This window comes from Sphingobium xanthum (assembly GCF_019737615.1).
In the GTDB taxonomy this organism is placed as follows: Bacteria; Pseudomonadota; Alphaproteobacteria; order Sphingomonadales; family Sphingomonadaceae; genus Sphingobium; species Sphingobium xanthum.
This window is the reverse complement of sequence record NZ_JAHKKS010000002.1, coordinates 394,652-452,322: the sequence shown is the minus strand read 5'-3', so window position 1 is coordinate 452,322 and position 57,671 is coordinate 394,652. Positions and strand designations below refer to the sequence as shown.

The 57,671-nt window shown below is 64.7% G+C and carries 46 protein-coding genes and 2 tRNA genes (2 of these 48 running past the window's edge); 32 read left to right on the top strand and 16 right to left on the bottom strand.

The genetic code is table 11. The features are described from left to right. Together KM135_RS05295 and KM135_RS05290 are read right to left on the bottom strand one after the other, a co-directional pair. A protein-coding gene (locus tag KM135_RS05295; protein WP_221712919.1) for an alpha/beta fold hydrolase crosses the window boundary here: on the bottom strand, positions 1–236 show its 5' end (the start). It extends 613 nt beyond the left edge of the window; 236 of the gene's 849 nt are visible here — the first part of the coding sequence; it begins with the start codon at positions 234–236; its stop codon lies off the left edge, out of view. Positions 237–308: 72 nt separating this feature from the next. After that, positions 309–872, bottom strand: coding sequence for a helix-turn-helix domain-containing protein (locus tag KM135_RS05290; RefSeq protein ID WP_221712918.1), 564 nt, complete (start codon positions 870–872; stop codon positions 309–311). 95 nt (positions 873–967) lie between these two features. Here KM135_RS05290 and KM135_RS05285 point away from each other — a divergent pair, with 95 nt between their 5' ends. From KM135_RS05285 to purQ, 3 genes are all read left to right on the top strand, one after another. Then, complete coding sequence (locus tag KM135_RS05285; RefSeq protein ID WP_221712917.1) at positions 968–1,474, top strand: DUF6456 domain-containing protein; 507 nt, start codon at positions 968–970, stop codon at positions 1,472–1,474. Between the two features lie 386 nt (positions 1,475–1,860). Further along, a complete protein-coding gene (gene purS / locus KM135_RS05280; protein WP_221712916.1) occupies positions 1,861–2,094 on the top strand; it encodes a phosphoribosylformylglycinamidine synthase subunit PurS in 234 nt (77 codons plus the stop codon). 29 nt (positions 2,095–2,123) lie between these two features. Then, positions 2,124–2,798 carry a phosphoribosylformylglycinamidine synthase subunit PurQ gene (purQ, locus tag KM135_RS05275; protein ID WP_221712915.1) on the top strand — a complete coding sequence of 225 codons (675 nt, stop codon included), beginning with the start codon at positions 2,124–2,126 and terminating at the stop codon, positions 2,796–2,798. A 172-nt stretch (positions 2,799–2,970) separates the two neighbouring features. On the opposite strand, the gene KM135_RS05270 is transcribed toward purQ, so the two are convergent. Together KM135_RS05270 and KM135_RS20195 are read right to left on the bottom strand one after the other, a co-directional pair. Continuing rightward, positions 2,971–5,784, bottom strand: coding sequence for a DUF3857 domain-containing protein (locus KM135_RS05270; RefSeq protein WP_246605751.1), 2,814 nt, complete (start codon positions 5,782–5,784; stop codon positions 2,971–2,973). Positions 5,785–6,178: 394 nt separating this feature from the next. Continuing rightward, positions 6,179–6,262 carry a malonyl-CoA decarboxylase domain-containing protein gene (locus KM135_RS20195; protein WP_221713061.1) on the bottom strand — a complete coding sequence of 28 codons (84 nt, stop codon included), beginning with the start codon at positions 6,260–6,262 and terminating at the stop codon, positions 6,179–6,181. 340 nt (positions 6,263–6,602) lie between these two features. Between KM135_RS20195 and KM135_RS05260 the strand changes: the two genes are divergently transcribed. From KM135_RS05260 to KM135_RS05210, 11 genes are all read left to right on the top strand, one after another. Further along, positions 6,603–8,819 carry a TonB-dependent receptor gene (locus tag KM135_RS05260; RefSeq protein ID WP_221712914.1) on the top strand — a complete coding sequence of 739 codons (2,217 nt, stop codon included), beginning with the start codon at positions 6,603–6,605 and terminating at the stop codon, positions 8,817–8,819. A 92-nt stretch (positions 8,820–8,911) separates the two neighbouring features. Then, positions 8,912–11,122 (top strand): beta-glucosidase family protein, encoded by a 2,211-nt coding sequence (locus KM135_RS05255; RefSeq protein ID WP_221712913.1) that lies wholly within the window; start codon positions 8,912–8,914, stop codon positions 11,120–11,122. Between the two features lie 4 nt (positions 11,123–11,126). Next, entirely contained in the window at positions 11,127–12,632 is a 1,506-nt protein-coding gene (locus tag KM135_RS05250; RefSeq protein ID WP_221712912.1) for a carboxylesterase/lipase family protein, read from the top strand. Between the two features lie 177 nt (positions 12,633–12,809). Beyond that, positions 12,810–13,796: a LacI family DNA-binding transcriptional regulator gene (locus tag KM135_RS05245; protein ID WP_221712911.1), complete on the top strand. Its 987-nt coding sequence runs from the start codon at positions 12,810–12,812 to the stop codon at positions 13,794–13,796. Positions 13,797–13,880: 84 nt separating this feature from the next. Continuing rightward, positions 13,881–15,164 (top strand): sugar MFS transporter, encoded by a 1,284-nt coding sequence (locus KM135_RS05240; RefSeq protein ID WP_221712910.1) that lies wholly within the window; start codon positions 13,881–13,883, stop codon positions 15,162–15,164. Between the two features lie 21 nt (positions 15,165–15,185). After that, positions 15,186–16,169 carry a glucokinase gene (gene glk / locus KM135_RS05235; RefSeq protein ID WP_221712909.1) on the top strand — a complete coding sequence of 328 codons (984 nt, stop codon included), beginning with the start codon at positions 15,186–15,188 and terminating at the stop codon, positions 16,167–16,169. Between the two features lie 207 nt (positions 16,170–16,376). Further along, positions 16,377–16,985: a TetR/AcrR family transcriptional regulator gene (locus KM135_RS05230; RefSeq protein WP_221712908.1), complete on the top strand. Its 609-nt coding sequence runs from the start codon at positions 16,377–16,379 to the stop codon at positions 16,983–16,985. 308 nt (positions 16,986–17,293) lie between these two features. Beyond that, positions 17,294–17,698: a hypothetical protein gene (locus KM135_RS05225; RefSeq protein WP_221712907.1), complete on the top strand. Its 405-nt coding sequence runs from the start codon at positions 17,294–17,296 to the stop codon at positions 17,696–17,698. Further along, positions 17,695–18,960 carry an efflux RND transporter periplasmic adaptor subunit gene (locus tag KM135_RS05220; protein WP_221712906.1) on the top strand — a complete coding sequence of 422 codons (1,266 nt, stop codon included), beginning with the start codon at positions 17,695–17,697 and terminating at the stop codon, positions 18,958–18,960. Before KM135_RS05225 ends, KM135_RS05220 begins: the two co-directional genes overlap by 4 nt. Positions 18,961–19,128: 168 nt before the next feature. Continuing rightward, entirely contained in the window at positions 19,129–22,311 is a 3,183-nt protein-coding gene (locus KM135_RS05215; RefSeq protein ID WP_221712905.1) for an efflux RND transporter permease subunit, read from the top strand. A gap of 12 nt (positions 22,312–22,323) precedes the next feature. Further along, complete coding sequence (locus tag KM135_RS05210; RefSeq protein ID WP_221712904.1) at positions 22,324–23,736, top strand: efflux transporter outer membrane subunit; 1,413 nt, start codon at positions 22,324–22,326, stop codon at positions 23,734–23,736. Positions 23,737–23,798: 62 nt separating this feature from the next. Here KM135_RS05210 and KM135_RS05205 read toward each other — a convergent pair whose 3' ends face one another. The 4 genes from KM135_RS05205 to KM135_RS05190 form a co-directional block, all read right to left on the bottom strand. After that, positions 23,799–26,975 carry a TonB-dependent receptor domain-containing protein gene (locus KM135_RS05205; RefSeq protein ID WP_221712903.1) on the bottom strand — a complete coding sequence of 1,059 codons (3,177 nt, stop codon included), beginning with the start codon at positions 26,973–26,975 and terminating at the stop codon, positions 23,799–23,801. A 402-nt stretch (positions 26,976–27,377) separates the two neighbouring features. After that, positions 27,378–27,453 (bottom strand) — tRNA-Ala (locus KM135_RS05200). Positions 27,454–27,548: 95 nt separating this feature from the next. After that, positions 27,549–29,012, bottom strand: coding sequence for a DEAD/DEAH box helicase (locus KM135_RS05195; RefSeq protein ID WP_221712902.1), 1,464 nt, complete (start codon positions 29,010–29,012; stop codon positions 27,549–27,551). 138 nt (positions 29,013–29,150) lie between these two features. Then, a complete protein-coding gene (locus KM135_RS05190) occupies positions 29,151–29,696 on the bottom strand; it encodes a hypothetical protein (protein WP_246605750.1) in 546 nt (181 codons plus the stop codon). Between the two features lie 137 nt (positions 29,697–29,833). Here KM135_RS05190 and KM135_RS05185 point away from each other — a divergent pair, with 137 nt between their 5' ends. Continuing rightward, the gene (locus tag KM135_RS05185) at positions 29,834–31,273 is read left to right on the top strand and encodes an FAD-binding oxidoreductase (protein ID WP_221712901.1); all 1,440 of its coding nucleotides are present in this window, start codon (positions 29,834–29,836) and stop codon (positions 31,271–31,273) included. Positions 31,274–31,363: 90 nt separating this feature from the next. Then, positions 31,364–32,146: a SapC family protein gene (locus tag KM135_RS05180; RefSeq protein ID WP_221712900.1), complete on the top strand. Its 783-nt coding sequence runs from the start codon at positions 31,364–31,366 to the stop codon at positions 32,144–32,146. 277 nt (positions 32,147–32,423) lie between these two features. Here KM135_RS05180 and KM135_RS05175 read toward each other — a convergent pair whose 3' ends face one another. Then, positions 32,424–33,338: an N-formylglutamate amidohydrolase gene (locus KM135_RS05175; protein WP_221712899.1), complete on the bottom strand. Its 915-nt coding sequence runs from the start codon at positions 33,336–33,338 to the stop codon at positions 32,424–32,426. A 152-nt stretch (positions 33,339–33,490) separates the two neighbouring features. On the opposite strand from KM135_RS05175, the gene cpdR reads away from it, so the two are divergent. The 4 genes from cpdR (at position 33,491) to KM135_RS05155 (ending at position 35,299) form a co-directional block, all read left to right on the top strand. Next, positions 33,491–33,868: a cell cycle two-component system response regulator CpdR gene (gene cpdR / locus KM135_RS05170; RefSeq protein ID WP_221712898.1), complete on the top strand. Its 378-nt coding sequence runs from the start codon at positions 33,491–33,493 to the stop codon at positions 33,866–33,868. A 53-nt stretch (positions 33,869–33,921) separates the two neighbouring features. Next, positions 33,922–33,996 (top strand) — tRNA-Val (locus tag KM135_RS05165). Between the two features lie 121 nt (positions 33,997–34,117). Further along, positions 34,118–35,083, top strand: coding sequence for an aldo/keto reductase (locus KM135_RS05160; RefSeq protein ID WP_221712897.1), 966 nt, complete (start codon positions 34,118–34,120; stop codon positions 35,081–35,083). Between the two features lie 66 nt (positions 35,084–35,149). Beyond that, positions 35,150–35,299: a lmo0937 family membrane protein gene (locus tag KM135_RS05155; protein ID WP_221712896.1), complete on the top strand. Its 150-nt coding sequence runs from the start codon at positions 35,150–35,152 to the stop codon at positions 35,297–35,299. Between the two features lie 12 nt (positions 35,300–35,311). On the opposite strand, the gene KM135_RS05150 is transcribed toward KM135_RS05155, so the two are convergent. Then, positions 35,312–36,301: a GlxA family transcriptional regulator gene (locus KM135_RS05150; protein ID WP_221712895.1), complete on the bottom strand. Its 990-nt coding sequence runs from the start codon at positions 36,299–36,301 to the stop codon at positions 35,312–35,314. Positions 36,302–36,452: 151 nt separating this feature from the next. Here KM135_RS05150 and KM135_RS05145 point away from each other — a divergent pair, with 151 nt between their 5' ends. The 3 genes from KM135_RS05145 (at position 36,453) to KM135_RS05135 (ending at position 38,781) form a co-directional block, all read left to right on the top strand. Continuing rightward, entirely contained in the window at positions 36,453–37,280 is an 828-nt protein-coding gene (locus KM135_RS05145) for an alpha/beta fold hydrolase (protein WP_221712894.1), read from the top strand. A gap of 187 nt (positions 37,281–37,467) precedes the next feature. After that, positions 37,468–38,259: an SDR family NAD(P)-dependent oxidoreductase gene (locus KM135_RS05140; protein ID WP_221712893.1), complete on the top strand. Its 792-nt coding sequence runs from the start codon at positions 37,468–37,470 to the stop codon at positions 38,257–38,259. Between the two features lie 27 nt (positions 38,260–38,286). Next, positions 38,287–38,781, top strand: a complete 495-nt coding sequence (locus KM135_RS05135; protein WP_221712892.1) for a hypothetical protein — start codon at positions 38,287–38,289, stop codon at positions 38,779–38,781. A 510-nt stretch (positions 38,782–39,291) separates the two neighbouring features. Here KM135_RS05135 and KM135_RS05130 read toward each other — a convergent pair. The 3 genes from KM135_RS05130 to ybaK all read right to left on the bottom strand — a co-directional run bounded on the left by KM135_RS05130 (position 39,292) and on the right by ybaK (position 40,736). Further along, positions 39,292–39,687 carry a DUF1801 domain-containing protein gene (locus KM135_RS05130; protein WP_221712891.1) on the bottom strand — a complete coding sequence of 132 codons (396 nt, stop codon included), beginning with the start codon at positions 39,685–39,687 and terminating at the stop codon, positions 39,292–39,294. 19 nt (positions 39,688–39,706) lie between these two features. Next, a complete protein-coding gene (locus tag KM135_RS05125) occupies positions 39,707–40,129 on the bottom strand; it encodes a DUF1801 domain-containing protein (RefSeq protein ID WP_221712890.1) in 423 nt (140 codons plus the stop codon). Between the two features lie 133 nt (positions 40,130–40,262). Next, on the bottom strand, positions 40,263–40,736 hold the full coding sequence (ybaK, locus tag KM135_RS05120; protein ID WP_221712889.1) for a Cys-tRNA(Pro) deacylase: 474 nt from the start codon (positions 40,734–40,736) through the stop codon (positions 40,263–40,265). Between the two features lie 138 nt (positions 40,737–40,874). Between ybaK and KM135_RS05115 the strand changes: the two genes are divergently transcribed. The 3 genes from KM135_RS05115 (at position 40,875) to KM135_RS05105 (ending at position 44,764) form a co-directional block, all read left to right on the top strand. Further along, entirely contained in the window at positions 40,875–42,182 is a 1,308-nt protein-coding gene (locus tag KM135_RS05115; RefSeq protein WP_221712888.1) for a cyclic di-GMP phosphodiesterase, read from the top strand. A 102-nt stretch (positions 42,183–42,284) separates the two neighbouring features. Continuing rightward, entirely contained in the window at positions 42,285–43,757 is a 1,473-nt protein-coding gene (locus KM135_RS05110; RefSeq protein ID WP_221712887.1) for an ArnT family glycosyltransferase, read from the top strand. Between the two features lie 122 nt (positions 43,758–43,879). Further along, positions 43,880–44,764, top strand: a complete 885-nt coding sequence (locus KM135_RS05105; protein WP_221712886.1) for an SDR family NAD(P)-dependent oxidoreductase — start codon at positions 43,880–43,882, stop codon at positions 44,762–44,764. A gap of 57 nt (positions 44,765–44,821) precedes the next feature. On the opposite strand, the gene KM135_RS05100 is transcribed toward KM135_RS05105, so the two are convergent. Both KM135_RS05100 and KM135_RS05095 read right to left on the bottom strand, forming a co-directional pair. Beyond that, positions 44,822–45,582 (bottom strand): IS5 family transposase gene (locus KM135_RS05100; protein ID WP_221712885.1). Its coding sequence is split into 2 segments (ribosomal slippage): positions 44,822–45,261 and positions 45,261–45,582, totalling 762 coding nucleotides; the frame shifts between segments, so codons are not numbered across the junction. A 91-nt stretch (positions 45,583–45,673) separates the two neighbouring features. Continuing rightward, positions 45,674–47,467, bottom strand: coding sequence for a DUF885 domain-containing protein (locus tag KM135_RS05095; protein WP_221712884.1), 1,794 nt, complete (start codon positions 47,465–47,467; stop codon positions 45,674–45,676). Positions 47,468–47,672: 205 nt separating this feature from the next. Here KM135_RS05095 and KM135_RS05090 point away from each other — a divergent pair, with 205 nt between their 5' ends. The 5 genes from KM135_RS05090 to KM135_RS05070 all read left to right on the top strand — a co-directional run bounded on the left by KM135_RS05090 (position 47,673) and on the right by KM135_RS05070 (position 54,034). Then, positions 47,673–49,145 carry an aldehyde dehydrogenase gene (locus KM135_RS05090; protein WP_221712883.1) on the top strand — a complete coding sequence of 491 codons (1,473 nt, stop codon included), beginning with the start codon at positions 47,673–47,675 and terminating at the stop codon, positions 49,143–49,145. A 226-nt stretch (positions 49,146–49,371) separates the two neighbouring features. Further along, positions 49,372–50,139, top strand: coding sequence for a hypothetical protein (locus KM135_RS05085; protein WP_246605748.1), 768 nt, complete (start codon positions 49,372–49,374; stop codon positions 50,137–50,139). 93 nt (positions 50,140–50,232) lie between these two features. Then, positions 50,233–51,219 carry a bile acid:sodium symporter family protein gene (locus KM135_RS05080; RefSeq protein ID WP_221712882.1) on the top strand — a complete coding sequence of 329 codons (987 nt, stop codon included), beginning with the start codon at positions 50,233–50,235 and terminating at the stop codon, positions 51,217–51,219. A gap of 90 nt (positions 51,220–51,309) precedes the next feature. Continuing rightward, a complete protein-coding gene (locus tag KM135_RS05075; RefSeq protein WP_221712881.1) occupies positions 51,310–52,287 on the top strand; it encodes an SMP-30/gluconolactonase/LRE family protein in 978 nt (325 codons plus the stop codon). 22 nt (positions 52,288–52,309) lie between these two features. Further along, complete coding sequence (locus KM135_RS05070) at positions 52,310–54,034, top strand: PQQ-dependent sugar dehydrogenase (protein ID WP_221712880.1); 1,725 nt, start codon at positions 52,310–52,312, stop codon at positions 54,032–54,034. Between the two features lie 136 nt (positions 54,035–54,170). Here KM135_RS05070 and KM135_RS05065 read toward each other — a convergent pair whose 3' ends face one another. Then, on the bottom strand, positions 54,171–55,139 hold the full coding sequence (locus tag KM135_RS05065) for a helix-turn-helix domain-containing protein (RefSeq protein WP_221712879.1): 969 nt from the start codon (positions 55,137–55,139) through the stop codon (positions 54,171–54,173). Between the two features lie 249 nt (positions 55,140–55,388). Between KM135_RS05065 and KM135_RS05060 the strand changes: the two genes are divergently transcribed. Then, positions 55,389–57,671 carry the 5' portion of a TonB-dependent receptor gene (locus tag KM135_RS05060; RefSeq protein ID WP_221712878.1) on the top strand. 249 nt of this gene lie beyond the right edge of the window, so only the first 2,283 of its 2,532 coding nucleotides appear in the window; its start codon is at positions 55,389–55,391; its stop codon lies off the right edge, out of view.

The window sequence follows — 57,671 nt, the reverse complement described above, 5'->3', positions numbered from 1 at the left end:
ATCTGGTTCGCCCAATATTCGCTGTTCGACAGGCCGCCATGGAGCAGGACCACGGGCGGGCCCTTGCCATAGAGCTTGTAGTGAATGTCCGCGCCTTCATGCGAGACGGAGCCGTTGAGGTCCGGCGCCGGCATTTCGGGCAGGGGCGGGAGGGCTTTCCAGTGCTCCTGCGCGGTGGCGGGCGCGGAGAGCAGAGAGGCGAGGACGAACGCGAAGGCGAGCAGGGCTGAGCGCATGAGAGTCTCCACTTCCGGGGCGGAGGCTATCAGGCGGCGGGGGCGGGCGCTACTCCCGCGCGAGGTCCCTGCTTACAGCCCCCGGATCAGCCGGACCGGCAGCGCGATCCAGGCTGGATCGTTGACCACTTGCTGACGCATGCCGATGCCGAGCGGCAGGAGATGGAGCATCGCGCCGTCGCGGCCGATGAGGCGGCCGAACAGGAAGCGACCGGCGGGGCGGGGGACGAGGATGTCGCGGTTGAGCGCCTCGGCAAAGCGCTCGGGCGAGAGCGGCTCGCACCAGAGCTCGTCACCGGCGCGATAGTCGCCGAGCGCCGCGGTCATGCGGATGCCGAGGGCGCCCTTGGGCACGCTGGGCGGCACGAGGGTGAGCGGGCGGCTGGGGGCGCCGGCGCCGTCCGGGCCAACCAGAGCGGCGACGGGCACCTTCTCGCTCGCGGGCAGATCGACCAGATCGCTCGCCTGCACGCCGAGCGCGGCGGCGATGCGGTTCAGCCACTTGACCGATACGGTTCGCGTGCCTGTCTCGAGGCGGCCTATCGTCTGCGCGGTGGTCGGCGGCTCGCAGCGAGCGCCGACTTCTTCCAGAGTCAGGCCGCGCGCCTTGCGCACTTCGCGGATCCGCGTGATCATCCAAAAGCTCCCGAATAACCGTATCGGTTATCTCTGTCCTACATTTATCTCCTCATGGCAATGCCTCTTCTCAATCGATTCGTGGAGGCATGGGCATGGCGGTTACTGGGGCGGTTACTGGGGCGGTTACGCGAGCGACGAAGCAGGAGCGGCTGGTGGAGCGGACGATCGAGGGGCCGGACGGGAAACCACACCGGCTGCAGGTCAATCTGGCGGAATCGCCGGTGAGCTGGCTGCATGTGCGCAAGATGATCACGCGGCGGCAATATGATGCGGCCGAGGCGATAAGGCGCGACTGGGAGCGGGCGGGGCTCGGCGCGCGGGTGACGATGAACTGGGACATGGCGGCAGCGCCCTCGCGCGGGCGGCGCGCGGCGCCCGGCGAGCCGGATCGCGGCATGGCGCAGATCGGGGCGCGGGAGCGGCTGCAAGGGGCGCTTGCCAATGCCGGGCCGGGCCTTGCCGATGTGCTGTGGCGCGTGGCCTGCGCGTGCGAAGCGATCGGTGCGGCGGAGCAGGCACTGGGATGGCCGGCTCGGGCGGGCAAGCTGGTGCTGGGCTTCGCGCTGGACCGGGTCGCGGATTACTATCGGATAGGATAGTCGGCCGAGTTTGACGTTTTAGATGGCGCATCGCCCCGGCTTGCCCCGGAGTTTCGCTTCTTGCCGACGGTCTGAGCATGATGGCTGCGATGGATTTTTTGGTTCGCGCGAAGACGCAGAGGCGCGGAGAGAACCAGAAAGAATCCTCCGCGTCTCGGTGTCTCCGCGTGAGAAAAACGAAGTTTGACGGCTTTGCCTTGGTTCTACGCATAGCAGATCGCGCCCTCTTGCAGCGGAACGAAAGAAAAAGCGGGAGTCCGAGGTGACGGGTGAAGGGACAGGATTCAATGCCAGCGAGGGCGGCGCATGGGCCTCCGCCCCTTGCGGCTCGCGTCCGGCGGGTCTAGGGGCTTGCCCATCGACCCGGTCAGGAGGACTCGACCCCCATGAAAGCTCGCGTGTTCGTCACCTTGAAGTCCGGTGTTCTCGATCCGCAGGGCAAGGCGATCCAGCATGCGCTCGAGGGGCTCGGCTTCGGCGGCGTCAACGATGTGCGTGCCGGCAAGCTGATCGAGCTGGAGCTGGCCGACGGGACGAGCGACGCGGACATCGACGCGATGTGCCAGAAGCTGCTCGCGAACACCGTGATCGAGAATTACCGGATCGAGACTGTTGCCTGAATTGGGCGCCTGAACAGAGAGTACCCGCGATGAAGAGTGCCGTCATCGTCTTCCCCGGATCGAACTGCGATCGCGACCTTGCCGTCGCGTTCGAAGCGGTGAGCGGATCCAGACCGGCCATGGTCTGGCACCGCGAGACGGAACTGCCCGACGGTCTGGACCTGATCGGCGTGCCCGGTGGCTTCTCCTATGGCGATTATCTGCGCTCCGGCGCGATGGCGGCGCGCTCGCCGGTGATGCAGGCCGTGGCGCAGGCGGCAGCGCGCGGCACCTTCGTGCTCGGCATCTGCAACGGCTTCCAGGTGCTGACGGAGACCGGCCTGCTGCCCGGCGCGCTGATGCGCAATGCCGGCACGCATTTCGTCTGCCGCGATGTCGCGCTGACCGTCGACAACAGCCAGAGCGCGTTCACCAGTCGCTATGGCGCGGGTGAGCAGATCAGCTTTCCGGTCGCGCATCATGACGGCAATTATTTCGCGGATGTGCAGACGCTTGACCGTCTGGAGCAGGAAGGCCGCGTTGCCTTCCGCTATGCCGAGAGCGTCAACGGCTCGGCGCGGAACATCGCCGGCATCCTCAACGATGCGGGCAATGTGCTGGGCATGATGCCGCACCCCGAGCGCGTCATCGAGAAGGCGCATGGCGGCACCGATGGGCGGCGGCTGTTCGAAGGGCTGGTCGAGAGCCTGATGGCCAAGGCCTAGCTTGCATCGATATTTCGCCCAGGCCGGGCTGCAAATGGCGGTTCCGCGCGCTTCCGGTGCTCACGTACATTGAGTACGCTGCGCTCCGGGTCACACGAAACCACCATTTTCGCTCCGGCCTGAGCAAAATCTCGACGCAAGCTGCAAAGTCTTGGGCCGACTAGTAGCCACCCTACGGCTTGATGCCGAAGCGGGCATATTCCTGATCGATGCGGGGCTTGAGGCGGCGGGCCATTTCCAGCTCGGTGGCGCTCTCGCTCATGCGGTCCAGCCGCGCGAGGATGACGCCGCGCATGAAGCGGCTCTCGGCCATGCTGGGCACGGCATTCAGCACCGCATCGAGATCGCGGATCGCGTCCTCGTAGCGGCCGAGGCGGTAGGAGACGAGCGCGCGGCTATCAAGGATGGCGTATGGATTGCTGCTCAGTTCCAGCGCGGAGGTGCAGTCCTTCGCGGCCGTCTCGACCTCGACCTGGCGCGTGCCCTTGATCCAGCAGCGCAGGTTCAGGAGGCTCGGCGTGCCGGGCCGGTCGGCCATGAGCGTCTCGACCAGTTTCAGCGCTTCGGCCGAATCGCCGAAGCGGCCGAGCAGATCGGCCTTGGCCTCATTGTAGGTCTGGCGGGTCTCGCCGCCCAGGCTGATGCGCTGATCGAGCAGATCGACGGCGCCGCGAACATCGCCGCGTTCCGCGCGCAGGCCGGCGACCTTGACCGTCGCGGGGACGGAGGCCGGATCGAGCTGCCGGGCGCTGTCGGCATCCTTGAGCGCGGCGGCGAGATTGCCCTGTTCCTCATAGAGTGCGGCGCGGGCAAGATAGAGCTGCAGATCCGGCTCCAGCTCGATCGCCTTATCGAGATCGGCGAGCGCCCCCTTGCCGTTGTTGACGGCGCGACGGAAGAAGGCGCGGCCGCGATAGCCGGCCATCTCGCCGGGTGCGGCGGCGATGGCATTGGCGAAGATGGTCTCGGCGGAAGCGATCTGGTTTGCGCCGTCGGCATCCTTGCCGGCGATTTCCCAGCGGCGCAGCGTCCCGACCGGAGCGATAAGGCGAGGCGAGCGCGCCCGGGCCGTCGCGAGGCGATCCTTCTCGGCACCGACCTGAGCGGCCGGAATTTCGGCGCCGGTCGAATCCACGCGCTCGTCCACCGTGACGACGCCGTTCTCCATCGAAACTGTGCGGCTGATTTCGTAGCCGGCGATGCGGTCGCTCAGGTTCGGCAGGCCGTCGATGCGGAAATCGCGGCCGTTATTCGGCAGGCGAACACGCAGGACCATCCGCCGTCCCTCCGGCGCGAGCATCGCGACGGGAATGGCGGACCAGGCGGCGCGGGCACGGTCCGGATCGAAATTAAGAGCGGCGATGCCCCGGTCGAGGCCGCGCTTCAGCGCCTTGTCGTCCCAGCGCCAGGTGCTGCCGGTGACGCCGCGCGCCTTGATCGTCATGCTCGCGGCTTTCTCGTCCGGGATCAGCTCGATCTGGCCGAACTGGGACTCACCGACGATGCGGTTCAAAAACTGGCCCATGACCTCGCGCTGGCGCCCGGCATCCATCTGGTTGCGCACGACGTTGAGCTGCATGGCGGTCGCGCCGCGCAGGACGAGCGAGAGCGAGAAAGGCGTCGGCAGATCGACGCTCGTGCTCTCGTTGATGCTCATCGTGAGATCGAAGGTCGGGCGGCCGCTCTTGCGCGGCTCGATCTTCATCAATTCGCCGCCGGCGGCGCGCAGAGGCAGGACATTGCGGAACGGCGGCGTGTCGCGGATATCCTCCGCGCGGGCGCCAAGGCCGGTGCCGTCCAGCCAGAGCGATTGCCCGTCGACCTCGGCGCGCACGATGATGTGATTGAACGCGGCGGCGCTCGGCAGGCGATTGACGACGAGATCGCCCAGCTCGGTATGCGCGAGGACCGCCTCGGCCTTGATGCCGAGCGCATCGAGAATCGCGAGCAGCAGCAGCGTCTTCGCCTTGCAATCGCCATAGCGCATGGCCCAGGTCTGCTCGGGTGTCTGCGGCACATAATTGCCTCCGTCCATCGAGACGGCGAGATAGCGCACCTTGTCCTGCACGAGCTGCAGCGCCTTCTGGACCCGGCCGAGCTGGGTCTTGTCGGCAGCCTTGATCGCCTCGATCTCGGGCAGCAGCGCGCTGTCCGCCTTGATGAGGCCCTTGCTGGCAAACAGCGGATACATGGTCCGCGAGACGTCTTTCCAGTCTGCGAAGGTCGAGATTTCCAGCAGTGAGGGCGGGCGGAAGCGGCCGGGCGCATCCTGCGGCATTTCCGGCGGGCGCGGGGCGGGGAGAGTGAAGCTCAGCTCCGTGAAATCCTGGCCGCGCACCGGCTTGGCGCCGATGCCGGGAATCGAAAGCTTCCAGTTCGCCTTGACGTCGTTCGACCAGATTGCCCGCAATTTCCCCTGCGAGACGGTGACCGGCGCGGTGATGAGCGGCGCCAGCGCCTGGACATGGCCGCCCAGCGCCTTGTCCGCGCTGGTGGTCGAGAAGCGCAGGCGGAGAATGTCGCCCACGCGCAGGCCCTCGACTGCCATCGTCGCGGTGAGTACGCCGGTCAGCTCGCGCTGCTCCAGGCTCTGCTCGCGCCGCAGCACGGTGAAGGTCTTGCCGCCCGCCAGCAGATTGATGAGTTCGCCATTGCGCACGATCGCCAGCTCATGGATGTGCAGGTCGCCCTTGTCCGGCGCCCAGGGCAAGGTGAGATTGGCGAGCTGGTTGAGCTGCTCGGGCGAGGTGATGCGCTGGGCCGTATCGACATAGTTCCAGAGCGCGCCCTTGGTGATGCGCTGCTGCACGTCGAAGATGAGCACGGCCGGACCGGTCGCGCCGATGCCGGCCGGATCGGGCAGCCTGGCCAGCGTCACCCAGTCCGGGGTCGGAACGTAGAGCGGCGTCTCCGCGGCCTGCGCGGCGCTTCCGCAAAGAAGCACCGCGATCGTCGTCGCGGCAAACAGGTTCCGGCTCAACATCATAACCTTCCAAAACGTCTCAGCCCATAGAGCTACCGCATTGGCGACGGGCGCTCAATCGATTGCGCGCGAGGCAGCGGGGTGACTACGCGCCGACGGGCGAAAAACCCGCATATTCTTCCGATTTACGGAAATTGTTCGGGACGATGAGGATTCGAACCTCCGACGCCCATAGTTCAGTGCTGTGACCAGAAATGGAGTTCCGCGGCAGTGGTGCGACCAGCTGGGCTCCTCCAATATCTAAGATCGGGCAAATGTCTGTCCTTATCGAGATGGCGGAACCACCTCAGTCATCGGCGCGGAGACGCTGGTGCTGACGGAATCGGTGCGAGAGGAGGGGCCACGGTCGGCTCGCCCTGGTCGAGGGACACCTCGCGACCTGGACGGCCAATTCGTGTCAAGTCGCGATCGAATGGACCGCTTCGTACCCAATGAATCGCTCAAACAGGTCCGCAGAGCTGGCCCAGTCGATCCTCTCCATTCGTCATCAGACACGAATTGACAGCGCAGTCTTGACAGCGTTGCCATAAGCGATCAATGTCCTCCTATAAGGCGGGTGAACCAGCCCTAGAACGGAGAGGACAGGGTGATGAGCGGAACGCTCTGATCGCGCGCTGCGCGACGAATTCCTTCGCGAATACGAGGTGTAAGAGCCGCTGCCTCGGCGCCGATGCGGCCCGCATCGCCCAGTCCGGCTGATCACGTCGCTCGCAAGCGGAAACCACGAAAGTCTGATTATTGCACTGCGTTTCGCAGGGCGACGCCGCGCGTCCTGGAGGGACGCGACAAAACCAAGAACGCAAAGCAAAGGGAGGAGAAAAATGAAAATCATTCATACAGCCTGTCTCGCTTCGGCAATGGCGCTCAGTGCGCCGGGCCTGGCGCAAACGGACCAGTCCGATGGCGGCGCGGCCCTCACCGAAGGCGATATCATCGTGACGGCCAACCGCACGGAATCGCTCGCGTCCAAGACCCCGGTCGCCCTGACGGCGGTCAGCGGTCAGGCCCTGAGCGCCGCCGGCATCACCAATCCGACCACGCTCGCGGAGCAGGTGCCCAATCTCTCAATCGACCGCGCGAACGGCCTGCAAATCACCATTCGCGGCGTGACCAGCACGGACGGTACGGAAAAGGGCGATCCATCGGCGGCCTTCATGGCGGACGGCGTCTATATCGCCCGCCCGCAGGCGCAGGAGGTCTCGTTCTTCGATATCGCCCGCGTGGAGGTGCTGCGCGGACCGCAGGGCACGCTGTTCGGGCGCAACACCACGGCGGGCCTCGTCAACGTCATCACCAACAAGCCCAAGCTCGGCGTCGTCGAAGGCTCGGTCGATCTCGGTTACGGCAATTACAATACGCAGCAGGCAAGCGGCGTGATCAACCTGCCGGTCGGCGAGATGGTGGCGCTGCGGCTCGCCGCCAATTACGACCGTCGCGACAGCTTCCTGAATGAGGGCGCCAACTTCAAGACATCGCTCGATCCCTACAAGAAGAACGCTTCCGTCCGCCTGTCCGCCCTCATCGACCTCGGCCGGGGCGAGCTGGTGCTGCGCGGAGATTATTCCTCGATCAAGGGCGTGACCACCAATGTGGTGCCGACGCAGCAATTCTTTGCGAACTTCAACACGAGCGGGGTCGATCCCAGCTATATTGCCGATGATCGCGACGTCACGAAGCTGCTCACGTTGAACATCCCGTTCGCGGGCACGCATTTCCGGGACGATTATAGCTGGGGCCTGCTGGCGGACCTGAACTATGACCTTGGTCCTGTGTCGGTGAACTATCTGGGCTCCTACCGCCGCTTCAGCCGCCGCGAGGACGGCGTGAGCGAGTTGGCGGGCGTGGCCGGCATCCAGAACACCTTCTCCGGCAAATATTGGCAGACCAGCCAGGAACTGCGCTTCTCGACCAATGCTGATGGTCCGCTGAAGGCGCAGGCCGGCGCCTATTATTTCAAGGAGCAGTCCGGCATCGGCTTCTACCTGCTCGGCCTGCTGTCGCCGACGCCGGGCACCACCGGCTATGCCTTCGGTTTTCCGCAGGACCCCACGGTCGCCGAATCCTATGCCTTCTTCGGGCAGGCTACCTATAATCTGACCGATCGCCTCCACCTGACCGGCGGCATCCGCTATTCGCACGATCTCAAGTCGCGCGTCGGCTTCACCGTGATGTGCGGATCGATCGCCTGCAATGCGGCGACCGACGTGAAGACGCCGAACGTGGCCAAGCGGAACTTCTCCAAGACGACTTGGCGCGTGGGCCTCGACTATGACGTGAACGACCGCACGCTGCTCTATGGCGTGGTCGCCACCGGCTACAAGGCGGGCGGCTTCAACGACGGGTGCGAAACGGGCACCGGCACCGGATGCACATTGCCTGCCGCAGCGCTCTATTATGATCCCGAGACGCTGACCTCTTATGAAATCGGCCTGAAGACGCGCTTTGCGGACAATGCGGTGCGTCTCAACCTCGCGGCCTTCCACTATGATTATAGCGGCATCCAGCTCAGCCAGCTGTCCACCGTCTGCGGCGGTCCCTGCCAGGTGACCACCAACGCGGCGAAGGCGAAGGTGGACGGCGTGGAAGCCGAAGGCGTGATCCAGCCGGCCAGGAACAGCAAGTTCGACTTCTCCGTCGCCTGGCTGAATGCGCGCTATGCGGAATTCCTCCCCCAGCCGACAGTGAACTGGGCCGGGAAGAAGCTCGACCGTTCGCCGGAATGGACGTTCACCGCCGGCTATACGCAGACCTTCGAGCTGAGCGGCGGCGGCAATATCCAGGCCGGCGTGCGCACGCGGGTGTCCGACAGCTATCGGCTCGCGGCGCTCGGCACGCTCAATCAGTTCCGCGTCCCCGGATACACCAAGACGGACGTGACGCTGACCTACAACGCGCCGGACAACCGCTGGTATGTTCAGGGTTTCGGCAAGAACCTCGAAAACGCCATGGTCGTAACGACGGCCGCTTCGGGCACGTTCGCCACCGTGGCGGTCGCCGATCCGCGTACCTATGGTGTTCGCGCCGGCTTCAAATTCTAGTCCTCCCCCGAGGGACGGCCCGGACCAGCTTCATCGGTCCGGGTCGTCCCATTCTCTCCGAATATCCCGCTCTTTTGCTGAAGAGGACGATCATGGCGAAGATTTTTGCATTCACGACGGCGCTGTCTTCGATTGCGGTGGCAATTCCGGCCCTGGCACAGCAGGCGTCTCCGATCTCGCTCGCATCCGCAGAAGCACGGGCCGCCGCGACGGTGAAACAGATGACGGCGGACGAGAAAGTCGTCCTCACCCACGGCATCATGCCGCTGCCGCTGGGCGGCATCGCCGTGGAAATTCCCCAGGATGCCGTTCCAGGAGCGGGCTATATCGCCGGCATATCGCGGCTCGGCGTTCCGGCCCTGAAGGAAACCGACGCGAGCCTCGGCGTCTCCTATGTCATGGGCTTGCGCAAGGACGGGGCGACCGCCCTGCCGTCCGGCGTCGCCCAGGCGGCGACCTGGAATCCGGACCTGCTCTATAGCGGCGGCGCGACGATCGGCGGCGAGGCGCGGATCAAGGGCTTCAACGTGCTGCTGGCCGGCGGCGTCAACCTTGCGCGCGATCCACGCAACGGGCGCACCTTCGAATATCTGTCCGAGGACCCGCTGTTGTCCGGGGTGCTGGTCGGCGCCGCGATCCGTGGCATCCAGTCGAACAACATCATCTCCACGATCAAGCATTTCGCGCTCAACGGGCAGGAAACCGGGCGCAAATATGTGGACGTCAAGATTTCCGAAGGCGCGGCGCGCGAAAGCGACCTGCTGGCCTTTCAGATCGGCATCGAGCAGGGGCAGCCGGGATCGGTGATGTGCGCCTATAATCGCGTCCTGGGCCATCAGGCATGCGACAGCGACTGGCTGCTCAACAAGGTGCTCAAGCAAAGCTGGGGCTATAAGGGCTTCGTGATGGCCGACTGGGGCGCGGTCCCCGGCATTCAGGCGGCGCTCAATGGGCTGGATCAGCAATCGGGCGCGCAACTCGATCCGGCGGTGTTCTTCGGCGATCAGCTCAAGGCGAAGGCCGCATCCGAGCGGGCCTATGCCGCCAGGCTCGATGACATGAACAAGCGCGTGCTGACCGCGATCTATGCGACCGGGCTGGACAAGCATCCGGTGACGCCCGGCGGCGAAATCGATTTCGCGAAGCACGCCCTGGTCGCCGAGGAAGTCGCCAAGCAAGGCATCGTGCTGCTGAAGAACAGCGGCAACGCACTACCCCTGGCGAAGACCGCGAAATCGATCGCGGTGATCGGCGGCTATGCCGATGGCGGCGTGCTGTCGGGTGCCGGCTCGAGCCAGGTCCACGGTGTAGGCGGACCCGCCGTGTCGCGCCCCGTGCAAGGCTCGGGTCCCCTGGCCAGCTTCATCGCCCAGCAATATCATCGCTCCAGCCCGCTCGAAGCGATCAAGGCGATGGCCAAGGACGCCAAGGTCAGCTTCCGCGACGGCCGCTATATCGCCGATGCGGTGGAGAAGGCGAAGCAAGCGGAGGTGGCGATCATCTTCGCCACCCAGTGGACGACCGAAGGGCTCGACGTGCCCGATCTGTCGTTGCCCGACGGGCAGGACGCGCTGATCGCCGCCGTTGCCGCTGCCAATCCGAACACCATCGTCGTGCTCGAAACCGGCGGGCCGGTGACGATGCCGTGGCTCGACAAGGTCGCCGGCGTGATCGAGGCCTGGTATCCCGGCGCGCGGGGAGGGGAGGCAATCGCCTCCGTCCTGTTCGGCGAGACCAACCCGTCCGGACACTTGCCGCTCACCTTCCCGGCGAGCGAGACCCAGTTGCCGCGCCCCAAGCTCGATGGGAGCGACTGGGTGGAGCCTGATTTCATGGGTGGAGCAACGTCCGGCAGCGACAAGCTCTACGCCGATTATGATATCGAGGGATCGGACGTCGGCTATCGCTGGTTCGCCCGGCAGAAGGCCAAGCCGCTGTTTCCGTTCGGCTATGGGCTGAGCTACACCAGCTTCTCCAACTCCGATCTCAAGCTGGCCGGGCTCAAGGCGAGCTTCACGGTGCGCAATACCGGCCAGCGTCAGGGCGACGACGTGGCACAGCTGTATCTCGTTGGCCGCACCGGACAGGAGAAGCGGCGCCTGGTGGGCTTCCAGCGCGTCAGCCTGGCGCCCGGCGCGCAGCAGCAGGTCTCGCTCACGATCGATCCGCGCCTGCTGGCGGACTGGAAAAACGGCGGCTGGACCATGCCGGCCGGTGACTATGCCTTCGCGCTGGGGCAGGATGCCGAAGCGCTGGGCGCGCCCGTCACGGTGAAGCTGGCCGCCCGGACCTGGAAGGATTGATGCGATGAAGGCGTTTCCGATCCTGATGGCGGTGGCTTGCGGGTGCATCGTCCTGCCGGCCGCTGCCCAGACCGTCGCCACCCAGTACGGGACGGTGCGCGGTGCCACGCAAGGAGCGGTGACGAGCTACAAAGGCATCCCCTATGCCGCGCCGCCGGTCGGCCAGAACCGCTGGCGCGCGCCGCAGCCGGCTGCGGCCTGGGGTGGGGAACGGGACGGCAGCGCCTTCGCGCCCGATTGCGCCCAGGCGCCGTTTCCGCCCGATGCCGCGCCGATCGTAACGGCGCCGTCCGAAGACTGCCTCTATCTCAACATATGGCGCCCGGCGAAGGTCGCCGCGGGCGCCAAGCTGCCCGTCATGGTCTGGATCCATGGTGGCGGGTTCGTCAACGGTGGCTCCTCGCCGGCCGTCTATTCCGGTGAGAATTTCGCACGTGACGGCGTGGTGTTCGTCAGTCTGAACTATCGTCTCGGCCGGTTCGGCTTCTTCGCGCATCCGGGGTTGGCGGCCGAGGGGTTCGGCGGCAATTTCGGCTTTCTCGACCAGATTGCCGCGCTCCAATGGGTGCGGGCCAATATCGCCGCATTCGGGGGCGATCCGGCGAGCGTGACGGTGGTGGGCGAAAGCGCGGGCGGAATGTCTATGCATATGCTGCTGCAATCGCCGCTGGCGCGCGGCCTGTTCCACAGGGCGATCATCCAGTCCGGCGGCGGCCGCGACCGGACCCTGCCGATGCCGACCGTCGCTGCCGCGGCGAAGGCGGGGGAAGCGTTCGCGCCCGGCCTCTCCGCCGATGCGCTGCGGGCGATGCCGGCGGCGAAGGTCACCGGCGATCTCAGCATGATGACCATGGCGCAACCTGGCTATTCCGGGCCGATGGTCGATGGCCGGACGATCCTGGGCAATTCGATCGATGGGGCCTCGGCTGGACTCTATGCCCGGGTGCCGGTCATGGTCGGCGCCAATTCGGCGGACGGCTTTCCCTTCGTGACGGACAAGGAGAAGATCTTTGCCGGCTATGGCGCCCGGGCGGCCGAGGCACGAGGCCTCTACGATCCGCAAGGGACGGCATCGGGCCTCGTCGTGGGCACGATGACCAGCGCCGACCGGCTGATGATCGAGCCCGCGCGCGCCATTGCCCGCGCTCTGGCACCGCGCCAACCGGTGTGGCTCTATCGGTTCGCTTATGCTGTGCCGCAAGTCGAGCAGACCATGGGCGGCGCGCCGCATGCGAGCGAAATCCCCTATGTGTTCGATACGGTCGGCCAGCGCCGCGAGCCGAGGGAGATTCCGGCCGAGGCTCCGGTCGCGGCCCTGACGCATCGCTACTGGGTGAATTTCGTGCGCACCGGCCGCCCGGATGGTGACGGCAAGGTTCCGGCCTGGCCTTCCGCTGGGGCGGACGGCGGGACCGTGCAGATCATCGACGGCGCGGGCGCCCGGAATGGCGAAGATCCGGCCCAGATGCGGCTGGACTTTGCCGAGAGTCTTGCCAAGGCAGCACCCTGAACGATAGCCCGCAGCTTCCTCGACGTCCCCCAAGGCGGGAAGCCTTCGGTCGCTTGAGCTTTCCTTTGATCGTTAGCGCTGTCAGAAATGGCCGGCGCGGGATCGTGAACGGGCTGGCTTTATCGCGAACAGTGGCAGTCCGCGCGGCCTGGGACACACTATCTGACGGAGAGTCAATTGCCGACGATTACCGATGTCGCCAAGCATGCCGGGGTGTCGATGAAGACAGTTTCGCGCGTTCTCAACCGGGAAGCGCACGTCCGCCCGGCCTTGCGCGCGCGGGTGGAAGAATCCGTTCGGGCGCTTGGCTATCGCCCGAATTTGGCGGCGAGGCAGTTGGCTGGAAACAGGTCCTTCATCATCGCCTATCCTTTCAACAACCCGAGTGCCGCCTACATTACCGACGTCTTGATGGGGGCCGCGCGCGCATGCGGCGAGCGAGGATATCATCTGGTCTCCGAGCCTATCGACCTCGACGATCAGGCGACTCAGGTTCTCGACCGCTTGATCACGACATTGCGGCCCGACGGGATAATGCTGACTCCTCCGCTGTGCGACATGGCGTTGATCGTCAATCATATTGCGAAATTCGATATTCCGCTGGTGCGGATTGCGGGAAGGCCGGATTTGTTCGGCGAGTCGATCATCATCGATGACCGGGAGGTGAGCGAGCAGATGATGGCTCATCTCATCTCTGAGGGGCACCGCCGCATCGGCTTCATCACGCCGCACCCTGATCACTCCCTCGCGCAGGGACGCTATCAGGGCTATCTCCAGGGTTTGAAGACCGCCGGTATCGCTGTTGAAGCGGAGTTGATCAGGCCGGGGCTGTTCGACGTCGAATCCGGTGCCGATGCCGCACGCGCGCTCCTTGAATTGCGGGAGCCACCCACCGCGATCTTCGCCGCGAATGACGATATGGCTCTTGGGGCGCTTCAGGTTGCCCATTCGCGCAATCTCAACATTCCGGGAGACATCGCGATTGCGGGCTTTGATGACTCCCCGGCAAGCCGCCTGGCCTGGCCTGCTCTGACCACCGTTCGGCAGCCGATGCAGCTATTGGGGGCAAGCGCTGCCCGGCTTCTTTTAGGGGAAGAGCTCGATCTGGACCCGATACAGTATGAATTGATCATCCGGGGGTCCACCAGCGCGTCAGGATATTGACAGCGCTGCCATTCTTGCGAATAAAGGCGTCGACATTGCGGTCGGCGAACACATTGCTGGCGCTCTCGTCGATATAGGGGAGGGATGATGACCAGTCGGAAAAGCGCGACCAGCGCCTTTGCTGCAGTGACGGCGCTGTTCTTCGGCTGGGGCTTCGTCACGTCGCTGGTCGATCCGTTGGTCGCCGCAGTGAAAAACATCTTCAGCCTCACCAACGTCGAGGCGCAACTGAGTGCCTTCGCCTTTTTCATCGCCTACGGTGTCGTCTCATTGCCGGCCGCGTTGCTCGCCCGCCGCCTGCGTTCGACCACAAGCATTATCCTCGCCCTCGGGCTGATGGTCGCGGGATGCCTTTCCATTCTTTTTGCCAGCAACATTGCGGTCTATCCCGTCGTGCTGATCGGCCTGTTCATTCTTGCGAGCGGCGTCACCATCCTGCAAGTTGCGGCCAATCCGCTCGCTGCGGTGCTCGGTCCGCCGGAGCGCAGTCATTTCAGGCTCACCTTCAGCCAGGCTTTCAACTCCCTCGGTACGGTTTTGGGACCGTTGCTCGGCGCCAGTCTCCTTCTCGATGGTATCGAGACCGCGCCCGGCGAAGTTCTGGATGATGCGGCGCGCGCCAACGCGCTTGCCGCCATCGATACGGCGTTCGTCGGCATTGCCCTGCTTATCGCCTTGATCGGCCTGTTTATCTGGCTGATGCGCCACCGAATTCTCGCTGCCGCACCGCCCACTGGATCATCGCAAAGCGCCGCTGACATGATCCGTGAGGCATTTGCGTCCCGATGGACATTGCTCGGGGGCGGCGCGATCTTTCTCTACGTCGGGGCCGAGGTCTCGATCGGGACGCAGATGGCACTCTTCCTCCACGATGCGAGCGTCTGGGACGTGCCGCTACAGCGCGCCGGTTATTTTGTGAGCCTCTATTGGCTGGGCGCAATGGTCGGTCGGTTCATCGGCTCGGGACTCATGATCTCGACCCCGGCATCCAGGCTACTGACCATTGCAACAGCCGCAGCGGCAGTCCTTTGCGTGACCGTGTTCCTTCTCGGCGGCGAAATCGGCGGTTATGCGGCGCTCTCAATCGGGCTGTTCAATTCGATCATGTTCCCAACGATCTTCACACTCACGCTGGAGCGATCGACCGCAAGCAAGGAAGTCACGTCGGGTTTCCTTTGCACGGCAATTGTCGGAGGCGCCTTTCTCCCGCTGCTTGCTGGCGCAATCTCGGATGCCATGAGCTACGAGCGGTCCTTCATCATACCAGCCCTGTGTTACGCATGCCTCAGCGGCTTTGCGGTACTTGCTGCGCGCACACGCCCAAACAGCCATGGCAGCGACGGTTCGCGCGTCACTCTGTCTCACTGATCTCGAAAGTATAGCAGAAGCATGGACCTCATAGCGGCCGATATCGGTGGTACGCACGCACGCTTCGCGTTCGCTCGCATCGAGGGGAACCGCGTAGCCTTTCTGGGAGAGGCGACCACCCTGAAGGTTGCCGACTTCGTCAGTTTCCAAGCGGCCTGGGAGGCTTTTGGTTCAACGAGCCAAAGCGCTCTGCCTGCCGCTGCGGCGATTGCGGTCGCGTCACCGATCGAGGGCGATACCATCCGGCTGACCAATAATGATTGGACGCTGCAGCCGTCACAGATTGCCCGGCAATTGGGTCTTGAGTCCTGTACATTGGTCAATGATTTCGCCGCGATCGGACATGCAGTCGCCCAAGCCGCCGAGAGTGATTTCATCCATCTCTGCGGCCCGAAGGAACCGCTGCCTCAAGAGGGGATGATCGGCATTTGTGGTCCGGGGACAGGACTTGGCGTTGCGACCGTGTTTCGAGAGGGCGAGACTTATCGTATTTTCGAGTCAGAGGGAGGGCATCAGGCATTCGCGCCACTCGATGCAATCGAAGACGAGTTGCTGCGTCGTCTGCGCGCAACATACGGACGTGTCTCGACCGAACGAGTTGTTTCTGGCCCGGGCATTGTCGACATTTATGAAACGCTTGCGGCGATCGAGGGCAAATCAATCGCCAAGTGCGATGACGGCACGATCTGGGCGCTTGCGCTCGACGGTCATGATGCTTTGGCGATGGCAGCCCTGGAGCGCTTCTGCCTGTTACTGGGAGCTTTCGCGGGAGATGTCGCGCTGATGCATCGGGCGCGCGCTGTCGTTATCGCGGGCGGACTCGGCTTGCGACTCCGCGAGCGTCTGCTCCTTCCCGCCTTCGGTCAGCGATTTGTGGCGAAAGGCCGCTTTGTCGAAATGATGAATCTCATTCCCGTAAAGCTCATTACGCACCCGCAGCCCGGCCTGCTTGGAGCAGCGGCTGCGTTTGCGCGAAACCGAATGATCGAGGGACAACACATCTGAGCTTGCGCCTTTTGGTTCACAAGGTGATCGTGAGACGAAGCGGACTTACACCACTCGCCGGTGCGGTCCTCCCTTTCGACACGCTCACCGATCTCGAGATCGCGATTGAACCGCCCCGGGTTTGCCGGAGCGGTTCAGTCCGGCACTTGCATGCCGTGCATCTTCCCTATGGACTTTGCGTAGCAGCGATATTATGTACCGGTCGATATGGAAGCAGTAGCAGTCAGAGGCAGGCCCCGCGAGTTCAACGTCGATGCGGCGTTGGCGGCAGCTTTGCGCGTGTTCTGGACCCGCGGTTATGAGGGCGCGTCCCTCACCGACCTGACGGAAGCGATGGGCATTACCCGCCCGAGTCTATATGCGGCTTTCGGCAACAAGGAAGCTTTGTTCCGCCAGGCGCTGGATCTTTACGAGCGTGAGAAGCAGGCCTTCGTCCGCCCGGCGCTTGAGCAGCCGACCGCCAAGGGCGTCGCAGAACGTCTCCTCCAGGGCGCGATCGACAATTATCTGGATCCCGACGGCTGCGATCCGCGCGGGTGTCTGGGTGTCATCACCTCGACCGCCTGTGGCACCGAGGCAGAGTGTATCCGGGACGAAGTGCTGGAGCGCGGCCGCAAGGTCAACGAGCTCTTCACCCAGCGGATGGCGAAGGCTGTCGCGGACGGGGACTTCAACGGGCCGGTCGATCCGGAGACAATCACCAATTATCTGATGACCGTGCTCAAGGGCATGGCGGTTCAGGCAGGCGCCGGCGCCACGCGGGACGAAGTGCAGCGGGTCGCGGACGCGACCCTTGCCATGTGGCCCGGGCGGTAGTTTTTTACGACGCACTGCGAAAAAATATCGATCGGTATAAAAATAGTGCTTGACCTGAACGGGTCACTTTCATACTAAGCAGTATAGAAACAGGGTGGGAGATGGCAGCGGGTCAACAGGCTCATGTCATCCTTCTCGCTCGATTTGATTATCTTTTTGAGGTCTGACCGCCCGATCGGTCGGCACGGCGCGTGCTGCTTTCGGGGATGATCCTCTGCGCTCGATGAAACTGTCTACCAGGAGGAGCCAAGGCTTTTTCGGGATCGGATCGTCTTACTCTCGCGCAGGGGCAGGATGGGAGAAGAAACATGGCCTATATGGATTTTGCCGGCCATCGCGGCGCAGCGCAGCTGCTTGAGCCTTTCATGCCGCCGGCACGGGTTCGCCCGGGACAGGCGACCACGTTCAGTCATCGCGAGTGGGCGATCGTTCGCCTTGCTCGTGAGGACAATCTGTCGTCGATCCGCGAGGAGGGCCGCCTTGGCCGTCTCGTGCGCCTGATCTTCGGCATCGAGCGCAAGAACCCGCTTTCGGACAGCCGGCTGGAGGCCCTGCGCCGCATCGCCGTGTTGAGCTGGCACCACGGGTATAATGTCGCCCCCTCCGAGATCGGCGACTTCCTCCGGGCCGGCTATTCCGAACGTCAATATGAACTGCTGGTCGATGGTATCGTCGGCGAGCGTGCCGCGCCCCGCGCAAGGATCTATCAATGAACATGCATACGCTTTTCAAGCCGGACGACGCCGAGCAGGCGCAGCAGACCGCCCCTCAGGGTGGCAGCCGCAATCTGCGCCGCGCCGCATGGATCGGCCTGCCGCTCATCGCGCTGGCCGGCATCTATGGCTTCACGCAGCGCAGCACGCCAGCCCTGGCGGCCCCGGCCATGCCGGCGGTCACCGTCGCCGAGCCGCTGCAGCGCGAAGTGACCGAGTGGGACGATTATATCGGCCGCTTCGAGGCAAGCCGTTCGGTCGAGGTGCGCCCGCGCATCTCGGGCGCGATCACGGCGATCCACTTCACGGATGGCCAGGTCGTCCGCGCCGGGCAACCGCTCTTCACCATCGACCAGCGGCCCTATCAGGCCGCGCTGGCCGAGGCGCGGGCGGGTGTCGCGACATCGCAGAGCGATCTTGCGCTGGCCCGCGCCAATCTCGATCGGGCGCTGCGCCTCGTCGCGGTCGATGCGGTCTCGCAGAGCGAGGTCGATCGTCTGCGGGCGCAGGTCCAGGCGGCATCGGCCGGACTGGCCGGCGCGCAGGCCCGTGTTCGCGCTAGGTCGCTCGACATGGAGTTCACCGTGGTGCGCGCGCCGATCGGTGGTCGCATCTCGGATCGCCGAGTCGATGCCGGCAATCTCGTCGCGGCGGGTGATGCGGGCTCGCTCCTCACGACGATCAACGCGCTCGACCCGATCTACTTCACCTTCGACGGCTCGGAAGGGCTGTTCCTGAAGGCGAAGCGAGAAGGGGAGGCCAAGGGCTCCCCCGTCGAGATCCGCCTGCAGGACGAGACGGATTATAAGTGGAAGGGCCAGCTCGATTTTACCGACAACGGCCTCGATCCCAAGTCCGGCACGATCCGTGCCCGCGCCGTGCTCTCCAATCCCGATCTGTTCCTGACACCCGGCATGTTCGGCAACATGCGTCTCGCCAGCGGCGGCACCGTCAAGGCGCTGCTGGTGCCGGATACCGCCGTCCAGACCGATCAGGCGCGCAAGACGTTGCTGGTCGTGGCGAAGGACGGCACGGTCTCGGCCAAGCCGGTCACGCTCGGCCCGGTCATCGATGGCCTGCGCGTCGTGCGGAGCGGGCTCACCCCGGCCGACAAGGTCGTGATCGTCGGCACGCAGATGGCGATGCCCGGCGGCAAGGTCCAGATCAAGCAAGGCAAGATCACCCCCGAACCAAAGGCCGCGACGGCGTCGACCGCGCCCACCGGCCTCTCCCTCGCCGGCCAGGCGACCTTCGCCCGGTAGTTAGCGCAAATCACCCTTCCTCTTCAGAGGAGGGGCAGGGGGTGGTGGCGATGCGTCAGCATCGCTCGCAACGCGACAAGCCCCCCAGTCGTCGTAACACCACCCCCAACCCCTCCTCTGAAGAGGAGGGGAGCAGGATCGGCTACCCGTTTTTCTGGAGGACAAGTCATGCGTCTGTCCCGCTTCTTCATCGACCGGCCGATCTTCGCGGCCGTCATCGCGATCATCATCACGATCATCGGCGCCATCGCCTATTTCTTCCTGCCGGTCTCGCAATATCCCGAGGTCGTCCCCCCGACCGTGACCGTCTCGGCTACCTATCCTGGCGCCTCCGCCGAGACCGTGGCCGAGACGGTCGCAAGCCCGATCGAGCAGGAGATCAATGGCGTCGAGAACATGCTCTATCTCTCGTCGCAATCGACAGGCGACGGGCGCGTGGTCATCACCGTCACCTTCAAGCAGGGCACGGATCTCGATGAGGCGCAGGTTCTGGTGCAGAACCGCGTCGCCATCGCCGAGCCGCGCTTGCCGCAGGAAGTGCAGCGCCTCGGCATCGTCACCAAGAAGACCTCGCCTGACTTCCTGATGGTGGTGAACCTGATCTCGCCCGACGAGAGCCTCGACCGCGCCTATATCTCCAACTACGCCCAGACCCGCATCAAGGATCGTCTGGCGCGTCTCGATGGCGTGGGCGACGTCCAGCTTTTCGGCTCGCGCGATCTCGCCATGCGGGTGTGGATCGATCCCCGCCGTGCGGCGTCCCTTGGCCTCACGGCAGGCGATATCGTCTCGGCCCTGCGCGCGCAGAATGTGCAGGTCGCCGCCGGTACGCTCGGTCAGCCCCCATCGGGCGGCTCGGCCTTCCAGCTGAATGTCGAGACGCAGGGCCGTTTCACCGAGCCCCAGCAATTCGCCAATGTCGTGATCCGCACCGATGCGGACGGCCGCCAGGTGCGCGTGGGTGACGTCGCCCGCGTTGAACTGGGCGCGGACGACTACGGCACCTCCGCCTATCTGGGCGAGAAGGACAGCGTCATCATCCCGATCTTTCAGATGCCGGGTTCTAACGCGCTCGCCGCTGCCGAGGGCATCAAGGCCGAGATGGCTGTGCTCGCCAGGGATTTCCCCAAGGGCCTTGAATATCGCATCGTATACAACCCGACCGAGTTCATCCAGAAGTCGATCGACGAGGTCATCAAGACCCTGGTCGAAGCCGTCATCCTGGTCGTGCTCGTCATCATCGTCTTCCTGCAGAAGTGGCGCGCCGCGATCATTCCGGTGCTCGCCATTCCCGTCTCGCTGATCGGCACCTTCGCGGTGCTGGCGATGCTCGGCTACTCGCTTAACAATCTGTCCCTGTTCGGCCTCGTGCTGGCGATTGGCATCGTCGTCGATGACGCGATCGTCGTGGTCGAGAATGTCGAGCGCAACCTCGAGCATGGCATGACACCGCTCGAAGCGGCCCGTACCTCCATGGACGAGGTGGGCGCGGCGCTCATCGCGATCGTGCTGGTGCTCTGCGCCGTGTTCGTGCCGACCCTGTTCATCAGCGGCATGTCGGGCGCCTTCTACCAGCAGTTCGCCATCACCATCTCGGCCGCGACGATCATCTCGCTGGTGCTTTCGCTCACCCTCTCGCCGGCCATGTCCGCGCTGCTGCTCAAGCCGCGCCATGATCTGCCCGCGGGTGCGCCGCGCTGGCGCCAGCTGGTCGAGAAGGCGGGTGTCACGTTCAATCGCGGCTTCGAGCGGTTCGGCGCCCGCTATGCGACGCTCACCGCGCGCCTCGTGCAGCAGCCCAAGAAGATGATGGCGGCCTATGCCGGCCTGATCGCCCTGACCGTGGGTGCGCTCTGGTACACACCGACGGGCTTCATCCCGGCGCAGGACCAGGCCTATTTCTTCACGATCGTCCAGCTGCCGCCCGGCTCTTCGACAGCCCGCACCGACGTGGTGATGAAGAAGGTCGCCGACCGGATGCTGAAGATCCCCGGCATCAGCAACACCATCATGCTGTCCGGTTTCGACGGTGCCTCGGAAACGCGCAATGTCAGCTCGGCCGCCGCCTATTGGGTGCTCGACGACTTTGACGAGCGCGCGAAGAAGGGGCAGACGATCGACAAGCTGATGGACGAGGCCCGCAAGGTCACGGCGGACATCACCGAGGCGCGCCTCATGATCGTCAAGCCGCCGCTCATTCGCGGCATCGGCTCGGCCGGCGGCTATCGCCTGATGGTGCAGGACCGCGACGGCAAGGGTTCGAAGGAGCTGGAAAAGGTCGCTTATGGCCTTATCGGCCCGGCCAACCAGACCGAGGGCCTGTCGTTCGTCTACACGTTCTTCGAGACGGGCACGCCGCGCATCTTCGCCGATATCGACCGCGACAAGGCCGAGATGCTGGGCGTGCCGCCCGAGCGCGTGTTCGAGACGCTGCAGGTCTATCTGGGCTCGGCCTTCGTCAACGACTTCAACCTGCTTGGCCGCACCTATCGGGTGACCGCGCAGGCCGACGAGGACTATCGCCGCACGCCTGCCGACATCGCCAATCTCCAGACCCGTTCCAACTATGGGGAAATGGTGCCGATCGGTTCGGTCGCGACGTTCCGCGACACGACCGGACCCTATCGCGTGCAGCGCTACAATCTCTCGCCCGCCGTCGCCATCGATGGCGACACGGCGCCGGGCTATTCCTCGGGCCAGTCGCTGGACAAGCTGGAGGAACTGGCTGCCTCGACGCTGCCGCACGGTTACACCTGGGAGTGGACGGGCATCGCCTATCAGCAGAAGACCGCCGGCAACACTGCCGGGCTCGTCTTCGGCCTGGCCGTGCTGCTCGTCTTCCTGGTGCTCGCCGCGCAATATGAGAGCCTCGTCATGCCGCTCGCGATCATCCTGATCGTGCCAATGTCGGCGCTCGCGGCGATGATCGGCGTCAATCTGCATGGCCTGGACAATAATGTCCTCACGCAGATCGGCATGATCGTGCTCGTGGCGCTTGCCGCCAAGAATGCGATCCTGATCGTCGAGTTCGCCCGGCAGGGCGAAGAGCAGCACGGCTACACGCCGGTCGAGGCAGCGGTGCATGCCGCCGAGCAGCGGCTGCGGCCGATCCTGATGACCAGCTTCGCTTTCATCCTGGGTGCGGTGCCGCTGGTGCTCGCCACCGGGGCGGGCGCGGAGCTTCGCCAGGCGCTCGGCACCGCGGTGTTCTATGGCATGCTCGGCGTCACCGCCTTCGGTCTCATCTTCACCCCCACTTTCTACGTCGTCAGCCGCGCGCTGGGCGACCGGATCGCCCGCCTGCGCGGCCGCTCCGGCCCCGCCCAACCGGCGCTGGCTCCGGCGGAATAAGGAGTAAAGCCCATGAAACTGGCTCGCTTCATCGTCCCCATGGTTTCCGCGCTGGCGCTTTCAGCGTGCGCGGCGGGGCCGGACTACGTCGCGCCTACGCCCCCTGCGACGTCCTCCGGCCCCTTCCTCTCCGCGCAGGCTCCGGCCTTCGCGCAAGCCCCTGTCGAGCAGGACTGGTGGCGGCTCTACGAGGATCCGGTGCTCGATCAGCTCATCGCCGATGCGCTTGCCGCCAACACCGATGTCCGCGGCGCCGTCGCCCGGCTGGAACGGGCGAGGGCGGCCCTGCGCGGTGCCCGGTCGGACCGGCTGCCGCAGACCGGCCTCAGTGCGGGTGCCGACTATGGCCGTCTGCCCGCCGGGCAGCGTCCCGCCGGGGCACCGCGCGAGGACTGGTCGATCGATGCGGGGCTCAGCGTCTCCTATGAGGTCGATCTGTTCGGCCGCGTAAGCCGGGGTGTCGAGGCAGCGCGCGGCGATGCCGATGCGGCTGCCGCCGATGCGGAGGCTGTGCGGGTCGCCGTTGTCGCCGATACGACGCGCGCTTATGCCGATGCGGCCTCGGGCGCGGCGCAGCTCACCGTCAATCGCGAGATTGTCGGCTTGCTGGATCGCTTGCTCGACCTCACCAAGCGCCGCCAGTCAGCAGGCCTCGCCACCTCGCTCGATGTCGCGCGCATCGCGACCTTGCGCGATCAGCGCGCCGCCGACATTCCCCGGATCGAGGCACAGCGCCAGGCGGCCTTGTTCCGCCTGGCGACCCTCACCGGGCGCGCGCCCAATGCGCTGCCCGAGATTGCGGGCAAGCGGGCGGTCGGGCTCGAGATCACGCAGCCGATTCCGGTGGGCGACGGCACGGCCCTGCTGGTTCGCCGGCCCGATGTCCGCGCTGCCGAGCGGCGCCTGGCGGCCGATACGGCGCGCATCGGCGTCGCCACGGCCGATCTCTACCCGCGCATCTCGCTTGGCGGATCGGTCGGCTCGACGGGCAACGACATCGGCAGCATCTTCGGTGCGGGGCCGCTGCGCTGGCTGCTCGGCGGCCTGATCAGCTGGAACTTCCCCAATCAGGAAGCGGCGCGCGCGCGCATTGCCGGTGCCGAGGCGCAGGGCAAGGAATCGCTCGCGGTATTCGACGGGGCCGTGCTCAACGCACTCGAAGAAACCGAGACGGCGCTCTCCAACTATGGCCGCGCGCTGGAGCGGCGCCAGTCGCTGAAGGCCGCGCGCGATTCCGCTGAGAAGGCGGCGACGATCACCCGCGCGCAGCAGCGCGAGGGCGCGATCGACTCCCTTCAGCAGCTCGATACCGAGCGAACCTTCGCCGAGGCCGAGGCCGCGCTCGCTTTGCAGGACGCTCTCGTCGCGCAGGCCCAGATCGATGTGTTCCGGGCGCTCGCGGGTGGCTGGAGCAGCGCGGCCTAAAGTGGAAAAAAGCCGCAGCGAACCTGGGTCCGCTGCGGCCTGCCAACTTCCGACAGAGGAACTTAGAAGGCGACGCGAACACCTGCGCGCCAGCGAGCGCCGATCGTGTCGTAGAAGACGGGGTTGGTCGGGCCGCCGTTGCCGGCGACATAGCCCGACGATCCGTTGACGTTGTTCGGCGAGCTTGGCGGGTCCTTGTCGAAGATGTTGCGGATCGACAGGAAGAATTCCGCATTATTGTCGTCGCCGCCCAGACCGAACTTGTACGAGGTCGAGAGACCCCAGTACCAGCGCGAGCCCACCGTATTATAGTTGATGCTGTTGAGGTTCGCGACCGGCAGGCTGGGATCGCGCCGGACATCGTAGATGCCCTGCGGGATATGGCGAACGTCCCAGGTCACGCTGAAGCCGCCCACGTCATAAGTGGCATAGCCGGTCAGGATATATTTGGACGGCGCGGTGAAGCCCGAGAACGCCGAGCCGCCGGTCTGGTTGTGATAATCGATGCCGGGCGCGCTGTCGGTCGTGTTGGCGTCCACCACCATCTTGTCGTTGATGGTGGCCAGACCGCGGAAGGTGAACCGGCCGGGGATCGAGGACGAGATCCGGTCGAGCGGAAGGGTGTAGAGCAGCTCTACGTCCCAGCCCGACTGGTTGAGCACGCCGATATTGTTCGCGCCGCGGATCACTGTGCCAGCGTCGCGGCGCTTGGGATCGGTGGTCGAGAGCGTGCTGAACGGCGTGCCGTCAGCCGCCAGGATCTTGTCGCAGAACGAGCCGGTGTTGAAGCAGGCCGCGGCGATTTCGTTGGCCGTCAGCACGCCGATCGCGCCGGAAAGATCGATCTTGTAGTAATCGACCGACAGGCGCAGGCCGTTGAGGAAGCCCTTGGGCTGCAGCACGACGCCGACGGTGAGCGTGTTGCCGACTTCGGGCTCCAGCGCGAAGTTGGCCGGATAAGTGACCGTAGCGAAATCGTTGATCGCGGACGGGCGGCCCGGGTCGAGCCACCAGTTCGGGATACCACCCGCCGGCGGTCCGGGCAGGACGTCCGGCAGGTTCGTGTAGAGATCGGTGAAGCTCGCCGCACGCACGTCGCGCGAACGGGTTGCACGGAAGCGCAGCCAGTCCGTCACGTCCCAGATGGCCGAGACTTTCCAGGTCGTGAATTTGAGATCCTTGCTGTTGCCCGAGACGCCGTCCTCATTGGTCTGGAAGGTCTGGCGCACGGCACCGTTGAGCTCGGCATAGTCGGCGAGGACGAAATCGCGGAGCAGCGGCAGATTGGCTTCCGCATAGGCCTCGAAAATCTTCAGCGTGCCACTGATGTCGTTGCCGAACGGACTGTTGGTATTGGAGACGTTGAAGGGCAACTGGCCGTGCGTCGTCGAGCCGCTCTCGAAGCGATACTCGCCGCCGACCGCCAGGCCGAACGGGCCGGCCCAGAGGTCGAAGATGTCGCCGCTCAGGTTGAACGCCGCGACATGCTGGCTGTAGTCGAAACGTTCGGTCGCATCGCGATAGGCATAAGCGATGGCGGCCGCGCTTTCCGTGTTCTGGCCCAGAATGTTGAGCGGAACGCAGCCGGCGGCGTCCGCGCGGTTCCAGTGCTGTTCGAAGCCGGCGGGCGTCGAGGTGTTGACCGGGCCGGGCAGGGTGGCGCGGCAGACCGCGACGCCATTGGCGACACCCGTCGTTGCAAGGCCCTGATCGACCGCGTCGAGCGCATACATGAAGAAGCGGTTCACGCGGTTGCCGGTCACGAGCACGTCCCGCGTGGTCTTGCCATATTGATAATAGGCATCCCATTTGATGCCGTTCAGGAAATCCAGGTCGCCGCTGAGGCCGGCCGCGACGCGCCAGGTGGTCAGGTCCGTGTTCACGGTCTGGCGCGTGCCGGGCACGTTGCGCATATGCTTGGCGACGAAGATCGGCGAGGTCGGCACGCCCGGCGCCTGCGAAACCTGACCCTGCGCAGCGGCAGAGTTCGGGTTGGCCGCGATCAGGTCCGACAGCAGCCGGGTCTGGCCGGTCGCCTGGTCGGTGTAGGTGACGCCGTTCAGCCAGAAATAGTCGGAGCGGATCGGCGTACCGGACGACGGCCCGAGCGAGATGCCGGCGACCTTGGATTCGCTCGTGCCATAGGAGCCTTCGATGAAGCCCTTCAGGCTAGGCGAGAACTCGTAATCGGCATGAGAGAAGAGCGCGAGACGCTTGATTTCCGGCCGAAGCTGCACTTCCGACCAGGGCGAGCAATCGACCGTGCAGTCGCCGCCCTGACGTTCGCCGAAGCCGTTGCTCGCGGTAAAGTTGCCCGGATCATACTGCAGGACTTTCCTGCCGTCGGGGCTGAACACCAGCCCGCGCAGTGCCAGTGCGTTGTTGCGAGGCGCGCCGGTCGTCATGCGGATGACGGTCGAGAGGTCGTAATTGGTATAGGCGCCGTTGTTGCCGCGCAGCGTGCGGGGCAGGCCGTTGGTCGCGAAGGCCTGGTTGTCGAACACGTCCGGCGACCTGGCGCACCATTCGCGCACATAGACGCAGTCGCCGATCTCGCCGCTGTCCTGATATTCCGCGCCGAAGATGATGTGGCCCTTGCCACCGGCAAAGCCGGTGCCCGCCGCCATCGATCCGTGGAAGGTCTTGCCGTCGCCGCGGAAGGTCTGGCCGTAGTCGACCTGCGCCTTGATGCCCGTCAGTTCCTTGTCGAGGATGATGTTGACCACGCCCGCGAGCGCATCCGTGCCGTAGGCGGCCGAAGCGCCGCCGGTGACCGTCTCGATGGACTTCACCAGCATCGATGGGATGAGGTTCATATCGACCGCGCCGCCGGTCGTGGACGGCACGAAGCGCCGCGTATCGACCAGGGTCAGCGTGCGGACGCCGTTATTGGGATTGAGCCCGCGAAGGTCGGCGATATTGGCGCCGGCATTCAGCGTCGCGGCGATGTTCAGGCCGGTGTTGGTTTCGGAAACCTTCGAGACGTTCTGCGGCAGCGTCTGGATCGTTTCGCCGATATTGACCTGACCCATGGCCTGGATCTGTTCACCGCTGACAACCGTGACAGGCGTCGGCGAGTTGAACGTGGATCGGCCCAGGCGCGAACCGGTGACGATGATTTCCTGATTTTCGACTTCTGCTTCCGCGCTCTGCGGCGCGGCGTCGTTCTGGGCCATGGTCACATTTGGTACCGCTACCAAAGCGAGTACCGACGACGAAATTCTCAAGAATGTCCTCATTTTGACACCTCCCCATAAGATAGTTGCATGGCTGATCGTTCATCGCCGGCTGGCTCAGCGGCCAGTCGGTCCCGATCGATCAAACAATTCTCCGAACCTTTTCTGTTCTGTTTCGTGCAGCGTAACGAACAGGGGGCGGAAGGCTTGCCCAATTAGGAAGTTCGGTGCGCGGGCAGCGGAAGGAATATCCAGCGCACAGATAGAGAAATTTCGCCCCCGCTGACCGATATCAGCCTGCCTGATTTGTTTCTAAGTTACGGTTTTCAGGGAATATTCGTCGCAACGAAAACTCTCCGCCATAGGCTTTTGCCGCCGCGCGCGAGTTTCGCATGTCAGAAAAGGCGGCCGGTGCGGCCTGTATGTACCCCCGGAACTGGCGGGGGAGAGATGTCGGAAAGTCCCTGGTGGAGCTGAGCGGGATCGAACCGCTGACCTCGTCATTGCGAACGACGCGCTCTCCCAACTGAGCTACAGCCCCACAGGGAGCGCTGCCTATAAGCAGGGCTTTCGCGCATTGCAATGCGTTTTCGGGACGCGGTGAAAGCCTTTTCGATCCCGGTCAGATGACCGCGATCAGCTGTCGAAACCGAAGTTGAGGAAAGCCGGGGTGGGGCCGTTCCAGCCGTCATCGGGACCATCGTCCTGCTGGCGATCATCGCGGCGCGGACGGTCGCGTCCCCGGTCGCCGCGATCCGGCCTCGCCGGGCGTTCGGCACGCGCCGGCCGCTCGTCGCGGGCTTCACGGGCGGGGCGTGCTTCGCGGGCAGGGCGCTCGCCGGCCTCGCTCTTCTCGCCGCGCGCCGGTCGATCGTCGCGCTCGCGCTGTGCGGGCCGCTCTTCGCTCTTGCCTCTGCCGCGCTTGGCGCCACCGCGCGCCGGGCGGCCTCGTGCGGCACCGCCGTCATCGCTTTCCTCAATCGTGACGCCGGTATCCAGGCGCTCGATCTTGTTGCCGATCAGCTTCTCGATATTGTCGATCGCCTCGGCATCCTGCTTCGTCACGAAGGTGAAGGCCTTGCCGGTGGCACCCGCGCGGCCCGTGCGGCCGATGCGGTGGACATAATCGTCGGGATGCCAGGGCGCGTCGAAGTTGAACACATGGCTCACGCCCTTGATGTCCAGACCGCGCGCCGCGACGTCGGAAGCAACCAGCAGGTTGATCTCGCCGCTCTTGAACTTCTCCAGCTCGGCAATGCGCGCCGACTGGTCGATGTCGCCATGGATCTCGCCCGACTTGAAGCCGTGCCGCTTCAGGCTCTTGTTGAGCTCGCGCACCATCGTCTTGCGATTGCAGAAGATGATCGCGCTATCGACGCCTTCGCTCTTGAGCAACTGGCGCAGCATCTCGCGCTTGTCGCGTTCGCCGACCGGCACGAGCATCTGCGCGATGTTGGCCGATGCGGTTGCGGGGCGCGCGACCTCGATCGACTTGGGATTCGAGAGGAACCGGTCCGACAGCTTCTTGATCGGCGGCGGCATGGTCGCCGAGAACAGCAGCGTCTGCCGGTTGGCGGGCAGCTTCGTGCAGATATTCTCGATATCGGGGATGAAGCCCATGTCGAGCATACGGTCGGCTTCGTCGATCACCAGCAGCGAGCAGCCGGTCAGCAGGATATTGCCGCGCTCGAACAGGTCCATCAGGCGGCCGGGCGTGGCGATCAGCACATCGACGCCCTTCTCGAGCGCCTTCACCTGGTCGCCCATCGAGACGCCGCCGATCAGCAGGGCGGTCGAGAGCTTGGTGTACTTGGCGTATTTCTCGAAATTCTGGGCGACCTGGTCAGCCAGCTCGCGGGTCGGCTCGAGAATGAGGCTGCGCGGCATGCGGGCGCGGGCGCGGCCCTGCGACAATATGTCGATCATCGGCAGCACGAAGCTGGCTGTCTTGCCGGTGCCTGTCTGGGCGATGCCGATGATATCGCGCATCATGAGGACGGAGGGGATCGCCTGCGCCTGGATCGGCGTGGGCTCGCTATAGCCGGCCTCTTCGACCGCTCTTAGCAATTCGTCTGACAGGCCGAGGTCGGCAAAGGGCATCAGGATTCCGTGATTCAGGAGAGCGCGAATGGGCTGGACGGTGCGTCAGCGCGCGCGATCAGCCGCTCGCGCCATGAGCAAGAGCGCGCCCGCTGTCAAGGAATTCCGGGGGACGTCCCCGGCGGTGCCGCGCGTGACTTACGGTTCCGCCCGCTCGGGCTTGCGGGGTTTCTCCGGCGGCGCGACCTCGGGCACCATGCGCGAGAATTTCTCGATTTCGCAAGCGGAGCCGTTGCGAGCATGCAGCGTGTCCCGGCCCGCGCAGATCGCGCCATCCTCGTTGGGCTGTATATAGAAGCCGGAATAGAAGTCCGCGGCGCGGCAGGCGCGGCCGAAATGCGTGCGATATTGCTCGTTGCGGCCCGTGACCATCGTGATGCCGTCGAGCATGTTGATGACGGCGCCGCGCAAGCCGTTGAGCGGGATGCATTTCGGACCCTTGGTTTCCTTCCAGCGGATCGATGGCGGGGCCGGGGCGGCTTCCGCGCGCATCGCGTTGGAGCGTTGCGGGCCGGTACGTACCGTGGGAATGCGGATGATGACGCGCTGTTCGATCGTCACCTGCGCCAGCTGCCTGCCGGCGAACGCCCCGGCACCTGCCGTCTTCGCCCGAGGCGCGGACGCGGCATCCGGAGCGGATGCAAGCAGGATCGGCAGGAGAAAGGTCGTCGTAAGAGTTGGCAATGATCGAACCCCAGGGTCGGACCATGCCCTAGCGGGATGTGCTTGAACAGCCGATTAATTGTCGCCGTCGGGCCGCAAGGGCACCGCGCCCATGCGCCGGGCTGGCATTGCCCGGCGTCAGGCGGCATAAGGCGGCCATGATTTCGCCTGCTGCGCTGGACGCCTTTCGTGCCATTGCCGGCCCCAAGGGGCTGATCGAGGATCGCGACCTGATCGTGCCCTGGCTGGAGGATTGGCGCGGCAAGTTCCATGGGGAGGCCGCGGCGATCCTGACTCCGCGCACGACGCAGGAGGTGGCGGCAATGGTGCACACCGCACGCGAGTATCGCGTGCCGATCGTGCCCCAGGGCGGCAACAGCTCGATGGTCGGCGGGGCTACGCCCCCGATCGACGGCAGCGCCCTCATCCTCTCGCTCCGCGCGATGAACGCGATTCGCAGCCTCGATGCCGATGCCAATCTGGCCGTCTGCGAGGCCGGCGTCATCCTCTCCAATCTGCATGCGGCGGCGGAAGCGGCCGGACGCCGTTTCCCGCTCAGTCTCGGCGCCAAGGGATCGGCGACGGTCGGCGGGCTTGTCTCGACCAATGCCGGCGGCACGCAGGTGCTGCGCCACGGCACCATGCGCGCGCTCGTCGAGGGCATCGAGGCCGTGCTGCCCGATGGCTCGATCCATGACGGCATCGCCGCGCTCAAGAAGGACAATCGCGGCTACGACATCAAGCAGCTGCTGATCGGCGCGGAAGGGACGCTCGGCATCGTCACGGCCGCCAGTCTGCGTCTGTCGCCGGCCATTGCCGATCGCGCCGTGGCCTGGGTCGGCCTCGAGACGCCCGAGCAGGCGCTGGCGCTGTTGCGTCATATGGAGGAGCAGTTGGGTCCCGTCGTCGAGGGGTTCGAGGTGATCGCGGCGGACACGCTCGGCTTCATCCTCTCGGTCATTCCCGGCACGCGCCAGCCGATCGAGACGCTGACGCCCTGGAATGCGCTGATCGAGATCGATCTCGATGCCGGCGCCAGCGGCCCGAGCGCGCAGGAACGGATGGAAGCCGCGCTCGCCGATGCGTTCGAGAAGGAACTGGCCGTGGATGCCGCCATCGCCGCGAACGAGACTCAGGCGGAAGCGTTCTGGAAGCTGCGCGAAAGCGCGTCGGAGGCCGAGCGCTCGCAGGGGCCGGCGCTGCAATTCGACATCAGCGTGCCGATTGCCGACATGCCGCGCTTCATGGTCGATGTCGCCGCCGCCTGCGAGGCGCGCTTTCCCGGCGCCACGGCATCGTCCTTCGGTCATCTGGGTGACGGCAATGTGCATTTCCATGTGCGCTCGCCAAAGGGTGAAGGGCCAGGGCAGGGCAAGACCTGGATCGCGCAGACCGGCGAGGAAGCGACGCGCTTCGTCAACGATCAGGTCGTCTCCATGGGTGGATCGATCTCCGCCGAGCATGGCATCGGCCAGATGAAGATCGACGAATTCGCGCGGCTGACGGCGCCTGCGCAGCTCAATGCGGTGCGCGCGATCAAGCAGGCGTTCGACCCGCTCGGACTGTTCAATCCCGGGAAACTCGTGCCCCTTGCCTAGGCTAGGCGAGGTCTTTATGGCCGGGCGTCGATCCGGCCGCCCGATCGGGTGAGCCGCAGCCAATCCGCACGATCTTCAGGAGTTGATGTCATGGCCACCGCAGCGCCGCAGGTCCAGAACCTGCCCCTGCTTTACAACGATCTCGTGCCGCTCAATGTCGAGCAGCACGGCAATTTCAAGCTGAGCCCCAGCGAGAACGCGCCTTATCTCGTCGGCGTTCACGCGGTGCCGCTGACCGTCGATGAGTTCGCCCAGTGCTCGCGCTACCTGCCGATCGTGTTCTCGAGCGGCCCGAACCCGCTGCCGCTCGCGCTGATGGGCCTCAACGAGGGCGTCAACACGCTGGTTGACGCGCAGGGCAAGCTCCTGCGCGACGATGGCTATATCCCCGCCTATATTCGCCGCTATCCCTGGATGCTCGTCCGCCTCGATCCGGCACGGGATGAGATGTCGCTCTGCTTTGACCCGACCTGCGGCTTCATCGGCGAGGCCGAGGAAGGCCAGCCGCTGATCGAGAATGGCGAGGCGACCCAGCTGACCAAGGACTTGCTGGCCTTCTGCCAGAATTTCGAGGAAGCCGCGCAGCGCACCGGCAATTTCATGACCGAACTGCAGGAATCCGGCCTGCTCATGGACGGCGAGCTGAGCATTCAGGTGAGCGATGTCGAGCAACCGTTCGTCTATCGCGGTTTCCAGATGGTCAGCGAGGACAAGCTGCGCGAACTGCGCGGCGACCAGCTTCGCAAGCTCAACCAGAACGGCGTTCTGCCGCTTCTGTATGCGCATCTGCTCTCGTTGCAGGGCATGCGGGAAGTCTTCTTCAACCAGCGCAAGCTGGGCCTCGGCCCGGCGCCGGCCTATCAGATCAGCTGAGGCAGCGCCCGCCGTTAACCAATTGAGCTTCGGCACTGCAAAATAACTATGAGGCGATTCGCGCGGATATGCGCGAGTCGCCTCATTTCTTAGGGACTATATCAACTAATATGGTCCTTCAGCCCATGCCTGCACTTGAAAACGGCCTGTTCGTGACTTAGGTTGCGAATACGTAGAGGCTTGTTCCCCCTTTCGAGCCTTTGCGCGGGCGTCCCGCCCTTTCGGGACGTCTCCTCCCTGAACCTGGGCCACCCTGTGCGATGCACGGGGTGGTTTTTTATTCGGCGGCGAAGGGGAGGGCAGATCCGGCCAGTTCCTGGCTCAGCGCATCGGCCAGACCGGCCAGCAGCCGCTGCATCGCGGCAAGGCCGGGACCGGGCGTCATCAGATCGTCAGCGAGGTACAGGCCGCGATCGAACTCGATCTGGATGGCGTGAATTCCCTGCGCGGGACGCCCGTGGCGCTCGAGGATATGATTGCCCGAATAAGGCGAGTTGATCGCAACCGGCACATGTTGCCGCCGGATGAAATCGGCGCAGAGATCGGTCAGCCGATCGGTCGCGCTGCGGCCAAAGCGATCGCCGATCACGACACGCGGGGCAGGACCCTCGAAGCCCGGCGTTTCGCGCAGTGGCGGCATGGAATGAATATCGACCAACAGGGCGACGCCGTGGCGCCGCCGGGTCGCCTCCAGCGCAGCCGCCAGCGCGGCATGATAGGGCCGATGTACGCTCTCGATGCGCTCGCGCAGTTCGATGTAGGAGAGCGGCGCGCGCCAGAGATGGCCGATCTGCGTCAGCCGCTCGGGAACGAGGCCCAGACCGCCGCGCACCTTGGCGCTGGTCAGGCTCCGGAAGTTCCAGGGCGTGCCGGTCACGGCGCGCAGGTCGATTTCGCGCTCGTCGCGGTTGAGGTCGATGAGCGCGCGGGGTTGCGTGGCGACGATCACATGATGACCCTGGGCGATCAGCCTGTCCGCCAGACTGTCGGCGAGCCGGTCCTCAAGCCTTGAGAGCGCCTCCAGCGGGACGCGCGCCCGCGCGAGGAGATCGGGGCTGTAGTCGCGCCCGGCGTGGGGCACGGCGAAGACGAGCGGGCCATGCGCGCCCGGCGCGCCATGGAGCCGATAGGCGAGATGGTTCGCCGCGGGTTCCGGCGCCGGATCAGCGTCATGCGCTCCGTCCCCGTTCATCCGTCCGCGCGCCTCCTTCCGTCTCGAATTGACCACTGGCGATGGAAAATTTTAATGGCTTGTCGCATAAGAACATGAGCGACGCCAAGTCCATGCAGTGGATTGGTGTTCATTCCCCAATGAAAGTGGGAAAAGCAGGGTCGAGGCAGGACATGATTCGCATTCTTGTGGCGGAAGACGACGATTCGATGCGGCAGTATCTGACCCGCGCGCTGGAGCGCTCGGGCTATGAAGTCGTCGCTGTCGATCGCGGCACCGCTGCTCTCCCGCTGATCGCGTCAGAGCGCTTCGATCTGCTGTTGACCGATATCGTCATGCCCGAGATGGACGGCATCGAACTCGCCCAGCATGTCGCCTCGGTCGCGCCGGAAACGCGGGTGATGTTCATCACCGGCTTCGCGGCGGTGACGCTCCGCGCGGGCCGCATGGCACCGGAAGCCAAGGTGCTCTCCAAGCCTTTCCATCTGCGCGATCTGGTGCTGGAAGTGGACCGCATTTTCGATCGCAACAGCGCCAGCGGATTGTCCTGAAGTTTTAGCGCTTGCGCAGGCCGGAGTGCTTGCGTAAAGGCCGCTCCCTCAGTGGGCGTGTAGCTCAGTGGTAGAGCACTGTGTTGACATCGCAGGGGTCGCAAGTTCAATCCTTGCCACGCCCACCATGAAAAGCCTCGCAGCGATGCGGGGCTTTTTTGTTTTCCTCCCCGCTCGAAACCGCTCTCGACGCCCTTCGCTTCCATCCTGTAGGGTTACGCGCAACGGAGCAGGGAGAAGGAGTGCCATATGGACCATCGACGCCTCGGGACATCGGACCTGTCGATCGCGCCTCTGGTGTTCGGCGGCAATGTGTTCGGCTGGACCGCTGACGAAGCGACGTCTCATGCCCTGCTGGATGCCTTCGTGGACGGCGGATATAATTGCATCGACACGGCGGATGCTTATTCGATCTGGGTACCGGGGCACAAAGGCGGCGAGTCCGAGGCGATTCTCGGCTCGTGGATCGCCTCGCGGGGCCGGCGCGATCGCGTCGTCATCGCCACCAAGACCGGCGTCCCGCTCGGCCCCGATGACAAGGGCCTGGGTGCAGCCCGGATCGAGCGGGCGGTCGATATCGCGCTGAAGCGCCTCAACACCGACTATATCGACTTGTTCCAGTCGCACGTCGACGATCAGGACACGCCGCTGGAAGAGACGCTGGGCGCCTATGACAAGCTCATCAAGGCCGGCAAGATTCGCGCGGTCGGCGCGTCCAACTTCGCGCCCGCGCGCCTGGCCGAGGCGCTGGATATCGCCGAGCGTAACGATCTGCCGCGTTTCGCCTCGCTCCAGCCCTTCTACAATCTCTATGACCGCGACAAGTTCGAGGGGCCGCTCGAAGATCTCTGCCTCGACCGCGATGTCGGCGTGATCAGCTATTATTCGCTGGCAAGCGGTTTCCTCACCGGCAAATATCGCTCCGACGCCGACGTGGCGAGCAGCCCGCGCGGCGCACAGGTGCAGAAGAACTACATGAACGCCCGCGGCACGGCGATCCTGTCGGCACTGGATGCGGTGGCGGCCGAGCAGGGCGAGAAGCCCGCGCAGATCGCGCTCGCCTGGCTGATGCAGCGGCGCAGCGTGACGGCGCCGATCGCCAGCGCGACCAGCCTTGCCCAGCTCAACGAGATCATGGCCGCCGGTCGCGTCACGCTGAGCGACGAGCAGGTCTCGCGTCTCGATCAGGCCAGCGAGATCCAAGCCGTCGCATAGCCAAGGAACCGGTCGGCGTCCGCGCGCGTTTCTCTCCTCGACAACCACATGCTTCAGGAGAGCCACATGCTCTGGACAATCGTCGTCATTCTTCTCGTCCTCTGGGCGCTGGGCTTCCTGGCGCTAAACATCGGCGGCGGCCTCATTCACCTTCTGCTCGTCGTCGCAGCGGTCGTGCTGGTCTATCAGCTCGTCACCGGACGGCGCGTCGTATAGTCGCGCCAATCCCTATGCCGCCTGCGTGTTCGCCACGGCGAAGCGCTGGCGGTATTCGGCAGGCGCCAGGCCGATGAGCCGGTGGAACAGCTTGCGGAACGCAGCGGCGTCCTCATAGCCGACCGACCAGGCGATCTGGTCGATCGTGCGCTTGGTAAACTCCAGCAGCTCACGCGCCCTGCCGATGCGCAGATGCTGCGCATATTCGATCGGCGTCATACCCGTCGCCGACTTGAACCGCCGCTGGAAGGTGCGCTCCTCCATACCGATCTGCGCCGCCATCTCGCCGACGCTGATCGAGCGCGCCTCGCGCGCCTGAAGCCAGTGCTGCACTTTCAGGATGGCTTCATCGCCATGCGTGAGTTTCGGCACGAAGCGCGCGTAGTGGCGTTGCTCGCGGCCTGACGGGTCGATCAGCAGGAAGCGGCTGCACTCGAGCATGATGCTCGGCCCCAGCAGCCGATCCACGATGCGCAGGCCAAGGTCGGTCCAGGCCATCAGGCCCCCCGCTGTGATGATGTCGCCGTCGTCGATCACGATCCGGTCGGGATCGAGCTTCACGTCCGGGAAGCGCTCGCGAAACGGTTCGGCGAACAGCCAGTGCGTCGTCGCCGGGCGCCCGGAGAGCAGGCCCGTCGCCGCCAGAATGAAAGCGCCGCCACAATTGGAGGCGAGGGTGACGCCGCGCGCATGGCGATCGAGCAGCCAGCGCGCATAAGGCGCGGACTCCTCCGCTCCCGCCGGGCCGGAGAGCCGGCCGGGCACGATCAGCACATCGGGCGACGCACCGGCACCCAGCTCCGCATGCGTGTCATGGCTGCGCGCGAAGCTGCCGTCCGGCTGCACGGCCCAGTGGCTCACGCGGATCACCGGCCCGCCATGATCGCGCGAGAATTGCCCGGCAATCTGGAGCAGGTCGGTCATCCCGTGGACCATCGCCAGCTGACAGCCGGCATAAGTGACCAGCCCGACTTCCGCTTTGGGTTGTTCCGTCCCCGCCATGTTCCGTCACTCCTTCGACGCTCCGAAAGCCCTTTGTCGGAATCGACCCGGTTTATGTCGGGTCCGCCAATTCTGCTTGTCACGCAAGGTGCTTACAACTGCAAGCACAGGGAGCGAACGGCGCTCTCGCCAAGAGCCAGAAGGACTCGAGATGAGCACGATCACCACCAAGGACGGAACCAGGATCTTCTACAAGGACTGGGGCAGCAAGGATGCGCAGCCCATCATCTTCTCCCATGGCTGGCCGCTGACGGCCGATGTGTGGGACGCGCAGATGGTCTTCTTCGCCAATGAAGGCTTCCGCACCATTGCCCATGACCGCCGCAGCCATGGCCGCTCGGACCAGGTCTGGGACAACAACAATATGGATCAATATGCGGACGATCTCTCCGACCTGATCGAGACGCTCGACCTGCATGACGTGATCCTCGTCGGCCACTCGACCGGCGGCGGGGAAGTCACCCGCTATATCGGCCGCCACGGCACGAGCCGCGTCGCCAGGCTGGCCCTGATCGGCGCTGTTCCGCCACTGATGCTGAAGACCGAAGCCAATCCTGGCGGCCTGCCGATCGACGCCTTCGATGCGATCCGCAAGGGCACGTTCGACAATCGCCCCCAGTTCTTCAAGGACCTGACCATCCCCTTCTACGGCTACAACCGGGACGGCGCGGTCATCTCCGAGGAGCTGCGCAGCGACTTCGTGCGGCAGGGTCTGATGGGCGGCCTCAAGGGCGAGCTCGACAGCATCCGTGCCTTCTCGGAGAGCGACTTCAACGAGGACCTCAAGAAGGTCGATGTGCCGACACTCGTCCTGCATGGCAGCGACGACCAGATCGTCCCCATCGACGCCTCGGCCCATGCCACTGTCAAGATCGTCAAGCAGGCCGTCCTCAAGGTTTATGAAGGCGCCGACCATGGCCTGACGCAGACCCATCAGGACCGGTTCAACGCCGACCTGCTGGAGTTCGTGCAGGCTTGAACCAACACAAGCCGACCTTCCCCCATTCCGTTCGTCCTGAGTAGGAGACTGAGCTTGTCGAAGTCTCCGTATCGAAGGGCCGCGCACAGGTCCTTCGATACGCCACTTCGCTGAACTCAGCGGCTACTCAGGACGAACGGGGAGGGGGAGGCGAGCAAAGCTGACCCCCATCCCAAGGAGACCCCCAATGTTCAACGAAACGATCCTCATCACCGGCGCATCGGACGGCATTGGCGCCGTCTTCGCCGATCGCCTCGCTCGCCGCGGCAACAATCTGATCCTCGTCGCCCGCCGCGCCGAGAAGCTGGCGGACCTCGCCGCGAAGCTCCAGGCCGAGACCGGCGTCCGCGTCGAAGTGCTCGCTGCAGATCTCGCCAAGGCCGACGATCTCGCCCGCATCGAGACCCGCCTGCGCGATGATGCCAGCATCACCGGCCTCGTCAACAATGCCGGCATTGCCGGAGAAGGCGGCATTTTCGAGCTCGACCCGGCCTATGTGACCGGCATGATCGATCTCAACATCCTCGCCGTCACGCGGCTTTCGGCCGCCATTGCGCCGCGTCTGGCACAGGCCGGCAAGGGCTCGATCGTCAACATCACGTCGGTAACGGCGCTGATGCCTGACGGCTTCACTCCGGTCTATCCCGCCACCAAGGCGTTCGTCCTTGCCTTCACCGAGGCACTGCACGCCCAGCTCTCGCCCTCGGGCGTCCGCGTCCAGGCTGTGCTGCCCGGCATCACCCGCACCGCCATCTGGGAAGAAGCGCAACTCTCTGCTATTCCTGCCGAGATGGTGATGGAGGTGGGGGAAATGGTCGATGCCACCCTGGCCGGCTTCGATCTTGGCGAAACGATCACGATCCCCGCGCTGCCGGACAATGCCCAGCTCGACGCCTATCTGGCGGCCCGTGACGCGCTGCGTCCCAATCTGTCCCTCGCCCATGCCGCCGCCCGTTACGGCGTCGCCGTGGCTGCCTGAAAACACGAGCAAGAAAGGAGACGTGTCATGATCCTCGGAATGACAATCGCACAGTTCACTGCTCTACATGTCGTCATCAGCTTCCTCGGTATCGGCTCGGGCCTCGTCGCCATGCAGGCCCTGGCAGACGGCCGCTGGCTGCCCCGCTGGCAGGCGGTGTTCCTGGCCACCACCGTGCTGACCAGCCTCACCGGCTTTCTGTTCCCGATCACGACGTTCACGCCTGCGCTGGGCACGGGCATCATCTCGAGCATCATCCTGCTGGTCGCGCTGATTGCCGTCTATGGCTTGGGCCGCCGGGGCCGCGCCGCCACCGTCTATGCGGTGAGCGCGACCGCTGCCCTCTGGCTGAACCTGTTCGTGCTGGTGGTGCAGTCCTTCCTCAAGGTGCCCGGCCTCAATGTCCTCGCACCCACCGGAACGGAAGCGCCGTTCCTGGCCGCACAGGCCGCCATGCTGATCGGGATGATCGTGCTGGGCTACAAGGCGGTGACCGGCAGCCGGCGGATGCAGACGGTATGACCTCGAAGCTTGAGGGTTGGAAAATTTGAGAACCTCGGGAGCTGGTGGCTTTCGGGGTTTTCGTTTGTTTGGGTCTGTGTTTTCTGAAGCGACTTTCGTGCCTGCGGTCAATGGAGGCAAGATGAGGCATAATCCTCGTGTGCTGCGATGGTCTTTACTCGTCGTTGCAGCCTTGTTCGTGAGCATGGAGGCCGCGGTCTATATCCATGCTCGAATTCATTCATCGGGTCCGAATGTCGTCGGGGCTGTGTATTGGGCGATCGCTTCGCTGGTCCTCGCTGCCGGAGCTGTACTCTTATCCATCCTGCTCGCGCCGAAGCCGCCCCGGATGTAAGTCCGCTTCCGAGCGATTTCTGACCTTCCATTTTGCCGTTCCCCGGCGCAGGCCGGGGTCCAGTCCTGAACAGGAGACGCACGCGCTAGCGTGCCTTCGGCGCTTCGCGCCGAGTCTGGACCCCGGCCTGCGCCGGGGAACAGTTTATGCCTGAAGGGCGCGCCGGCCCATTTCAGTCATTTTTTCGTCTTTTTCGCCAAATTCAGCGCCACCGCCTCGCGCACCAGCGCCTTCAGCGCTGCCTCGTCGATCGCTTCGCCTTCCTTGATGTCGATCGCCCGACGGACATTGCCGTCCAGGCTCGAATTGAACAGCCCCGCCGGATCCTCCAGCGACGCGCCCTTGGCGAAGGTCAGCTTGACCACGGCCTTGTAGGTCTCGCCCGTGGTGATGATGCCGCCATGCGACCAGACCGGCACGCCGCGCCATTTCCATTCCTCGATCACCTCGGGATCGGCCTCGTGGATCAGCGCGCGGAGACGCGCCAGAGTCTCGCCGCGCCAGTCGCCCAGTTCCGCGATGCGCCCGTCGATCAGCTCCGAAGCGGAGGGGCCGCCGTCCCGCTCGCTCATCATCGTCTCCTCGATCTCGTTATAGTTTCTCGCCCGGCAGACGGCTCGCCTGCGTTATCCAGTCGATGAACTGTGCTTCGTCGAAGGCATCGTTTTCATGAATGTGGAGATAGCGCGTCGCTCCGCTCTTGGAGGGCACAGGCGGCGTCGGGTGCAGCAGGGCGCCGTTCAGGAAAGCGACCTTGATGTAGCGCGTGAAGCAGTGGAGGCTGAGGAACCAGCTGTGCTCCTCCATGCCGTAGAGCGGCGAGTTCCATTTGACCGCCTTGCGCACGTTGGGGATCGCGCCGGTCACCAGCACATCGATCCGCGCGCCCACCGCGCTCTTCCAGCCCGGCATGGCCGCGATATACGCCCGTACCGGCTCCTCGCCATAACCCTTCGGTATCTGGGGATTTCCTCCGGAAAGGAGGATCGGCTCGTTGGCGGGCTGATCGCCCATCGGGTCCACTCCATCGCCTGTCGATCCGGCGAGGATAGCCTATTTCAACCGCGCTGCAATTGCATGGCCGTCGTGCCATAATCGGCACGGCGACCGCGCGGGCCGCTTCGCCGCTCCTGGTCGATCCGCTCGATCAGGCGACGATAGACGCCACGGTCGCCTTCAGCAGCGTCGCCGCATCGCGTGGCGCAAGCCGGACCTGCAGGCCGCGCTGCCCGCCATTGATATAGACCAGTTCATGCGCCATCGCGCTTTCCTCGATGACAACCGGCACGGGCCGCATCTGACCGAACGGGCTGATCCCGCCCACCTTGTAGCCGGAGAGCCGCTCGGCGTCGGCGGGCTTCATCATCTCGGCCGACTTGCCGCCCAGCGCCGCAGCCAGCTTCTTCATCGCGACTTCCCGGTCCGAGGGGAGGATGACGCAGGCCGGTTTTCCGTCCACGCGCGCCATCAGCGTCTTGAGCACGCGCGCCGGTTGCTCGCCGATCGCATCCGCGGCCTGCAGCCCGATGCGGTCGGCAGTCGGGTCATAGTCGTAGCTGTGGACGCCGAATGCGATCCCAGCCTGTTCCAGCGCCCGCGTGGCGCGTGTCGCCCTGGACATGATGTTCCCTGCGTCCCCCGAATTCGGCACGTTACGCGGTTAGGCGATATGGACAACGGCTTGGCAACCAAAACCCTTATCCGTTCGGTATATCCTCCCGCGCCAATGTCCCGGCAGAACGACGGGAATTTGCGGGACATGTTGAAAAGAATCGATGCTGCCGACGTCCAGCTCGGCATGTTCATCCACAAGCTGGAAGGGAACTGGCTCAAGCACCCGTTCTGGCGCACCAAGTTTCTGCTGACCGACGCGGAGACACTGGCCGATCTGCGCAACAGCGAGGTCGAGGGCGTGCTCATCGACGTGTCGCAAGGCGATGATGTCGGCGGCAAGGGCGCCAGCGGGGGCCGGCAGCGGCCACTGGTCGTGCCATCCAGCACCGGCGGCGCCAGCGCGCTCGATCGCGCCCGCGCCGAGCGTCATCCGGAAGTCGTTCGCCCCACGAATGTCGTGCCGTTCGATCCGCGCTCGACCGCACAGCTCAGCGTCGCGCGCGAGATCGGCCATGCCAAGGCCGTGGTCGCGCGGGCCAGCCGGGTGCTGGCGGGCGTGTTCGAGCAGGCGCGGCTCGGCAAGGCCATTTCCCGCGGCCAGGTCGAGCCGGTGATCGAGGACCTCTTCGCCTCGATCCAGCGCAACCCGCATGCCTTCAACGGCCTGATGCGCATCCGCCGCGAGAATACATCGCTCTATGCGCATGGCCTCGCGGTCAGCGCGCTGATGATCGCGCTCGGCCGGCAGATGGGCCTGCCCGAGCAGCGCGTGAAGGATGCGGGCCTTGCCGGATTGCTGATGGACGTCGGCATGGGCCATCTGCCGATCGACGTGTCGAATATCCTGGAAGATCTCTCCGACAAGGAGCGCGAGATCGTCCAGACGCACACGACGCTGGGCCATGAGTTCCTGACCATGGGCGGCGAGATTCCCGAGGAAGTCACGCAGGTCTGCCTCGAACACCATGAGCGCTATGACGGCACCGGTTATCCGCGCGGCATCGCCGGCGAGGAGATCGGCCTATTCGGGCGCATGGCGGCGATCTGCGACGTCTATGATTCGATGACATCCGATCGTCCCCATCGCCCGCGGATCGATCCCAATGCCGCACTCGGCCTGATGCGCGGCATGGAAGGGGAGTTTGACGACGACATTCTCGATCAGTTCATCGAGAGCGTCGGCGTCTATCCGATCGGCTCCGTCGTGCGCCTCACCACCGGCCGGCTGGCGCTCGTGGTCGATCAGAATGTCGATGACTATACCCGGCCGCGCGTCTGGTCCTTCTACGACATCACTGCACGCCGCGTGATCAAGCCCGAAGATCTGAACCTGCGAATGTATGGAGGCCGGGTGGACATCGTCTGCAGTGACGATGCGGCCGGCTATGCGATCGAGAACTTCCCGGCGATCCGCGAAATGGTCTTCAATAGCGCCTGCAAGGCTCTGCAATAACGGTAAAAATGGACAAATCAGGGCGCTCTCGCTCTCGCCTTCGGGCTGGACGGCAGCAGCAATCCGCTTGAGAAAGATCGCGGCCCTGTCCATGAGCCGCAGATGATCGTCGCGCCTCCGTTCGCCCCGTCGCAACCCGCCTGGACGCGCGGCTGGCGCCTGTTTCTGCTCCTGCTGCTGATGGCGACGCTCGCCCGCGCGCAGACCTTCGGCAATCCGGTCATCGAGTTCGACGAGCAGTTCTACCGCCTCATCGGCGAACGCATGCTCCACGGCACGGTGCCGTTCATCGACATATGGGATCGCAAGCCGATCGGCCTGTTCCTGCTCTACGCGCTCGCTGCGGCAGTCGGCGGCGAACAGGCGCTCTCCTATCAGCTCATGGCGCTGGTGTTCGTCGTGGGGACCGCCTGGCTCGTCCATGCCATGGCGCGCCCGCTCTGCGCGACATGGCGCGGGCCGCTGATCGCCGCCGCACTGTCCATCCTGTGGCTCAACCTGCTGCAGGGGGAAGGCGGGCAGGCGTCGGTCCTGACTGCCTGGCCCATCTGCGGCGCGGCCTTCCTGCTGTTGCGGCAGATCGAGGGCACGGCCCCCCGCGCACGCCTTGCCCGTGACGGTGCGCTGGCGATGCTCCTCATCGGCCTCGCCGCCCAGATCAAATATACGGTGCTGCTCGAAGGCATATATTTCGGCCTCGTCCTGCTCGGCCTCGGCTGGTGGCGGGGTCTTCATCTGGCGCGGCTCGCCTTGCTCGGCATGCTCTGGGCCGCGCTCGCCGTCCTGCCGACCGCCATTGCCTGGGGCGCCTATGCGTCCATCGGCCATGGCGAGACCTGGCTGTTCGCCAATATCACCTCCATTTTTCTGCGCACGCCCATGCCGCTGCCCGATCTGCTTGGCGAGCTGGCCGGCGGCATCGCGACGATCCTGCTCCTGCTGATCGCGGCCGCCCTCGGCTGGTTGCGCATGAGGGGGCGAGGGCCGGTGCAGCGTTTCATCGGCATCTGGGCGCTCGTCGCTTTCGCCTCGATGGTGCTGATGCGCAGCTTCTCGCCGCACTACTTCATTCCGCTCATCCCGCCACTCGCCATTCTTGCCGCCCCGGCACTGGATGTGATGCGCCGCTTCGCCATCGGCGTGACGGCGCTGGCCGCGATCGTCGGGCAAATTCTGATGGGCTTCTTCATCTGGTCGAAGGGCGATCGCGAGACGGTCGATCACATGGTGGCCGCCATCGGTCCCGCGCCGCGCTGCATCTTCGTGCTCGATGGCTTCCCGGCGCTCTATTCGGAGACGCGCTCCTGTCTGCCGGGTCGCTACCTCTTTCCGGGGCATCTCAACGGCATCATGGAAGCGACCAGCCTCGGCGTCGATCCGGTCGCGGAGGTCGAGCGGATCATGGCGACGCGCCCGGATGCCGTCATCACGGACTGGCCGCTCTGGTCGCTGCGCAATCTCGGCAGCAATGCGGTGGTCGATCGTGAACTGAAGGCACATTATTATCTCGCTCTCAAGGAGGAGACCGGAAAGGGCCGCTTCCGCATGGTCTGGCGCCGCAAGCCGGATCGGTAGGTCAAACACTGCGTTTCGCGCAGTGCATGCCTCTGTGCGCTGAAGCGCTTGGCGAGCGCGGGAGGCTCCGTTAGGCTCCCCGTGCGTGCGGCCGGTGAGGCCGACAACAGGAGAGGCCCAGCATGAAGAATTTCTCAGGGAAAGTTGCGTTCGTCACCGGCGGCGCCAGCGGCATCGGGCTCGGCATGGCGCGCAATTTCCTGACCGAGGGCATGAAGGTCGTCATCGCCGACTATAACGACCATCATCTCGATCAGGCCCGCGAGATCCTGAAGGGCAACAATGCCATCCATATGATCAAGGTCGATGTTTCCGACCGCGAGAGCCTGCGCTCGGCGGCGACGGAGACGCTGGATGTCTTCGGCAAGATCCATGTCCTATGCAACAATGCGGGCGTCGGCGGCGGCGGCCTCACCATCGATCCCGAGTTCGACGAATGGGATCGGGCGATCAGCATCAACCTCGGCGGCGTGGTCAACGGCGTGAAGATCATCGCGCCGATCATGATCGAGCAGGGCGAGGGCGGGCATATCGTCAACACCGCGTCGATGGCGGGCATGGTGCCGTTGCCGCATATGGGCGCCTATTCCGCGTCCAAATATGCCGTGCGCGGCTTCACCGAGGCGCTGCGCATGGATCTCGCGCCGCATGGCATCGGTGTCTCCTGCCTGTATCCGGGCGCGGTCAGGACGCAGCTCATCGACATTCCGGAGACCGATGACGGCGCCCCTCCGGGCGAGGTCGGCAATTTCACCAAGAATCTGTGGGCAGCGATGCGCGTCGCGGTCGATCCGATCGACATGGGGCGCCTGGTGGTGGAAGCGATCCGCGAGAACCGCTTCCATATCCTTACTCACACCGAGTTCCTCGATGAGGTGAAGCAGCGCCATCGCGCGATCGAAGATGCGTTCGTCACCGATCTGCCCGTGCCCCAGGCGCGCGCCGACTTCGAGAATTTCCGCCGCTCGGAAGTGGACCGCTTCTTCGCGATGGAGGCGAAGGACTGATCTTTCATTCTAACCCTTCCCCCGAAGGGGAGGGGCTAGGCTGTAGTGACGATTTAATCATTTGAGCCATAGCATGATGCTGGCGAGTTTGACGAAGCCGAGGAAGTTGGCGGCGAGCTTGTCATATCTTGTAGCGATGCGACGCCATTGCTTGAGCTTGGCGAAGAAGCCCTCGATGCCCCAACGCTGTTTGTAGGCGATGCGATCGTAGCGGTGCTGATATTTGCGATGGCGGCGGGGCGGTATGACCGGCTCGCCGCCTTGTTCGTAGATGAGATCGTGCAGACGATCGGCGTCATAGGCGCGGTCGGCCAGAACCTTCTGCGCCGGGATGCCACGGATGAGGTCGCAGGCAGGCGCCATGTCGTTCTGCTGGCCGGGGCCGAGGATGAAGCGGATCGGCAGGCCAAGCGCATCTACTACGGCGTGGATTTTGGTGCCGAACCCACCTCTCGATCGCCCGAGAGCCTGGGCTTGAACGCCCCCCTTTTTACGCGCGCTCCGGCCGCCTGGGCCTGGGCGCGGATCACGGTCGCATCGATCGCCAGCCACTCAATGTCTGGATCATCCGACACGGCTTCGAATATCCGGTCGATCACCCCTTGCTCGACCCAGCGATAGTAGCGCCGCTTCGCCGTCTGATAGGGACCAAAACGCTCGGGCAGGTCGCGCCATCGTCCCCCCGAACGCGCAAGCCAGAGCAGCGCGTCGAGGAACCGTCGGCCGTCGCTGCGCGGGCTACGTTTGCCCTTACGCCCACCCGGCACAAACTCGCGCAGCCGCTCCCACTGATCGTCCCGAAGTGCATCGCCTTCCACACCAGCCTCCAAAAGCCAGTGTTGAATCAGAAATCGTCGCCGCCGTGAATCCCTAAAATGTCACTACGGCCTAGTGAATGTTTCCGCTTGCTCACCCGATCGGCAGATCGAGCACCAGCTGGCGCACGAACCGCGCGGGTGGCGAGCCGTGCGAGAGCACCGCGTCGTTGTAGCGCTTGAGCGTGAAGCTGGCGCCCCAGCGCCGCTTCGCCTCGGCGCGCATCTCCATATGCTCCTCATAGCCCGAGAAATAGCTCAGCAGCTGGGTCGAGGAGAGCTGCGCGCGGACCCATTTGCCGGAGGCCTCGCGCTCCTGCTGGAAAGCGCCCTTGGTCATCAACTCCATGGCCGCCTCCCGGCTCATCCCCTCGGTATGGATACCGATGTCGAGCAAGGTATTGGTGATCGAGCGCAGGCGCATCTTGAGCACGGTCAGCTTGAACAGCGGATCGCCGTTCATATAACCCGCGTCCGCCATCATGCCCTCGGCATAGACAGCCCAGCCTTCCACGAACGGCCCGGAGCTGAGCACCGCGCGAAGCATCGACTTGTCCTGATTGCTGTGATCGATCTGGAGCCAGTGGCCCGGCATCGCCTCGTGGATGCTGAGATCGTGGATCATATAGTCGTTATATTCGCGCAGGAACGAGGTCGCCTGCTCGTCGCTCCACCCGTCGGGGATGGGCGAGATGGCGTAGAATGTGTCCTGTCCCTTGTCCAAGGGACCGGGGGAATCGCAGTAGGCCACCGCCACGCCCTGCTGGAACTTGGGCATAGTGATGATCTGCACGCGCGCGGCGGGGAGCGAGATGAGATCCTTGGCGCGGACGAATTCCGTGGCGGAAGCGAGCGTGGCCTTGGCCTTGTCCATGACGCCGTCGCGGTTCGGACGTTGCGCATAGCTCAGCTCCAGCGCCGCTTCGATCGCGGCCATGCGCTGGGCCTGCGTCGGCTGGGCGGGCAGAGGCGGCGCGCCCGGCTTTCCGGCAAGCACCTGCTGCGCGAGCGCATACATTTCCGCCCGCGCGTCGGTCGCGGCTTTCTCGGCCTTCGCCTTGAGCTCGGTGCGGTTCATCGTCGACATGAGCGCGAAGCGCATCTTCTGATCGTAAAGCCTGGTGCCGAGCCGGAAATCGCCCTTCGCCGCCGGGGCGAGCGTCTTGTCGAGCCAGACCTGCTGGTCGGCGACGGCGCTCTTGAGCTTCGCCAGCGCTGCATCGAACCGCGCCTTGTCCGCCGGTGCCAGTTCATCCGCATGCGGCGCGAGCATACTTTCGGCAATGTCGACGATGCCGCTGTTCTGCCGCGAGACAGTGGTCGCGTAGATTTCCGGCACCTTTGCTGCGATCAGTCGCTTGCGGCTTTCCAGCAGGAAGGCTGGAAGGGCCTCCATGCGCGCGGTCGCGGCCTTCAGGCGCTGCGGCCAGGGCGCGAAGTCGCGCGCCGCGAGCGTGTAGAGCGCACTCCCCGCCACGTCGTTGTAGCTCTGCGCATTCCACGACCAGCTCTTGAGCACCTCGATGTCCCAGAGATCATATTCGAGCGCATTCTTGAGCAACAACGCATCGACCTGATTGTCGCGGCTCAGCGCCTTGATGTCGATCTTCGCGAGATCGGCCAGCATCTTCCTGTCGAACGCAACCTGCGCCGCGCGACCCGCCGCGCTGATGTCCGGCAGCTTGTCGTCGAACCGGTGATCGCCGAGCTGAGTGCCGTAGACCGGCGAAAGGCGCGCGACATTGTCGATATAGGCGGCCGAAAGTGCGGAGAAGGCAGCATCCGCATTGGCCGGCTGGGCGGCCGTGGCTGTGAAGGACGGCGCGAGGATCGGCAAAGCGGGGACGGCAAGCATCGCTAGGGGCATCAGCAGAGCGGAACGGCGCATGAGGAACTCCTTCTGTTGCCGCGAGAAGTAGACGCCAACGAGGCGAGCGGCAATTGCTGCTCAGGAGAGAGGCATTGCGCGATCATGTCTGGCCGCCGCATGGCTTGTCTCTGCCGGAAATCCGCCAAATCCGCACTTGCCTCTAGGCCACTGAGTCGCCAGTGCAGGTTCACGAAAACGCGACTCGTTCTTAGGAGACAGACGGATGGAGCAGTTCAGCAAGACCCTCAAAGGCATCAAGGATCGCGGCGCCGCCCAGCTGTTCATCGACGGCGAATGGCGCGCGAGCAGCGGCAGCAATGAGCTGACCGTTGTCACGCCGCATAATGAAGAGACTGTCCTCACCTATTTCGAGCCGACGATCGCTGACGTGGACACGGCCGTGGCCGCCGCGCGCAAGGCGTTCGACACCGGCCCGTGGCCGCGCATGTCGCCCCCCGAGCGCGGCGTCTACCTCAAGAAGGTTTCGGACATTCTGCTGGCCCGCATGCCGGAGCTGGCCGAAGCCTGGACCGGCCAGGTCGGCGCGACCATCGGCTTCACCAGCAAGGCCAGCTATCAGGTGCCCGGCCTGTTCAAATTCTATGGCGAGCAGTGCGAGACCTATGAGTTCGTCGAGGAGCGGATCGGCTCCATGGGCGGCAATCGCGTGCGCGTGGTCAAGGAGCCGGTCGGCGTCGTCGCGGCGGTGACGCCCTGGAACGCGCCGATGGTGCTACTGGTCTACAAGGTCGCGGCGGCGCTCGCGGCAGGCTGCACCATGGTCTGCAAGCCGTCCCCCGAAACTCCGATCGACGCGCATATCCTCGCCGAGGCGATCGCGGAGGCGGGAATCCCGGCGGGCGTGTTCAACATGCTGCCGGCCGGCCGTGAGGTTGGCGATCATCTCGTGCGCCATGCCGGCATCGACAAGATCAGCTTCACCGGCTCGACGGCCGCAGGCAAGCACATTGCCGGCGTCGCCTCGGAGCGTCTGGCGCGCGTCTCGCTGGAGCTCGGCGGCAAGTCGGCGGCAATGATCCTCGACGATGCGGACATGGATCATGTGCTCAAGAGCCTCGTGCCCTATTCCATGCCGATCACCGGCCAGGTCTGCTTCTCGCTGACCCGCGTGCTGGTGCCCAAGAGCCGCAAGGCCGAGATCATCGACGCTTATACGAGCGCCGTCTCGAAGGTGAAGGTGGGCGATCCCTTCCAGGCCGACACCGGCATCGGCCCGCTGGCGATGCAGCGCCAGCTCGATCGCGTGCAGGGCTATATCGAGAAGGGCAAGGCCGAGGGGGCCACGCTGGCGTTGGGCGGCGGCCGCCCGAGCGGCCTCAACAGCGGCTTCTTCATCGAGCCGACCGTGTTCACGGACGTCGACCCGAACATGACGATCTTCAAGGAAGAGATTTTCGGTCCGGTCGTCTCGTTCGTCGATTACGACAATGAGGCGGACATGATCGCCAAGGCCAATGACACGGTCTATGGCCTTCACGGCGCGATCTACACGCAGGATGCGGAGCGCGGCTTTGCCGTCTCGCGCGAGTATCGGGCCGGTTCGGTGACGATCAACGGCATGATGGTCGATATCCACATGCCGTTCGGCGGCTTCAAGCAGTCCGGCCTCGGACGTGATGGCGGCATCGAGGGTCTGGAGAACTACACCGAGACGAAGGCGGTCTATTTCGCCTGATCCGGAAAGGAATTTGCAAGAAGGCGCTCGGGAGCGATCCCGGGCGCCTTTTTGATCGAAATCGGTGCGGGAGAGGACCCGCCCGCAATAAACTTGCGCCATTTGGCCAAACAGGGGAATACAATCGCAAATCCCCTGTTTCCGCTTGATCTTCCGCCAAAAACCACCAGATTTCTCGCATGAACGGCGCCCTCATGGCTGCGTCACGACCAATATCAGGAGCAGGATGATGGCTACCCTTTCCGAGCGCGCGGATGCGCTCGAACATGAAATGAGCATGGAGCTGGAGCGGCGCGTTGCCGAGCGGCGGCCCATTCGCTCGGCCTTCGCGGTGTCGGGCATTTACGATCCTGCCTCGCCGCGGCACGACCTGTTCGATGCGCTGGCGGACGGGAAGAAATTCCTCATGGGTCCGGATCCGCGCATTCCGGCGATGCCGGAGAAGCCGACCTTGATGGATTTCTTCCGTATGCGCTTCGGCAATACGCAGCATGTGATGCAGAGCGCCCGGCTCGCGCTCAGGAACGGGCATGACGAGAAGATCGTGCTCGCCTGCCTGCTGCACGACATCAGCGTCACCGGCTTCATCGGCGGCGATCACGGCTATTGGGGCGCGATGCTGGTCGAGCCCTATGTCGATGAGGAAGTGAGCTGGGCGATCCGCGCGCATCAGGTGCTGCGCTTCTTCCCGGACCCGTCCGTGGGCTATGAATATCCCGAGGCGTACATCAAATATTTCGGCCCCGACTTCACGCCCGAGCCCTATGTCCATGAGGCCTATGCCATGCTCAAGGACCATAAATATTACATGACCGGCCGGCTCATCTGCCTGAACGACTATTATGCGTTTGATCCCGAGGTGCGGGTCGAGCTGGAGGAGTTCGAGGACATTATCGGCCGCAATTTCAAGCAGCCGGAGCAGGGCCTCGGCTTCGACCATAGCCCCGTCGCGCATATGTGGCGATCGATCAGCATGCCGACGCGCGCTCTGTAAACAGAATCCGTTCGCCCTGCGTCGCGACCGGAACGCTGTCATGAGGCAGCGTATCGGCTGCGCATAGGTCGAGCGACCGACAAAGGGGGAAGAATGGCGACGAAGTTCGTCTGGCCGAAGCCGGACCGGTTCACCTTGATGCTGATCGGGACCGTCTTGCTGGCGACATTCCTGCCGGCGCGGGGCGGCTTCGTGTCGGTCGTGGATGTGATCGGTCGCGCCTCGATCATCCTGCTCTTCTTCCTGCACGGCGCCAATCTTTCGACCGAGGCGGTCAAGGATGCGCTCGGCCAGTGGAAGCTCCAGCTGCTGATCCTCGCCAGCACCTTCCTGTTGTTCCCGCTGATCGGCCTCGGCCTTGGTCCGCTGCGCGGCCATGCGATCGATGCGAACCTCTATACCGGCCTGCTGTTCCTCTGTTGCCTGCCCTCGACCGTGCAGTCCTCGATCGCGCTGACCTCGATCGCACGGGGCAATGTGCCCGCCGCGATCTGCGCGGCCTCGGCCTCGAACCTCGCCGGCATCGTCCTGACGCCGCTGCTGACCGGGCTCCTGCTCGCCAATCAGAGCGCGATCAGCTTCGATGCGGTCTGGTCGATCGTCAGCACGATCCTGCTGCCCTTCGCGGCGGGGCAACTGCTCCACAAGCGCATCGGCGGCTGGCTCAAGGCGCGCAAGCCGATGTTCAGCGTGGTGGATCGCGGATCGGTGCTGATCATGGTCTATGCGGCCTTCGGCAAGGCAGTCGTGAACGGCATCTGGCAGACCGTCTCGGCGGTCGATCTGCTGATCCTTGTCTTGTTCTGCCTCGGCTTGCTGGCGATCGTGGTCGTCGCGGTGCGCGGCGCGGCGCGCGTAGCGAAGCTCTCGCAGCCCGACGAGGCGGCGCTGGTCTTCTGCGGATCGGTCAAGTCGCTCATCACCGGCGTGCCCATGGCGAGCGTGCTGTTTCCGGCCGCCGCTGTCGGCGCGATCGTCCTGCCACTGATGATGTATCATCAGATCCAGCTGATCGCCTGCGCCTTCCTGGCGCGCCGCTACGAGCGTCGTGCGATCGCAACCGAACAACCCGGCGTCTGACAGCGATCGCTTTCCGAACGCCGATAGACAGAGTCAATGACGCCGCCTATGGATGCTTAGCAAGATAGCTAATTAGCAGGAGTGGGCGACATGCGGCGATCGACGAAGCAGGCGGTGGCAGCAGTTTTCCTGGCATCCACCATGCCCGCTCTCGCGCAAACCCCCACGGCAATCACGCTCTCGGGCGAGCGCCTCCACCCGGAAAGCGTCAGCATTTCATCGGATGGCCATGCCTATGTCGGCGGCATGCAGGGCGGCGTGCAACGCATTTCGCTCAAGACCCGCAAGGTCGACCAGTTCGTGAAATCGGGCGATTTCGCCAGCGGCTCCATCTTCGGCGTGCTGGCTGATACAGTGAACGGCGTGCTCTGGGCCTGCAGCAATCCCGATACGCCGATGAGCGCGAAGATCGCCGGTGCCGATCCCACGAGCGTGCTCAAGGGCTTCGATCTCAAGACGGGGAAGGGGCGCTACAGTCTTCCGCTGCCGGGCAACAAGCCGATGTGCAACGACATGGCGGTTGCCAGGGACGGCACGCTGTATGTCACGGACACGACCAATTCCCATATCCTGCGGTTCAGGAAGGGCGCGACGACGCTGGAAGACTGGCATCATGACACGGCCTATGCGACCGGAACCGGTTCCGGCCTCGACGGCATCGCACTCGGCGGAGACGGCCATCTCTACGTCAACAACTGGCAGTCCAACATCATGGCGCGTGTCGAGGTGAAGCCGGACGGGAGCGCGGGCAAGACGACCTTGCTGACCCCCTCACAGCCAATCACCGCGCCGGACGGACTGCGCGCGATCGGCGGGCTGCGCTTCGTCCAGGCGGAATCGCGCGGCAAGGTGACGATCGTCACCGTCGAGGGCGACAAGGCGCAGGTCGAGATCGTGAAGGAGGGCCTGTCCTCACCAACCAGCGCCGATCTGCATGACGGCACGATCTGGTATGTCGAGGCCGAGTTCTCCTATTTCTTCGACCCGACGAAGCGCGACAAGACCCCGCCGCCGTTCAAGCTCACGCCGATCGCGGCGCCGGCCGCGCCGCACGCCCACCATCATTGATCTTCTGACAAGGACCAGCCCAATGTCCAGGACCCTCCCCATGCTCGCGCTCACCGGCGCCGTAGCCTTGTTCGGCGGCGCGATCGCCATCACCCAGCCTTTCGGCGGCACGGCCCGCGCGCAGGACGACGCGACCTGCGCCAATGACGAGACCGGCCTCAGCCTGCCGCCCGGCTTTTGCGCGACGATCTTCGCGGACAATATCGGCCACGCCCGGCACATGGTCGTGGGCGCCGACGGCACGCTCTACGTCAACACCTGGATGAGCCGCTATTTCCGCACGCCCGCGCCGGCCGGCGGCTTCATCGTCGCGCTGCGCGACACGAATGGCGACGGCAAGGCCGACCAGGCCGATCGTTTCGGCACCACGCCGCGCGAGGACGGCACGGGCGGCGGCACCGGCATCGCCATCTGGAAGGACGGCCTGTTCGTGCAGGTGGACGACAAGATCGTGCGCTATGCGATGAAGGCGGGCCAGGCGATCCCGACCGGCGAACCGACCGTCATCGTGGACGGCATGCCGATGAATGGCGATCACATGATGAAGGCCATCGCTATCGACAAGGCGGGCAATCTTTTCGTCAACAGCGGCTCGCCCTCCAATGTGTGCGAAAAGGCCAATCGCCAGCCCGGTTCGATGGGCAAGGATCCGTGCGACGAACTTGTGCTGCAGGGCGGTATCTGGAAATACAGCGCAGCGAAGACCAACCAGCGTTTTTCGGCCAGGGAGCGCTTCGCCAGCGGCATCCGCAATACCGGCGGCATTGCCTTCGATGCAGGCGGACGCCTGTTCGCCGTGCAGCATGGGCGCGATCAGCTTTCGCAGAGCTGGCCCGCGCTCTACACGACGCAGCAGGGCGTCGATCTCCCCGCCGAGGAACTGCTCCAGGTCAACAAGGGCGACAGCTTCGGCTGGCCCTATTGCTACTATGACGGCGCGCAGGGGAAGCTCGTGCTCGCGCCGGAATATGGCGGCGACGGCGGCAAGGCGATCGGTCGCTGCGCCACAGCCAAGGGCCCGGTCGCGACCTTCGGCGCGCACTTCGCCCCGACCGGCCTTGCGCACTATGCCGGCGGCCAGTTCCCTGCGGTCTACAAGGGCGGCATGTTCATCGCTTTCCACGGCTCATGGAACCGCGCTCCGATGCCGCAGGAAGGCTTCAACATCACGTTCCAGCCGCTCGCCAACGGCAAGGCCAGCGGCCCGGCGATCCTTTTCGCAGACGGCTTTACCGGCCCCGGCAAGGCGACCGGCGGCGCGACCAACCGCCCGACCGGCGTCATCGCGGGACCGGATGGCGCGCTTTACGTTTCGGACGACGTCCAGGGCCGTATCTGGAAGATCACCTACAAGGGCGCTTCCAATGCCGCGCTGACGGCGGCCAGGCCCGTGGTGTACGCGCAAGCTGCGGCGAATGCGGGCGGCGCGACGCCGCTTCCGGAAGGCTTCACGTCCGAACAGGTCGCGCTCGGCAGCCGCATCTATCGCGGTCTGGAACGCTCCGGCACTTGCCAGGGCTGCCATGGCCCGGACGGCACCGGTTCGACGCTCGGCCCGGCACTCACTGGCGACAAATGGCTGTGGACGGACGGCTCGGTCGCCTCGCTCGCCAAGGTGATCCACGAAGGCGTCGTGACGCCCAAGCAGTACCCGACCGGCATGCCGGCCAATGGCGGCTCCGAGCTGAGCAATGCCGACGTGCAGGCAGTCGCGGCTTACGTCTGGACCTTGAGCCAGAAGAAATGAATTACTTAGCCCCTCCTCTTCAGAGGAGGGGTTGGGGTGGTGCTACACGGTTCCGCTTATTCGCTGCGCGAGCGATGCTGGTGCATCGCCACCACCCCCAAACCCCTCCTCAAGAGGAGGGGCTAGCAATGGGCAATCAGTGCGTGATCGTCCGCGCCAATGCGCGCCACTGGCCCGGCGTTGCCTCGAAGCGGCGCTTGAAGGCACGGGCAAAATGCGCCGGGTCTTCGAAGCCGTTGGCGAACGCCACTTGCGAGATCGACGTGTTGGCCCAGCGCTGGTCGCGCAGGTCGTCGGCCGCGCGCTGCAGGCGGCGGCTCCAGATTTGCCCGGTGATCGAGAGACCCAACGCATCGCGCATCAGCTGATCGAGCCGGCGACGGCTGATATGCTGGGCCTGCGCGATATGCTCGGCGGTGAGGCCCGGGACCGACAGGTTGAGCTCGATATAGTCGAGCGCCTTCTGCACGCGCCAGTGCATGTTCTCCAGCTCGACCGCGAGACCGGAGGTCGCGCCGAGCAGATGGATGATGGCGTTGAGCGCGGCCTGCCGCTGAGAGTCGCGCAGCTCGCGGGCGACATGCAGCAGGTGGAGCAGCGTGTGCGAGAGCAGCTGCGTTCCCGGATCGCGCCCGGGGATGAGCGTCGCGACGAGATGCTCCATGTCCGGGAAGCGGCTCATCACCAGCGAGCGCGGCATGCGCAGCAGCAGCAGCTGGCTCGCCTCCACGCCGATCAGGCGGAAGGGATGGCGCTCGTCGATGAAGCAGATGTCGCCCTTGTTGAGCTCGCAATGGCGCTGGCGCTGGCGGGCGATCGTCGCGCCCTCGGCCTGCAGCATCAGGGTGAGGAACTGGCTGTTCTCACTGTCGAGCCGCGGCACGTAGCTGACTTCGGCTGGCGCCGATGAAATGGCGAAGATCGAGCCCTGGCCGACGCGGCTTTGCTGGATCGATCCGATGGTGGGATTGGCCTCGATCGCCTGCACGGAAAGGCCCGGAAATACGGCGGTAGCGGTACCAGTCCAGACATCGGCACGCTTCGCACTATCGACACCGCTCAGGTCGACAACGGGCGAAAGCCCTTCAAGATAAACCGTTTCCATCTCCGACAACTCGGCGCACTACATCGGTCAAAGCGGTACCGGTGTCAAAGGGATAAGAATTTTCCTGTCGCCGGGGCCGCGGAGCGATCTGTTTTCGCACGTCCCAGGCGACCGCATCCTGAAGGGTGAGGGATTAGGAGGGGGCTTTCCATGCCTGTCCAGCGCGGCCGCCGGTGAGGGCGCTCGCGCAATCCGCTCTCCCCAGGGCGACACGAGAACATGCGGCGTGGCCGTATCGGGGAGAGGTTTATGACCAGGACAACAATCAACGCCCATGCGGTGCGGCGCAGCCGGCTTTTTGCCGGCGCCGCGGCCATGGCCCTTGCCATGATCGCCACGCCCGCCTTCGCGCAGGAACCGCAGGCGGCCGAGGAAGACAGTGGCGACGATATCGTCGTGACGGCCCAGATGCGCGAGCAGAATCTGCAGGACATCCCGCTCGCCATCACCGCGGTCAGCGGCGCCCAGCTCGAGGCGCGCAGCCAGACCAGGCTGACCGACATCGCGGCGCAGGCGCCCAACGTCATCCTGCAGCAGAATCCCGCCGGCTCCGGCAACTCGATGCGTGCCTATATTCGCGGCGTCGGCCAGGCGGACCAGAGCCCCTCGGTCGAACCGGGCGTCGGCATCTATATCGACGACATCTATTTCGGCACGGTCACGGCCTCGGCCTTCGACCTGAGCGATCTCGACCGCGTCGAGGTGTTGCGCGGCCCGCAAGGCACGCTGGCGGGCATGAACTCGCAGGGCGGCGCCATCAAGCTCTACTCGAAGAAGCCGGAGGGCGAGGGTGGCTTCGTCGAGGTCAGCCTCGGCAGCCTCAACCGCCGCGACATCAAGGCGAGCGCCGACTTTACCGTCGTCCCGGACGCCCTTTATGCGCGCATCACCGGCGTCACGCGCAATCGCGACGGCTATGTCACGCGCTACGATTATGCCTGCATCAACCCGACCGATCCGGACGTGGTCGCCGGCCGCCTGCCGCGCCTCGCGGCCGTGGGCAATGACTGCAAGCTGGGCGAACTGGGCGACCAGAAGATGTACGCGATCCGCGGCTCGCTCCGCTTGGCGCCCACCGGCAGCCCGCTCGAGATCAACGTCTCGGCGGACTATACCAAGGACACGTCATCCACGCAGGCCTCGGTGCTGATCGCAAGCGCCGAGTCCGCATCGAAGGGGACGGCAGCCCCGGTCAACCGGTCGGGTTTCAGCGTCCCCTATCAGGGGGTCGCCTATGACGACCGCTTCGTGCCTTATGGCCAGTATCGCCGGGCCAACGCCGTCCTTAACGACGGCTATGCGAGCTATGCGAACTTTTACGATCCCGGCGTGATGTATGCTGCGGCCGGTCCGCAGCCCGCCGGTGCGCCGCCCAGCGCAATTCCCGCAGGCGCGAAGCTCGGGCCGTTCATCGCGCCCTCGGCGAACCAGGTCGATGGCTGGGGCGTCTCGGCTATCGTCGATTATGAGCTGAGCCCCAATCTCTCGCTCAAGTCGATCACCGGCTACCGCAAGTATTTCAGCCAGAGCGGTTCGGACAACGACAATTCGCCGGTCGTCTTCATCCAGGACAATTCGAAGTTCACGCATCGCCAGTTCAGCCAGGAGCTGCGCCTGTCGGCCAATCTGATCGACGATAGCGTGCATGTCACGGTCGGCGGCTATTATTATGATGCGGACACCCGCTATGATGCGCGCATCCACACGCCGTTCTCGGGCTTCTGCGCTGCCGCCACGCCGTGCTTCTCGTTCATCAATGACGATACCTCGTCGCTCACCAGCTATGCGGGCTTCGGCAATGTCGCGTGGGACGTCACGGAGGCGCTGACCGTCGAGGGCGGCATCCGCGTGACACATGAGAAGAAGGATTATCTGTTCGGCCGCTTCAACCCGAACGGGATTGGCGAGTATCTGCCGCTCAGCAATCCGCAGAACCCGCTGTCGGGCCAGGTCGGCACCTATGAGGAGACGATCACCGACTGGCGCCTGGCCGCATCCTATAAGGTGACGCCGGACATCATGGTCTATGCACAGGCGGCGACGGGCTTCAAGGGCGGCGGCATCTCGCCACGCCCCTACAGCTTCTACCAGATCCGCCCGTTCGGTGCGGAGAAGCTGAAGTCCTATGAAGTCGGCTTCAAGGCTGACTTTCTCGATCGCAAGGTCCGCCTGAACGTCACCGGTTTCTACATGGACTATATCGGCTATCAGGGTGTGCCGCAGGTTTGCATCGGCCTCGACAACCAGCCGCTTCACCCGGACAGGGGCGGCGTCTCCGGCCTGTGCGGCCAGTATCTGAACATCGGTGACGCCGAGGTGAAGGGCTTCGAGCTCGAGACCTTCATCAAGCCGGTGCCGGGCTTGCAGATCGACGGTTCCTGGTCGCTCACGGACTTCAAGTTCACCTCGATCAACTATCCGACGACGTCGATCGTGGTGGGCGCCAGCCGCCCGGGCATCGGCAAGTGGAAGTGGAGCTATGGCATTCAGTATGAGGCCGATCTCGGTTTCGGCACGCTGACGCCGCGCGTC

Coding starts and splice junctions, on each gene's coding strand:
- KM135_RS05290 (WP_221712918.1), bottom strand. CDS start 872: ATGATCACGCGGATCCGCGAAGTGCGCAAGGCGCGCGGCCTGACTCTG.
- KM135_RS05285 (WP_221712917.1), top strand. CDS start 968: ATGGCGGTTACTGGGGCGGTTACTGGGGCGGTTACGCGAGCGACGAAG.
- purS (WP_221712916.1), top strand. CDS start 1,861: ATGAAAGCTCGCGTGTTCGTCACCTTGAAGTCCGGTGTTCTCGATCCG.
- purQ (WP_221712915.1), top strand. CDS start 2,124: ATGAAGAGTGCCGTCATCGTCTTCCCCGGATCGAACTGCGATCGCGAC.
- KM135_RS05270 (WP_246605751.1), bottom strand. CDS start 5,784: ATGATGTTGAGCCGGAACCTGTTTGCCGCGACGACGATCGCGGTGCTT.
- KM135_RS20195 (WP_221713061.1), bottom strand. CDS start 6,262: ATGGAGAGGATCGACTGGGCCAGCTCTGCGGACCTGTTTGAGCGATTC.
- KM135_RS05260 (WP_221712914.1), top strand. CDS start 6,603: ATGAAAATCATTCATACAGCCTGTCTCGCTTCGGCAATGGCGCTCAGT.
- KM135_RS05255 (WP_221712913.1), top strand. CDS start 8,912: ATGGCGAAGATTTTTGCATTCACGACGGCGCTGTCTTCGATTGCGGTG.
- KM135_RS05250 (WP_221712912.1), top strand. CDS start 11,127: ATGAAGGCGTTTCCGATCCTGATGGCGGTGGCTTGCGGGTGCATCGTC.
- KM135_RS05240 (WP_221712910.1), top strand. CDS start 13,881: ATGATGACCAGTCGGAAAAGCGCGACCAGCGCCTTTGCTGCAGTGACG.
- glk (WP_221712909.1), top strand. CDS start 15,186: ATGGACCTCATAGCGGCCGATATCGGTGGTACGCACGCACGCTTCGCG.
- KM135_RS05230 (WP_221712908.1), top strand. CDS start 16,377: ATGGAAGCAGTAGCAGTCAGAGGCAGGCCCCGCGAGTTCAACGTCGAT.
- KM135_RS05225 (WP_221712907.1), top strand. CDS start 17,294: ATGGCCTATATGGATTTTGCCGGCCATCGCGGCGCAGCGCAGCTGCTT.
- KM135_RS05220 (WP_221712906.1), top strand. CDS start 17,695: ATGAACATGCATACGCTTTTCAAGCCGGACGACGCCGAGCAGGCGCAG.
- KM135_RS05215 (WP_221712905.1), top strand. CDS start 19,129: ATGCGTCTGTCCCGCTTCTTCATCGACCGGCCGATCTTCGCGGCCGTC.
- KM135_RS05210 (WP_221712904.1), top strand. CDS start 22,324: ATGAAACTGGCTCGCTTCATCGTCCCCATGGTTTCCGCGCTGGCGCTT.
- KM135_RS05205 (WP_221712903.1), bottom strand. CDS start 26,975: ATGAGGACATTCTTGAGAATTTCGTCGTCGGTACTCGCTTTGGTAGCG.
- KM135_RS05195 (WP_221712902.1), bottom strand. CDS start 29,012: ATGCCCTTTGCCGACCTCGGCCTGTCAGACGAATTGCTAAGAGCGGTC.
- KM135_RS05185 (WP_221712901.1), top strand. CDS start 29,834: ATGATTTCGCCTGCTGCGCTGGACGCCTTTCGTGCCATTGCCGGCCCC.
- KM135_RS05180 (WP_221712900.1), top strand. CDS start 31,364: ATGGCCACCGCAGCGCCGCAGGTCCAGAACCTGCCCCTGCTTTACAAC.
- KM135_RS05175 (WP_221712899.1), bottom strand. CDS start 33,338: ATGAACGGGGACGGAGCGCATGACGCTGATCCGGCGCCGGAACCCGCG.
- cpdR (WP_221712898.1), top strand. CDS start 33,491: ATGATTCGCATTCTTGTGGCGGAAGACGACGATTCGATGCGGCAGTAT.
- KM135_RS05160 (WP_221712897.1), top strand. CDS start 34,118: ATGGACCATCGACGCCTCGGGACATCGGACCTGTCGATCGCGCCTCTG.
- KM135_RS05155 (WP_221712896.1), top strand. CDS start 35,150: ATGCTCTGGACAATCGTCGTCATTCTTCTCGTCCTCTGGGCGCTGGGC.
- KM135_RS05150 (WP_221712895.1), bottom strand. CDS start 36,301: ATGGCGGGGACGGAACAACCCAAAGCGGAAGTCGGGCTGGTCACTTAT.
- KM135_RS05145 (WP_221712894.1), top strand. CDS start 36,453: ATGAGCACGATCACCACCAAGGACGGAACCAGGATCTTCTACAAGGAC.
- KM135_RS05140 (WP_221712893.1), top strand. CDS start 37,468: ATGTTCAACGAAACGATCCTCATCACCGGCGCATCGGACGGCATTGGC.
- KM135_RS05135 (WP_221712892.1), top strand. CDS start 38,287: ATGATCCTCGGAATGACAATCGCACAGTTCACTGCTCTACATGTCGTC.
- KM135_RS05130 (WP_221712891.1), bottom strand. CDS start 39,687: ATGAGCGAGCGGGACGGCGGCCCCTCCGCTTCGGAGCTGATCGACGGG.
- KM135_RS05125 (WP_221712890.1), bottom strand. CDS start 40,129: ATGGGCGATCAGCCCGCCAACGAGCCGATCCTCCTTTCCGGAGGAAAT.
- ybaK (WP_221712889.1), bottom strand. CDS start 40,736: ATGTCCAGGGCGACACGCGCCACGCGGGCGCTGGAACAGGCTGGGATC.
- KM135_RS05115 (WP_221712888.1), top strand. CDS start 40,875: ATGTTGAAAAGAATCGATGCTGCCGACGTCCAGCTCGGCATGTTCATC.
- KM135_RS05110 (WP_221712887.1), top strand. CDS start 42,285: ATGATCGTCGCGCCTCCGTTCGCCCCGTCGCAACCCGCCTGGACGCGC.
- KM135_RS05105 (WP_221712886.1), top strand. CDS start 43,880: ATGAAGAATTTCTCAGGGAAAGTTGCGTTCGTCACCGGCGGCGCCAGC.
- KM135_RS05095 (WP_221712884.1), bottom strand. CDS start 47,467: ATGCGCCGTTCCGCTCTGCTGATGCCCCTAGCGATGCTTGCCGTCCCC.
- KM135_RS05090 (WP_221712883.1), top strand. CDS start 47,673: ATGGAGCAGTTCAGCAAGACCCTCAAAGGCATCAAGGATCGCGGCGCC.
- KM135_RS05085 (WP_246605748.1), top strand. CDS start 49,372: ATGATGGCTACCCTTTCCGAGCGCGCGGATGCGCTCGAACATGAAATG.
- KM135_RS05080 (WP_221712882.1), top strand. CDS start 50,233: ATGGCGACGAAGTTCGTCTGGCCGAAGCCGGACCGGTTCACCTTGATG.
- KM135_RS05075 (WP_221712881.1), top strand. CDS start 51,310: ATGCGGCGATCGACGAAGCAGGCGGTGGCAGCAGTTTTCCTGGCATCC.
- KM135_RS05070 (WP_221712880.1), top strand. CDS start 52,310: ATGTCCAGGACCCTCCCCATGCTCGCGCTCACCGGCGCCGTAGCCTTG.
- KM135_RS05065 (WP_221712879.1), bottom strand. CDS start 55,139: ATGGAAACGGTTTATCTTGAAGGGCTTTCGCCCGTTGTCGACCTGAGC.